This window comes from Faecalibacterium sp. Marseille-Q4896 (assembly GCF_017377615.1).
GTDB classification, from domain to species: domain Bacteria; phylum Bacillota; class Clostridia; order Oscillospirales; family Ruminococcaceae; genus Faecalibacterium; species Faecalibacterium taiwanense.
Genome location: NZ_JAFREG010000007.1, coordinates 1 through 57671 on the forward strand (window position 1 = coordinate 1; position 57671 = coordinate 57671).

Below are 57671 nucleotides of genomic sequence, written 5' to 3' on the forward strand. Positions count from 1 at the left end.
TGTGTTAGGCGCGCCGCCAGCGTTCGTCCTGAGCCAGGATCAAACTCTTTATAAATGATATTTATCACTTAAAAGTGTTAAATCTTGTTCGCTCAGCACGCAATCGCTTGCGTCCTGTGTGAATTACTTTTGGAATTGTTTTTAGTGTTTTTCCAAACACTTAAAAGGTTCCTTACAAGTTTTTCGATATTGTTCAATTTTCAAGGTCCTGTAGCGCCTCAGCCTTGCGGCTGACGACCTGTTTATTTTACCACCGAAGTAGTTTTTTGTCAAGCCTTATTTTTTAGAAGCTTTTGAACTTTCTGAACTTGGAGCGCTTCAAACATCTCAGTGTCAACTGGTGTTTTCAGCGTCTATTGGTTCTTTTCAAGGGCTTCCTGCTGAGGCTTTGGAAGTCATTCTTTTGCCTCAGCGCTTGGCGCTCAAGTATAATACCACACCCCCGCTTCCTTGTCAACACTTTTTGACAGGTTTTTTCATCTTTTTTCTTGCGCTGCTGAAAAACGTTCATTTTCTTGTATTCAACGTTCTCTTTTTACGCAAAAAAGCCGCCTGCACATTCCTGCACAGACGGCCTTATATTACTTCTATAATAGAGTTAGCGGATCTCGATGCCCAGCTTGAACTTCAGGTTGCCGAGGATCTTCTTAACCACGCGCTCCACTTCCTCAGCGGAAACTTCCTTTTTCGGATCGGACAGAGACAGGGTGAACGCCATGCTCTTTTTGCCCTCGCCGAGATTTGCGCCGCGGTAGATATCGAACAGCTTGATCTCACCCACCAGAGGGCTGGCCTTCTTGATGGTCTCCTCGATCTCGCCACAGGTGGTCTTTTCGTCGCAGACCAATGCCAGATCACGCTTGACAGCAGCGTAGGGACTGAGCGGCTGATAGCGCAGCTCACCGTCCACGCAGGACATCAGAGCCTCGTAGTCCAGCTCACCCAGATAGATATTCTGGTTGTCCTTCTGATCCTTTGCAATTTCCAGCTCGCCGTTGATCTCGTTGGACAGCTTGCCGAACACGCCCAGACGCTTGTCACCACAGTAAACAGCGGCGCTGATGCCGGGGTGCAGCCACGGGGTTGTCTCGCGCTTATAATCAAAGCGCAGGCCAAAGCCGGCTGCCAGTGCTTCCAGTGCACCCTTGACCGTGAAGAAATCTTCTTCGGGGCCGAATGCACCAATGCAGAGGGTCTGGCGCTCGTGCGGATGCTCGTTGATGGGCAGTTCCTTGGCAAGATACACCGGTGCCATCTCAAATAGACGGCCCTCCGTGTTGCCCTTCTTGAGGTTGTCCACGATGACGTTCAGCATGGAGGGAGCCAGCAGGGTGCGCATGATGGACAGATTCTCGCTGATGGGGTTCAGGATGCGGATGGCCTTGCGGGCTTCATCATCCGCCGGGATGTGCAGCATATCCAGTTCTGCGTTGGAGTAGAAGGCCAGCGTGGAGGCCTCATAGAAGCCCTGTGCGGCCAGCAGGCGCTTGGTCTTGAGCTGCTGCTTCTGGTCATAGTTCAGACCGCCGTTTGTAACAGAGGCAGTGTTCAGGAAGGTGGGCACAATGTGGTCGTAGCCGTACTCACGGATGACCTCCTCGGCCAGATCCGGGAAGCTCTCCACGTCCTCGCGGTACAGGGGTGCGGACACGTCCCAGCTGCCATCGGCCTGTACATCCACCGTGAACTCCAGACGCTGCAGAATGTCGATCATGGTCTGATCCGGCACGGTGATACCCAGCACGCCGCAGATCTTAGCCGGAGTGGTAACGATGTGCTTGCGCTCCATCGGGCGGCCATCGGTCAGGTCATATTCCAGTGTGGTGATGTCGCCGCAGTCCAGCTCCTGGATCAGGTGCAGGGCACGGGCAAGGCCCAGTTCAGGAGAGTGACGGTCCACGCCCTTCTCGTAGCGGGCAGAAGAGTCGCTGTTCTGGCCCAATGCGCGGCTGGTCTTACGCACGCAGTCGCGGGCGAAGGTGGCACACTCAAACAGCAGGCTGGTGGTGTTCTCATCCATGCCGGAGTTTGCGCCGCCCATGATGCCGGCAAGTGCCACCGGCTTTTCGGCATCGCAGATGACCAGATTGTTGGGGTTCAGAGTGAACTCCTTCTCATCCAGCGTGACGATCTTTTCGCCCGCATGGGCGCGGCGCACATCGATGGTGCGGCCGGCGACCTTGTTCAGGTCAAAGGCGTGCATGGGCTGACCCATTTCCAGCAGGGTGTGGTTGGTGATATCCACCACATTGCTGATGGAGCGCAGGCCGCACAGAGCCAGATGGCGCTTCATCCAGCGGGGAGACTCGCCCATGCGGATGTTGCGCACATAGTGTGCCATATAGCGGGGGCACAGATCCGGAGCCTCCACCTTGACGGTGATGGGCGCATCCGGTTCGCAGACAGTCTTGTAGTCCATGGCGGGCATGTGCAGGGGCTTGCCCAGAACGGCAGCCACCTCGCGGGCGATGCCCAGAACGGACTGGCAGTCCGGGCGGTTGGCGGTGATGGAGATATCAAAGATATAGTCATCCAGACCCACCACGGGAGCAATGTCGGTGCCGGGGACAGAATCCTCGGGCAGAATGAGCAGGCCGTAGACCTCAGAGCCCGGGAACAGGTCGTCGTTCAGGCCCAGCTCTTCGCCGGAGCACAGCATACCGTTGGACTCCACGCCCTGCATCTTGCGGGCCTTGATCTTGATGCCGCCGGGCAGGGTGGAGCCATCCAGAGCAGCGGGCACGCAGTCGCCCAGCTTCATGTTGGCGGCACCGGTGCTGATGCGGATGTCGTGGCCGTAGTCGCCGCAGTCCACCACACACTTGGTCAGGTGGGTGCCCTCCTGCTTTTCCATCTCCACGATCTTGCCGACAACCACCTTGCTGATGCCGGCATCCAGCGGGATCAGCTCTTCGACCTCAAAGCCGCAGGAGAAGAGCTTTTCCTCCAGTTCCTGCGCAGTAACGTCGATATCTACAAATTCTTTTAACCAGCTGAAAGGTACTTTCATTGTCTCTTCTCTCCCCTCTTATTCGTGGAACTGCTTGAGGAACTGCAGGTTGTTCTCGAACATCAGGCCGATGTTGTTGATGCCATACTTCAGCATAGCGATACGCTCGATGCCAATGCCGAAGGCGAAACCGGAATACTCGTCCGGGTCGATATTGCAGTTCTCCAGCACCTTGCGGTTGACAACGCCGCCGCCCAGCACCTCGATCCAGCCGGTGTGCTTGCACAGCGGGCAGCCCTTGCCGTGGCACTCGAAGCAGCTCACGTCCACCTCCACGCTGGGCTCGGTGAACGGGAAGTAGGAGGGACGCAGGCGGGTGCGGGTGTCAGCGCCGAACAGCTTCTGCACGAAGGTATTCAGTGCGCCCTGCAGGTCGCCCAGCGTGATGCCCTTATCCACCACCAGGCCTTCCATCTGGTGGAACATGGGGCTGTGGGTAGCGTCCGAGTCGGAGCGGAACACACGGCCGGGCATCAGGATCTTGATGGGCGGCTTCTGAACGTCCATGGTGCGGATCTGGCCGCCGGAAGTCTGGGTACGCAGCAGGAACTCATCGGACAGGTAGAAGGTGTCCTGCATGTCGCGTGCCGGGTGATCCTTGGGCACGTTCAGGCGGGTAAAGTTGTGGTCATCGTCCTCGATCTCCGGGAAGGTGCCCACCGAAAAGCCCATGCCGGAGAACACGTCGATGATCTGGTTGGTGATCAGGGTCAGCGGGTGCAGACCGCCCACAGAGCGGGTCTTGGCGGGCAGGGTGATATCCACCGTCTCCGCAGCATTGCGGGCAGCAAGCTCTGCCTGCTTCACCTGTTCTGCAGCAGCGTCGTAATCTGCCTGAACCTTTGCCTTGAGTTCATTGATGATCTTGCCCATAGCGGGGCGCTCTTCCGGCGCAACGGTGCGCAGGTTCTTCATCAGGGCAGGGATCTTGCCGTTTTTGCTGAGGTACTCCTGCCAGAAGGAGGCCAGCGTTTCCTTGCCGGACACCTGACCAAGGCTTTCAGCGGCCTGTTTTGCCAGCTCGTCGATCATTGCTTGCATGGATGTTCTCTCCTTTATTCTTCGTGTTGATGAGCGGAGTGCAACAAAAAAGCTCCGTCCCCTGCCCGATTTCTCAGGCAAAAGGGACGAAGCTGTTGATTCTTAGCTCCGCGGTACCACCCGGTTTCCACCCGTGCACAGATGCCGGGCGGCTCTCAGAACGCCGTAACGGGGCGTGGCCGTTCTGTACTACTGCTGTTTCGCACAGACCGCTCAGGAGCGAACTTCAGCACAGATACACCCGGAAGCCCTCTCAGCCGGTGAAGCTTCTCTCTTTGCCGTGTACGCCATACCTACTCTCTCCGTCGCTGCGTTTGGGAGTATTCAGGTTTTATAACCAAGAGCTATGTTACCACATTTCGGGACAGTTTGCAAGGGCTGTGCAGCCACTTTCCGCAAAAATCGCGTTCGGTGGAGGTTTTTTCACAAAGCCGCAGCCATTATGAATCGTTTATGTCATCCATTATGAGCTGAAACAATTCTCCCAGGTCGATTAGTGGCGCAAACTCTTTATCAACTTTGTAATCATCTGAAATTTTTACCGCGACCACACCGTCGATCTGCTGGATATATCCTTCCTGCGGATAGACTGGCATCTGTTCCAGCTCTGTTCTGCTGTACAGTTCCCCATACTGTTCCACCGAGCAATGCTTGAGTTTTGCCGGAGTAATATCCCTGAAAACCGCTTTCCAAGACGCTCTGGCCGAGTAATCGTTCAGCCAGAAGCGGCCCATCTGCGCATACGGATTTGCATAGAGGTAATACTCCCTCTTCATAAAACTGGAGTTCGAGCTGGGTCTGCCCACAAACAGTACCGGCAGCTGCTCGTTATCGTCAAAATATCCGCTGCTCATCAAGTCGTCCGCAATGTGATCCGACATGCTCTTGAGTGTTTTCCTTCCCTCATACATAGCTTCCTGATCGATCACGGCAGAGCAGACATTTCCATAGACGACCAAAACCGCAAGTACTACAGCCCCTGTCCGGGCAGCACATACATACTTTTTTACCATAGGCTGATTTGTGCGCGTCCCTTCAAGCAGCAGCAGACATACCGGCACGAACAGATTCAATCCTTCGCCCATCTGCAAAAGCCAGACCGCCTCGCTTGTGATCAGCATGATGGCATTGCACATGATGGGCAAAACGATCAGCGTTGCCACTCCCAGAAGGATATATTCCCAATTTTTCCGGTGAAGCATTTTTCTGAAGCGGTTCAGCAGTCCGATGCTCAGCGCCAGAAATACCAAAACGAAAAATCCCACCGGCTGCAGAATGTTATGCCGATAGTAATTCTGAAAAAAGTAAGCTCCAAACAGTTGGTAGGTCTCTGCAATGGCATTGGGCAGATTTTTCAGTATAGAAAGTACCGAAACATCCGCTCCTCCATTATAACTTGCCATCTGCCATCCACATGCCCATACGATCAGCTTTGTGAGCAGGAAATACAAAACCATTCCTGCAGCTGCGCTGCAAAGACTTCTTCCAATGTGGGCATGGACCTTTTCTCTGTCCACATTGCGGAACAGAAGCAGTAGAAGATATGTCAGCAGGAGCAGACAAAAGTTATCAAGGCTCGTCTGATAGCACGCAAGGCTCATGACCAGAAGCAGTGCTCCCTGTACGACCGCTTTTCTAAAATCTGCGGCACGAACCACACGCTCTGCCGCCAGAACGGAAAACAAAAATGAGCAGCCAAACACCGGCGACTGAAACCGATATGACAGCTGTATTCCAGTGACCGTGCTGGCCAGAACAGCCATACCCGCCAGATAGGTCACGACAGAATCCTTCTCTGTAAAAAACTTCCGAAGCAGGGTAACAGCCAGCGCCGACATGGAAAGCGTCAGCAATGAATTGAAAGGTTCCGTCTGGATGCCAAACCGCAGCGCATCGATCACCGGCCAGAGCCATCGGCCCGTGACTACCTGCCAATAGCCGCCAAAGAACCATGTATTGTTCCATAATCCGTCAAATGTATTGGTCAGCCGCTGGCTGATCAGCAGGAAAAACACTACCGCCGAAAACAGCAGCATCACCAGAAAATATCTTAGATCCGATATATCCAGCCCAAGGTCGTCCGGTTTCTGTACATCGATTTTTTCTTTCATCGTTATTTTCTCCATCTGTCCTGTTTTATGTTCTCAGGCTCATTTGTTATTCATCGATCAGATAATCCTCTGATACCTTCACGATCACAATATCACCCACCTGCTGGATATATCCCTCCTGCGGATAAACCGGCATTTCTGCTACCAGTTCGGTCTGTCTCAGTTTCTGATAATCTTCATCTTCGCACAGCGTGATCTCCACCGGAGTGATCTTTTCAAACACGCCGCGCCAGGAAAGTCTTGCGCATTCCGGTGACAGCCAGAAACAGCCCATCTGTGCATACCTGTTGGCCGAAGGGTACAGGTCGCCTTTTTTAAAAGTCGGGTTCGAGCTGGGCCTGCCTGCGATCATGACCGACCAGTGATTTCCTTCGTCAAAGCAGCCTTCCTCCGTCAGATCGTTCACGATTTGGTCCGACATTACCCGCAGTGAATCCCGGCCCTGCCGCATTGCCTCCTGATCGACAGCCATCATGTAAACATTTCCGTATACGACCAGAAATGCAAACACCAGTACCAGCCATCGGGCTTTGTTGCCCTGTTCCGGACGGGTGCCCTCCAACAACAGCAGACACAACGGCACAAATAACGCAAGGCCTCCGCCCATTTGCATTCGCCACACAGCTTCACTGCTGATCAGCATCATGGCATTGCAGGCAAACGGCAGTGCCAGCAGAGCGGCAGTGCCCAGAAGCAGGCCCCCTGTTTTTCCACTGCGCGCCATCCGCACAAAACGGCAAAGGAACCATACCGCAAGCATAGCCAGCACTGCTGCGAACAAGCCGAACGGCTGCAGTGTATTATGCCGGTAGGCATTACGGAAAAAGTAAATTCCGAATATCCGATACGCCTGCAGAATACCATTCGGCAAACCAAACAGAATGCTTTTTACTGAGATCTCTGCGGCACCATTATAGCTGGTCAGGTCGATACGGCAAAGTGCAAGTACTAGCTTCAGCACCAGCCAGTAGAGCACCATGCCCGCTGCTGCACTGCCAAGGCTTTTTGCAATGTGCACACCTGTTTTCTGTGGTTCTGCATTCTGAAACAGCAGCCGCAGCAGATATGCCAGCAATATCATGCAGAACACCGCCAGATTGGCCTGATACAAACCCAAGCTCAATGCCAAAATAACCGCACCGCAGCCGACAGCCGCACCTGCATGGGTGGTGGTGATCACCCAGTATGCTGCAAGCACGGCAAACAGAAAGGACAAGCCAAAGATCGGTGACATATAGCGGTAAGAAAGCTGCACGCCAACTGCTGCGCCGGAAATGGCAGCCATTCCCGCAAAGTAGGTCAGTGCGTTGTCACGCTCCACAAAAAGCCTGCGCAGAAGCGTGATGCCCAGCACCATCATGGAAAGAGTCAACAGGGCATTGAGCGGTTCCGTCTGTACACCGAAACGTACAGCATCTGCCACACACCACAGCCATCTGCCGATCGACAGTTCCCAGAAGCCGCCTATAAACCACGACCCATTCCACAGGCCGTCAAACGTATTGACCAGCCGCTGACTGATCAGCGGAAAATAGACCATCACCGCAAAGCCCAGCATCACAAAGAAATATTTCTTATCCAACTCCCGCAGCCAGTGTCTGATATCCGCTTTTATTTCTACAGACATGATATTCCTCCATCCATAAACTTCTGCTTTTCAGTATATCAAACTCTTCCACATGGTTCAATAAAAAAATCCCCTGCCGGGCAGTCGGCAGAGGATCTTGCGTATTTTTTCCAGAATGCTTTATTTTGCCACGATTTCTGCAGCCAGTGCATCCATCTGCGCTTCGGCAGCAGCATTGGCAGCACTGCGGATGGTGACCACAGTATCACACACGGCGATGTTCTTCATGCTTTCCAGCTCGGCGCGCATGAGCTTTGCGGCCATGGGTGCCCATGTGCCATTCTCCATCAGACCGACCGTGCGGTTCTGGAAGTTCTTGGTCTTGAGGTGGGTCAGCAGATTTTCCATCGGCGGGAAGAGGAAGCCGTCGTAGGTGGCGCAGGCCAGCACGATCTTTCCGCAACGGAAGGCTTCGGTGACGGCATAGGACACATCGGTGCGGGTCAGGTCCACCTCCACGACCTTTGCGCCCTTTGCACGCAGCTTTTCTGCCATGAGGTGGGCTGCTGCACGGGTGTGGCCGTGGATGGAAGCACTTGCCATAAGGATCTTTTCCGGCTCCTCGGGCTTGTAGCTGGACCAGATGTCGTAGTAGTTCAGGTACTTGCCCAGATCTCCGGTCAGCACCGGGCCGTGCAGCGGGCAAATGGTCTGGATGTCCAGAGCCGCGGCCTTTTTCAGCAGCGCCTGCACCTGCGGGCCGTATTTCCCCACGATGTTCAGGTAGTAGCGGCGGGCTTCGCTGGCCCAGTCGGCCTTTTCGTCAAACTTTGCCACAGCGCCAAAGCGACCGAAGCCATCCGCGGAGAACAGCACCTTTTCGGTGGATTCATAGCTGACCATGACCTCCGGCCAGTGCACCATGGGGGCAAACACAAAGGTCAGGGTATGTGCACCGAGAGAAAGGCTCTCGCCGTCCTTCACCACTACACGGCGCTCCTTGGCAATTGCATCAGCACCAAAGAACTGATCCATATACAAAAAGGTCTTGGCGTTGCCCACCACCTGCATCTCAGGGTAGAGTGCCGCCAGCTTTGCAATGTTGGCACCGTGGTCCGGCTCCATGTGGGAGACCACCAGATAATCCGGCTTACGGCCTGCCAGAGCTTCGGTCAGGTTTTCCAGCCACGGCTCGGTAGCGCGGGCATCCACCGTATCAAGAACGGCGGTCTTTTCGTCCAGAATGACATAGGAATTATAGCTCACGCCGGTGGGCACCGGATACTGGCTCTCGAAGAGGTCGATGGTGGTATCATCCACGCCAACGCCCAAAATGGCTTCACTGATCTTGTTTACGCTCATAATGCTCGGTCTCCTTATTTATATTTTTATGCAGTGCCGCGTTTCTGCGGCGGTTGTTTCTGAGAACAGTTCCTATCATACCACATCGTCAGAAAAATCGCAAGGGATAACGTGGGAATATTCTGCACATCAGAGCTCTTCCCCATTCTCCGGCAGACGTGCCGCCACCGGTTTGCCCGGCTCAGCATCCAGTTCCAGCAGAGCGGCAGCAGCGCTTTCGTCAATGGTCTGCACCGCGCGCAGCTTGCGGCTGATGGCACGGCTGCGCACGCCAATGAGATTATCCAGCTCTTCGTCGGTCTGACGCAGGCGCTGCTGCATCTTGGAAAGCCCCTGCCCGAACTTGTCAAATTCGGTCTTCACCGCACCCAGCAGCTGCCATACCTCACCGGAGCGCTTCTGGATGGCAAGGGTCTTGAAACCCATCTGCAGGCTGTTGAGCAGCGCTGCCATGGTGCTGGGGCCTGCAATGTTCACCTGATAGTCCCGCTGCAGCACTTCCAGCAGGCCCGCGTTCACCACCTCGGCATACAAACCCTCGAAGGGCAGGAACAGGATGCCGAAGGCCGTGGTATAGGGCGGCTCCACATATTTTTCCCGGATGTCCTTGGCCTCGGCCCGCAGCACCAGTTCCAGTGCGTGGCGGGCGTTCTCCACGGCCTGTGCGTCGCCGGATGCCTGCGCATCCTGTAAATGGGCATAGGTGTCGCCGGGGAACTTGGAGTCGATGGGCAGCCACACCGTACCGCCGTCCGCGCCGGGCATCCGGATGGCGTACTCCACCCGCTGGGTACTGCCCGGAATGGTGGCCACATTGGTGTCGTACTGTTCCGGGGCAAGGATCTCTTCCAGAATGGCTCCCAACTGGATCTCACCCAGAATACCGCGGGTCTTCACACCGGAAAGCACCTGTTTCAGCCCGCCCACATCAGCGGCAAGGTTCTGCATTTCGCCAAGACCCTTGTACACCTGTTCCAGCTGGTCGTTCACCGCCTTGAAGCTTTCGGTCACCCGCTTCTGCAACGCATCCTGCAGCTGTTCGTCCACCGTATGGCGGATCTCGTCCAGCTTCTGGGCATTCTGGGCCTGCAGGGCAGTCATGCCCTCGGCAAGGGTGCGGCGCATCTCTTCCAGCTTGCGGGCGTTGGAGGCTTCCAGCCCCTGCAGGCGCTGCTCCATGGTCTGCTGCTGGGTGCCCTGCCCTGCGGCAAGGGCGGTGCTCATACTTTGCACCGAAGCCTGCAGCGTTTCACTGATGTGGCCCATAGCGGCAAGGTTCTGCTGCGCCATCTCTGCCAGCTTCGCGTCCATCTGGCGGTTCTGCGCTTCCAGCTGCTGACGCAGCCATTCCTTCCGTTCTGCATCGTCCCGGTTTGCGGCAGGCTTTGCCGAGCGGTACAGCAGCAGGGCCATCATCAGGCAGATGGCCACCAGAAGCACCGTGTAAAGAAACGCTAAAAATTCCATAATGTCTCCTATTGCAAAATCCGGGCTGTGCAGCTGCAAAGCCCGGATCTGCGTACTTTATATTATTTTGTCTGTTCTTCCCAGAAGGCAGCGGCTTCGTCCAGCCAGCCATCCGCAGCCGTGCCGCGGCCAAGGCAGATGCCATGGGCTGCGTGGTCATATACCACTTCTTTGTAAGGTACGCCATGCGCGGCCAGTGCCTTGCTGAGGGTCGGCCCCTGCAGCGGCCAGCACAGCAGGTTCAAGGTCAGGTCATCCCTGCCATACCAGAAGTACACCGGCGGATAGTCCTCTGTGATCAGGTCGGCAAGGCTGTATTCATAGTAGAACCGGCCGCACACAAAGGGGTCGATGCCCACACGATAGATCGGTGTGATCTCGGAAAACTGCACGATGGGATACGCCAGGATCACTGCGCCGGGCTTGGGCAGGCCATAGTTTTTATAGCCCAGAGCGTCCGATGCAAACAGGCCCGCCAGATGTCCGCCGGAAGAATAGCCGATCAGGGCGTAGCTTTCCGTCTGCACGCCGAACTGCTGTGCGTGGGCGGTGATGTACTTCACCGCCCGTGCAATGTCCTCCATGGGGCCGTTGTTGTCGTTATCCGGGTAGGCGCGGTAGCGCATCACGAACACCGCATAGCCTTTCTGGTGCAGCTGGTAAGCTGTGGAGATGCACTCCTTTAACTCTGCCGTGCGGTTGAAGATGTTGCCGGAGAGCACCAGCGCATACTTTGCATCCGGCGTGCTGGCCGGGTAGTAATAGAACTCCGCATTGTTGCGGGAGCTGTCCTCGGCGATCTCCTGCTCCGAGTAGAGCTTATAGGTGATCTGCACGCCCGCATTGTAATTGCGGATGAGCAGGTTCAGACCATCGGCACAATCCTGTGCCACATAGCTGCTCACATATTTTTCCAGCGTCTGGTCATTGCACCAGTCCTCGGTACCGGGCAGGTTCTGCTCCTTGGAATAGGTCCAAACGCCTGCGCCAAGGATGCCGGGGTTCGAGCGGATCTCGCCCATGGTGGTCTGCGGCGTGATATCCGGCTCGCCATACTCTGCTGCAAATGCGGGCAGCGCCATCATCAGCAGCAGACAGATACAGGCTGCTGCGGTGCATATCCTGTGTTTCAACTCAACATCTCCTTTTCAGCCGACCTGTTCCTCCCAGAAAGCAGCTGCTTCATTCAGCCAGCCCTCCGCATCGGTGCCCTTGCCTGCGGCCACTGCATGGGGAGCATCATCATACACATGGTAGATATGCGTCACATGGTTGCGGGCCAGTGCCTTTTCCAGCACAGGCCCCTGCGCCGACCAGCACATGGTCATAAGGGTCATGTCGTTTTTGCCGTACCAGTGATAGGTAGGCGGATAATCCGGTGTGATGTAATCAGACAATGTCATTTTATAATACCGCTGCTTGCACACGCCGGGGTCCAGCAGGATATTATAGACCGGTTTGAACTCTAGGAAGGTGTTTACCGGGTAGCCCAGCAGCATGGCACCGGGCTTTGGCAGGCCGTAATTTTTGTAGCCCACCGCGTCGGTGCCGAACAGTCCGGCGATCTGCCCGCCTGAGGAATAACTTACAATGGCATAATCCTCCGCCTGCACGCCAAACTGTCCTGCATGTTCCGTGATGTATTGCACCGCGCGGACCACATCCTGCAGCGGCGCATTGTTGGAAGCCTTCATGCCGATGCGGTAGCGCAGCACGAACACCGGGTAGCCCATTTCGTGCAGGTTCCATGCAGTGGAAATGCCCTCGCGGATCTCCGCACTGACCACGATCGCATTACCGCCGATCACCAGCGCATATTTCTGGTTTGCCTGCGCCCCTTCTGCCGGCAGATAATACAGTTCCACACCGTCCCGGCTGGTATCCTGCGCGATCTCCTCCGCCGTATAAAGCGGGAAGGTCACCCGCTGCCCAGCGTTATAGGTGCGGATCAGATAGTTCAGTCCATCCGCCGCATCCTGTGCCGTCCAGTGATTGGAAAGGCGGCTCAGCGGCTGCGCGTCCCAGTACATCCGGTCCAGCACACGGTCCTGATCCAGCGAGTAGGTGTAGATGCCCGCACCCACAATGCTGGGGTTGGAGCGGATCTCTTCCATTTTGGTGCGCGGTGTGATGTTGGCCTGACCAAGCTCCTCCGCAAACGCCGACTGTGCCAGCAAGATCATCAGGCCAATACCAAACATCACCGTGCGCAATCGTTTTCTCACAGCAATCCCCCGTTTATCTCTTTATTTGCACTGTTTTTCCCAGAATGCCGTTGCCTGCCGGATCCAGCCGTCCGCATCGGTGTGGCGGCCCGGGCCAATGGCGTGGGGTGCGTTCTCGTACACATGGCACTCATAAATAGCCCCGCTCTCCCGGAGCTTGCGCTCCAGCAGCGGCCCCTGCTGGGAGTAGCACATGCGCTGCATATAAAGATCATTTTTGCCGTAGAAGAAATAGGTAGGGGTAAAGTTTTCGTTCACCACATCCGAAATATCAGTCCAGTAGTAACGCCAGCCAAGCACCAGCGGGTCAATGGCCAGCTGATACAGCGGCTTCACCTCAAAGAAATCGTTGATGGGGTAGCCCAGCAGCAGCGCCGCAGGCTGTGGGAGGCCAAATGCCTTATAGCCGAACTTTTCGTTGTCCGAGCCGATCAGGCCCACGATGTGTCCGCCGGAAGAAAAGCCCATCAGCGCATAGTTTTCGCGCTGAACGCCAAACTGATCTGCATTTTCGGTCAGGTACTTTACGGCGTTGGCAATATCGTACAGTGGCGCATTGTCGGATGCATTCAGGAAAGAGCGGTACCGCAGCACAAAGGCCGCATAGCCCAGCTCGTGCAGCTGGTTGGCAATGGATGCACCCTCGTTCAGCTCTGCGGTGGTGTTGCCGCCGTTGCCGGGCACCACGATGGCGTACTTTGCGTTGGCTGTTTTAGCCGGGAAATAATACAGCTGCACCATGCCCAGAGAAGAATTTTCCGCAATTTCTTCCGGGGTATACACCTGCCATGTGATCTGTACGCCCCTGTTGTAGTTTTCGATCACAAGGTTCATGCCTTCGGCGGCATCCTCGGCAGCCGCGTAGCTTACATAGCCCTCAATGGGCGTATCATCGTACTGCGTGCTGCCCTCGATCCATTCGTTGCAGTAGGTATAGTAGCCGGAGCCTTTGATGCTGGGGTTCTCCCGCAGCTCTTTCATGGTCGTCTCTGTTGTGATGTTCGGCTCGCCGTACTCTGCAGCAAATGCCGAAAGCGATACGCACGCCAGCATTCCCAGCGCACACACCATCGTTCTGATCCACTTCATTTTGGGACATCCTCCATTCTGCAGCGGCGTATCCTGCCGTGCTTTTCTTTGTTATGATTTATTGTATCACAAACCTTCCGCTTGTCAAAGAAATTTCTGTGCAGTACGGCGCTTGTACCGCACCGCAAATTCTGCTATACTGGAGCCGGATATTTTTGAGAGTTGAGGGCGCGGAAAGCTATGCACTTTCCGCCGGGATCGAAATATGAGCAAAATCGAGATCCGGCCCATGGAGCCGGAAGACTGGAGCGCTGTTTCCAGAATTTATTTGGAGGGCATTGCTACAGAACATGCCACTTTTCAGACCACCTGTCCGCCGTATTCTGCGTGGGATGCTTCCCACGCAAAAGAATGCCGACTGGTACTGCTGGCCGACGGCGTGATCGCCGGGTGGACGGCGTTGCGCCGGGTGGACCCGCGCTGGTGCTACCGCGGCGTTGCCGAGGTGAGTATTTACGTGGGTGAGCAGTTCCGGGGCCATGGCCTTGGCTATCACCTGCTGACCGAGCTGTGCCATCAGGCAGAAAAGGCCGGCTACTGGACACTGCAGTCCACCGTGCTGCAGGACAACGCTGCCAGCCGCGCCCTGCACACAAAATGCGGCTTTCGCTTAGTGGGCCGCCGGGAACGCATTGCCCGCGACTGTCACGGCCGCTGGCTGGACACATTCTTAATGGAATACCGCGCTGCCGCCAATGAACCGGAAGGCTATAAAAAGCTGTAAGATGCAAAAGAACTCCGCGCCCTGAGGCTGCGGAGTTCTTTTTTGTCCATTGATAAAATGATAAAGGTAAAAACAGGCTTACCACTCTTCGCCGTCGATGTCCACGCTGCCGTCCACCACGGCACCGGCGCGGGAACGCTGGAACATGCTTTCCACCACGGCGCAGTACTTATCGGCCAGACAGACGATGACTGCTTCGCGGCAGGTGGGCACATGACGGAAGGTCAGCGGCCACATGTGGCTTGCAATGATGCTCTGTTCCTTTCTGGTAATGCTGAACACCCGCTTTGCATTGACGCAGGCATAACCCGGATGGGAGAAGCCGTGCATCTCAAACAGGCGGCGCAGGCCGTGAAAGGTACCGGTGGTGTGCCAGTCATACAGATAAAAATCATGCAGCAGGGCACCCACTGCCAGCGAGGTCTCGTCAGCGTGCAGATGCAGACGGCGGTTGAGCCAGAAGCTCACCAGCGCCACATTCTTGCAATGCTGGTAGGTGGTGACAGAGCCGTGCTGGATGTACTCCCGCATCCGCTGCACATCCGGGTGATGATCGTATTTTTCAACGATGGCATAAAGCTGTTCGCGCTCGATCTCAGAAAGCTGCATGCTGCAAAATTTCCTTTCGCTTTAAGGTGATGTTTTCAGGAGCGGAGCTGGACCGGATTGGAATTGCCGAAGTTCTCTGCACTGGAAGGGTTCTCCCGCTTGAGGGAAAAATCTACCAGATACTGCTTGCCGTCGCCCAGTTCTTCCAGCTGGGCCAGTTTTGCCTTTGCGGCAGCTTCGTCCGGGTACCACTGGATCAGGAAGAAATTTTCTTCCTCTACACCGTAGTACAGCCACTGGCCGTCGGCACGCAGCCAGTCGTCCAGATGATCCACTTCTTCGCCGTCCGGCAGGCCAAGGCCTTCTTCGGCATAAAGGTTTTCCGGTTCCACCTGCAGCATTTCGATCACCTGAATGGAGCTTTGCAGGTATTCGTCCTGCGAGACCGTCTTGTCCGAAAGCTCCCATCCGGTGAGAAAAGCCTGCATCATCAGGTCGCGCACAGAGATGCGCGGCAGGGTCGGGTCCATAACCATAGGTATTTCCTTCTTCCTTTAGTTTGTCCCTGCTGACCAGTATACGTCAAAGGCTTATGCAAGTCAACAGTTTAATTGTGAATTTTTTGTAGGTTCGTTCAAATATATCCAGACTTAACAGACGGAAAAGGCAAAAGTGTCTTCCAGCCATTCCACTGCCAGTTCCACCCAGTGATGCCGGTGGCGGCTGGGCTGGTCCACCTCTGCCGTGCTGATGCTGGTACCGTGCACCCCCTTTTCAAACAGATGTGCCTCGCATGGCACACCCGCCCGGTGCAGAGCGTTCACCAGCATCAGGGTGTTCTCCACCGGAACGGTGGCATCCTCCATGGTGGTCCATACGAACACCGGCGGCGTCTGCGGCGTGATCTTATCCTCCAGCCCGAACACCTGCTGTGCCGCCGGGTCGGCGCTGCCCGCCAGCTGCACAAAGCTGCCGCGGTGGGCATACTGCCCTGCCGTGACCACCGGATAGCCCAGAATGACCGCATTGGGCCGGGGCTGGGCCGCTTCGCCGGGAATGTCCAGCACAGCACCGGAAAGGGCCAGGTGGCCGCCCGCTGAAAAGCCGCACACGGCAATTTTTTCCGGCAGGATATGCCACTGGGCCGCGTGCTGTCGCACAAGACCGATAGCCTCGGCCAGCTGGCGCAGCGGCATGTAGTCCTTTGCCTTTTCGCAGATGGCGTAGTCCAGCACAGCGGTGTGGTACCCCGCCGCCGCAAACTGCAGCGCCACCGGGTCGCCCTCGCGGGCACTCACATGGGTATAGCCGCCGCCGGGCACCACCAGCACCAATGGCCGGTCAAGCACATTCGGCATCCGCTCACAGCAATCACGCAGATAAACGGTCAGTGTCCCACCGCCGGCCAGTTCCAGCTGTTTCAGCTGCATGATATTTCCTCCTTTTACAGCATCCTTTGCGGTTCATTATAGCACAAAACGAACCATTTTTTAAACTTTTTATGAAAGCCCTTGATTTTTGCTTTTCGTCGGTGTATATTAGCACTCGAAAGTTACGAGTGCTAAGTATTCAAAAGCAATATCCTATTCCGAGTGCTTGGTGCCGAATACAGATAAAAAGAGGTTTTGCATTATGGCTAAGAAAGAATTTCAGGCTGAAAGCAAAAAGCTGATGGATATGATGATCAACTCCATCTACACCAATAAGGAAATTTTCCTGCGCGAGCTGATCTCCAACGCATCGGATGCCATCGATAAGCTCTATTATAAGAGCCTGACCGATCCTTCTGTGGGCATGAACAAGGGCGATTTCCGCATCCTCATCACCCGCGATAAGGAGAACCGCATCCTGACCATTGAGGATAACGGCATCGGCATGACCAAAGAGGAACTTGAGCAGAATCTGGGCACCATTGCTCACTCCGGTTCTCTGGATTTCAAGAAGGACAACAAGGACGAGAACATCGATATCATCGGTCAGTTTGGTGTCGGCTTCTACTCTTCCTTCATGGTAGCCGATAAAGTCACCGTCATTTCCAAGGCTTATGGCTCGGATGAAGCATGGCAGTGGGAGTCCTCCGGTGTGGACGGCTACGAAATGACCCCCGCCCAGAAGGACACCGCAGGCACCCAGATCATCCTGCACATCAAGCCGGATACTGAGACGGACCACTACGACAACTTCCTCGATGAGTACGGCATCGTGGCCATCGTGAAGAAGTACAGCGACTATGTGCGCTATCCCATCCAGATGGAGCGCCAGCACGAGCGCCAGAAGCCGGAACCCGATCCCAAGCCGGAGGATTATAAGCCCGAATGGGAGACTTACACCGAGCTGGAAACTCTGAACAGCATGGTGCCCATCTGGAAAAAGCAGAAGAGCGAAGTGACCGACGAGGAGTACGCGAATTTCTATAAGGAAAAGTTTGGTGATTATACCGACCCCGCCCGCGTCATCGTCAGCCGCACCGAGGGCACTGCAAATTATAATGCCCTGCTGTTCGTGCCCAGCCACCGTCCCTACGACTTCTACACCAAGGATTATGAAAAGGGTCTGGCCCTGTACGCATCCGGCGTGCTCATCATGGAGAAGTGCGCCGACCTGCTGCCCGATTACTTCAGCTTCGTCAAGGGCATTGTGGACAGTCAGGATCTGAGCCTGAACATCAGCCGCGAGATGCTGCAGAAGGACAACCAGCTCAAGCTGATCCACAACGCTCTGGAAAAAAAGATCAAGAACGAGCTGCACGCCATGCTGGCCAATGACCGCGAGAAGTACGAGGAATTCTGGAAAGAGTTCGGCCGTCAGATCAAGTTCGGTGCTTACTCCGACTACGGCATGCACGCCGAGCTGCTGCGCGACCTGCTGCTGTTCTGGTCTGCCAAGGAGCAGAAGATGGTCACTCTGCAGGAGTATGTAGACAAGATGCCCGCTGAGCAGAAGTATATCTACTTCGCTGCCGGTGATTCTACCGACCGTCTGGCAAAGCTGCCCGCCGCTGAACTGGTCATGGATAAGGGCTATGACGTCCTGCTGCTGACCGAGGATGTGGATGAGTTCTGCCTGCAGATCCTGCGCACCTATCCCCGCAAGGATGCCGAAGGCAAGGACGGCACCGTGGAGTTCAAGAATGTCAACAGCGGTGATCTGGGCCTTGAGACCGAGGAAGAGAAGAAGGCCGCCGAGGACGCTACCGCTGAGAACAAGAACCTGTTCGATGCCATGAAGGACGCACTGGACGGCAAGGTGAAAGAGGTCAAGGTCTCTACCCGCCTGAAGGATCACCCTGTGTGCCTGAGTGCTGACGGCCCGCTGTCCATTGAGATGGAAAAAGTGCTGTCCAAGCAGCCCGGCAGCGAAGGCGTAAAGAGCGATAAGGTTCTGGAACTGAATGTCAACCACCCCGTGTTTGCCGTGCTCAAGGCCGCACAGGAGGCCGGTGACACCGACAAGCTCAAGAAGTACAGTGCTCTGCTGTACGCACAGGCTCAGCTGATCGAAGGCCTGCCGGTGGATGATCCCGCCGCCTACGCCGAGGCCGTCTGCAGTCTGATGAAGTAACTTTTTCCGGTAGGCAGCAGACTTACTCCCCTGCCGCTTCCACGCACATCAATATTTCCCCCTTAACAAAAAGGCCGTGCTCCGCTATAATAGAGTGGAACGCGGTCTTTTTCTGTTCTTTTGCCGGACAGTCAGGATAAATTGAGAGGTTTTTGCTCATGCAGCCCAAAAAACATTATTTTGCCCACATTCCCACCATTGCCATCTTTATTGTGTTTGCCATGTCGGCACCGCTGGGCGTGCTGCTGTTCATCTTAAAAAGCATCGATAAAAACGCCGAAAAAGAGGAAACGGCTGCTGCGCAGGCGCAGGCAGACTATCGTTCCGACCTCGGCCCCGCCCTTGCGCAGACGGCACCCCGGCAGGAAACCGAGCCAACTTACGGCCACGATGTTCCCACCAAAGAGCAGAAGGACGCTAAGGAGCGTCACAAACTCCTTACCACCCTGTGCACCATCGGCGGTGCTGTCTTTCTGTTCGCGGGCTTCAGCACTCTGTTCATGGATGGCGCTGACAGCATGATGGAGGCGTTTACCGCCATTGCCCAGATGCTGGGCGGCGGTGCTGCTCTGCTAACCGGCCTGCGCATGGATCGTACCCGCAAGCTGGAACGCCTGTTGGACAAGATCGCAGGCGACCGCGACAATATTCCGCTGGACGAGCTGTTTGCTGCCGCGGGCATCGATGCCGCAAAGGGCCGCACCGTGGTGGAAAGTGCTATTTCCCACGGTTACTTCGGTGCAGATGCTTACATTGATAACCGCACCAATACTCTGGTAGTGCGCGGCGCGGCTCCCCAGCCGCCCCGGAAACCGAAGCCTGCGCCCGCCCCAGAACCTGCACCAGCGGACCAATATACCGCAATTCTGCAGCAGCTGCGGCAGGTCAACGATGCCATCCCGGACCCCGTGATGACCACCAAGATCAGCCGTCTGGAAGCGGTCAGTGCCCGCATCTTTGAGCTGGCAAAGCAAGACCCCGGCAAAAAGGCTCAGCTGCAGAAATTCATGGACTACTATCTGCCCACCGCCCTCAAGCTGCTGAACACCTACGCCAGCCTTCCTGCGCAGGATGTGCAGGGGGAAAACATCGCCGATGTCAAAAAGAACATCGAGCGCAGCATGGACCTGCTGGTGACCGCCTTTGAAAATCAGCTGGACAAGCTGTTCCAGTCCGACGCACTGGACGTTTCGGCAGATGTGGCCGCACTGGAAGGGATGCTGAACATGGACGGCCTGACCGGAAACGAGTTTACAAAATAATATTTTGGGAAACAGGGAAAAGGCCCATGAGCTTTTTCCCTGTTTTTTCAAAGCGCAAATCTCCATGTTGTGCAGGCCTCGTCCGTCCCACGCAAAGCCGTGGATTTGCAGGCATTTTTGCCAATGGTTTTTCCGTTTTATATCTAATTTTATTTCAACCGTCAAATTCCACTCTGTGCGCCAATTTCAGTCTTTTTGCAACTTTTCATCCAGATGCAACAATAACACATGGTTTTTTCTGTCCGGATTTTATATGATAAGGACAGAAGTGTGCAGAGCATCCTGTATGCGGCCCTGCACTGCAGTTCCAACCCGCTCAAAAGGAGGATTATCCTATGATGAAATCTGTTTCCGCATGGAAGCAGGAGCTTTCCAGCGGCGCTCACGCTGCCCGGCTGGCAGCACTTTACTGCTGTGCGCCCGACGAAACTCCTGCACAGGCTGCCCGCTACGAAGCTGTTCTGAATGGTCTGGATGCCACCTTTGGCCCCCATGCTGAAGCTGGTCTTTACAGTGCCCCCGGCCGCACCGAGATCGGCGGCAACCACACCGACCACCAGCATGGCCGCGTGCTGGCCGGCAGCGTGAATATTGATATGATCGCTGCCGCCGCGCCCAACACCCTGAACCAGCTGCGCGTGCAGAGCGAAGGCTACGACCTGTGTGTGATCGGCCTTGATGACCTTGCTGCCCGCAAGGAAGAGGAAAACACTACCCTCTCTCTGCTGCGCGGCGAATGCGAAGCCTTCCGTCAGCGCGGCGCAAAGCTGGCCGGTCTGGATGTGTACATTTCCTCCAACGTGCCCAAGGGCAGCGGCGTTTCTTCCTCCGCCGCCTTTGAAGTGCTGATCGGCGTGATCCTGAATGACTGCTTCATGACCGATAAAGTCTCCCCCATCGAGATCGCGCAGATCGGCCAGTGGGCAGAGAACGTCTACTTTGGCAAGCCCTGCGGCCTGATGGATCAGATGGCTTCCAGCGTGGGCAACATTATTACCATTGATTTTGCGGACCCTGCCCACCCGGATGTGGAGCCGGTGGCCGTGGATTTCTCCAAGGCAGGCCTTGCCCTGTGCATTCTGGATTCCTGCGCAGATCATGCCGACCTGACCGACGAATATGCCGCTGTGCCCGCCGAGTGCCGCGCCGTGGCTGCTGTGTGCGGCGGCGAAGTGCTGCGGGATGTGCCGTTTGAGACCTTCCTTGCAAAGCTTCCGGAGTGCCGCAAGCAGTGCGGCGACCGTGCCGTACTGCGCGCCTTCCATATCTATGCCGATAACGACCGCGTGGCAAAACAGGTAGCTGCCCTGCGCGAGGGCGATTTTGACACTTTCCTGCGTCTGGTCAACGAGTCCGGCCACAGCAGCTGGGAATACCTGCAGAACGTGATCCCCGCCGGTTACAAGGAGCATCAGGAGATGGGCGTGACCATTGCAGCTGCCAAGCATTATCTGAACGGCAAGGGCGCTGTGCGCGTGCACGGCGGCGGCTTTGCCGGTACGGCTCAGGCCTTTGTGCCGGTGGAACTGTTGGCCGACTTCAAGGCCCACATGGAAGCCATCCTTGGTGAAGGCCGCTGCCATGTGCTGAGCATCCGCCCGGAAGGAGGCGCAGTGCTGTGATCTCTACCGCCATTCAGCAGCTCGTGAATTACGGGCTGGACACCGGCCTTATCCTGCCCGATGATGAAATTTACATCCGCAACCAGCTGCTTATGACCATGCAGCTGGACGACTTTACCGCGCCGGAGGGCGAGGTGTGCTATACCGATCTGGAAAGCATCCTCAAAACGCTGGTAGATGATGCCGTGGCCCGCGGCGTGTGTGCCGACAACAGCACCGCCCGCGACCTGTTCGACACAAAGCTCATGGGCGTATTGACCCCGCGGCCCAGCATCGTGCGCGCCAATTTCGAGGAACGCTACGAAAGCGAAGGCCCGCAGGCCGCGACCGACTGGTTCTATAAATTCAGTCAGGACACCGATTATATCCGCCGCTACCGCATCAAACGCGACCTGAAATGGGTCACCAAGACCCCCTACGGCGATCTGGATATCACCATCAACCTCTCGAAGCCCGAAAAAGACCCCAAGGCCATTGCCGCCGCCAAACTGGCTCCCCAGAGCGCCTACCCCAAGTGCCAGCTCTGCGCCGAGAACGAAGGCTATGCAGGCCGCATGAACCACCCCGCCCGCGAGAATCACCGCATCATCCCTCTCACCATCAACGACAGCGCTTGGAACCTGCAGTACAGCCCCTACGTCTACTACAACGAGCACTGCATCGTGTTCAACAACCAGCACACTCCCATGAAGATCGAGCGTGCTACCTTCCGCAAGCTGCTGGATTTCGTGGGCCTGTTCCCCCACTATTTCGTGGGCAGCAACGCCGACCTGCCCATCGTGGGCGGCAGCATTCTCAGCCACGACCATTTCCAGGGCGGCCACTATGAATTCGCTATGGCAAAGGCTCCCGTCGAGAAGAAGTGGGTCTTCCCCGGTTTTGAGGATGTGGATGCCGGTATCGTGCACTGGCCCATGAGCTGCATCCGCCTGACCAGCGAGGATGATGCCCGTCTTGTGGAGCTGGCCGATAAAATTCTGACCGCATGGCGCGGCTACTCGGACGAAAAATGCTTCATCTTTGCCGAGACCGACGGCGAGCCACATAACACCATCACCCCCATTGCCCGGATGCGGGACGGCAAGTATCAGCTGGATCTGGTGCTGCGCAACAACATCACCACCTCGGAGCATCCGCTGGGCGTGTTCCATCCCCATGCAAAGCTGCATCACATCAAAAAGGAAAACATCGGCCTGATCGAGGTCATGGGCCTTGCCGTGCTGCCCAGCCGCCTGAAAAAGGAGCTGTTTGAGCTGGCCGATGCACTGGTGGCCCGCACCCCGGTAAGCCAGTACCCGGAAGAACTGCAGAAGCACGCCGAGTGGGCCGAGGATATTCTTGCCCGCCACCCGGAACTGAACGGCGACACCGTGCACCTCATCCTGCAGGACGAGGTGGGCCATGTGTTCGCTCAGGTATTGGCCGATGCCGGTGTCTATAAAATGGACGAGGCTGGCCGCGCAGGCTTTGTGCGGTTCCTTGCAAGCGTGCAATAATCTATTAAAAAACGCTCTCCCCCTTTCCCCCGCCGGTATGCCTTGCCGACGGGGGATTTTTATTGTTCAGTGGAGGTCCCAAGACGTTTTCAGTCCCGTAACACAGCACAAAAAAGCCGCCTTTCGTGCCAATTAGCACAAAAAGCGGCTTTTTATCGTCTTATTTCAGGAGCAAAGAGCCTTGCGGAAGGTTATTCCGGCAGATCCTCTTCGTTCTCCAGGCTGTGCCAGACGTTCTGGACATCATCATTGTCTTCCAGCGCATCCAGCAGCTTGCCCATCAGCTTCAGCTGGTCGGGGTCGGTCAGGCGGGTGGTGGTCATGGGCACCATGGCCAGATCGTCGGAGAGGATCTCGTAGCCCTTCTCCTCCATGGCCTTGACCACAGCAGAGTAGTTCTCGGGATCGGTGGTGATCTCGGCTGCATCCTCGCTGGCATCGAAGTCCTCGGCACCAGCATCCAGAGCATCCATCATAGCCTCGTCGGCATCCTTATCTTCCAGAGAGATATCAATGACACCCTTCTGGCTGAACAGGAAGCCCACGCAGCCCATAGCACCCAGATTGCCGCCGTTCTTGTCGAAGTAGTGGCGCAGGTCGGCAGCGGTACGGTTGCGGTTGTCGGTCAGGGTCTCCACCATGACAGCAACGCCGCCGGGGCCGTAGCCTTCGTAGGTGATTGCTTCGTACTCGGTCTTATCGCCGCCCTCAGCCTTCTTGATGATGCGCTGGATGTTATCGTTGGGCACGCTCATGCGCTTTGCCTTGGCGATCAGATCAGCCAGCTTGCTGTTGGAAGCAGGGTTCGGGCCGCCGGTACGCACGGCAACGCTGATCTCGCGGCCGATCTTGGTAAAGACCTTTGCCTTTGCGCCATCGGTCTTTTCCTTCTTGCGCTTAATATTGTTCCATTTGCTATGTCCAGACATGGGAAAGAGCCTCCTGTATATTCTCAAATCTCCGCCTGCGGGCAGACGGGCTGTGGTCGCCCGCATTGTGGCAGCACACAAAATCTAACTCTATTATTGTAGCACAACCGGGCAGAGCGTTCAAGCCTTATCCGCCCAGTTTTCAGCATTCTGCGCGGAAAAATGCGCTTTTTCTGCCCGTTCACAGCAGCCGCAGCGCCTTGGGATAATGGTTTTTCACCCGCCCGCCGGACACCTTGCCGCCGCCCAGCGGCCAGCCGTCCACCGTCACGCAGCACCAGCCGTCAGCAGCGATGCGGGCTTCCACCTCACGGCCGGAAAGATACTCCACGCAGCGCGGGTCATCAAGGGTGAGTTCTTCGCGGTTTACGCACTGTGCGCCAAATGCCGTGAACAGATGGTGCTCCGGTACAAAGCGGCCTTTCTGCACGCTGCCCACAAATACGCCCGCCCGCAGCACATGCAGGTTCGTCTGCGGGAACGGCACCGGCAGCAGCACACCGCCGCCGTGCACCACAGCCGGGCGGTCAACCAGCGCCGGGAAATACTGCCCGGCAAACGCGTGCCATGCTGCAAGGCTCTGGGCAGGACTTGTCTCCCCTGCCTGTGCTTCGCGGCTACGCTTGTCACCCTGCACCGCTTCCCGGCAGGCACGGGCATTCTCGCGGCGGGCACTGCGGGCATCCGGGGTCCTGGCAGGCTTGCCGCCCTTCCCCTTGGCCTTTTTGCCCGCAGCTTCCGCTGCTGCCAGCCAGAGCTGTTCTTCGGCAGTGTACTCGCCCTCTGCGGGCAGAACGCGCGGAGTGCCAGCTTTGACGAGCCGGGCCATAAAGTGGCCCTCGCCGCCCTGACAGGGCCAGATACGGCGCACCTTGCTCACATCCAGCGGCAGACCGCCGGTGCGGTTGGCTTCGCCCGCGCTGCCAAAGGTGTAGTCCACATTGCCAAGCGCATCCGCAAGGGTGAACTCCGGGTGGCGCTGCAGGAATGCCGCCACCTGTCCCTCGTCCTCCTCGGGTGCAAAGGTGCAGGTGGAATACACCAGCTGCCCACCCGGGGCCAGCACAGCGGCTGCACAGTCCAGAATTTCTGCACCCAGCTCAGCACACTGCTTCACCAGCGCTTCACAGTGCTGCTGACGGGCCACCGGCTCCTTGCGGAACATGCCCTCGCCGGAACAGGGCGCGTCCACCAGCACCCGGTCAAAAAATTCCGGCAGCGCATCCGCAATGCGGGCAGGTGCTTCGTTCAGCACCACTGCATTGGGCACGCCCATGCGTTCCAGATTGCTTTTCAGGATATCCGCACGAGCTGCAACGTATTCGTTGCTCACCAGCACACCCCGGCCCTGCAGCGCCGCCGCCAGCTGGCTGCTTTTGCCGCCGGGCGCGGCGCACATGTCCAGCACACGCATCCCGGGCTGCACGCCCAGCAGCGGTGCCGCCGAGGACGCAGACGGCTCCTGCGAGTAGAACACGCCCGCATGGTGGTACGGATGCCGCCCGGGCCGGAATTTCAAATCATCCGGCTGATGCACCACGAATGCCGCCTTGCAAAAGGGCGATGCTTCCAGTGGGAAATCGGCTTTTGCGGCAAACTGCTCCGGTGAGCTGCGCAGGGCCGACACCGTTACGCCGCGCTCCGCCGTTTCCTGCGGGGCTGCATACAGGACATCGAACCGGTCTCCCAGCAGAGCGCGCTCCCGCTGTTCAAAATATTCCATGGGCATTCTGCATTCCTCCTGTGGGATGTATAAAGCCGCCGTCCGCGGCCAAACTAGGTCTTGTGAGGGGCACACCGCCCCGCACGGAAAACCGAAAGGAGATCATTCACTATGGCAACCGAAAACCGCAGCAATAACTGCAAGAATCAGACCTCGAACCGCACGTCCAGCCAGACAACCAACAGCGCCACCAACGAGCACAAGCACCCCAACCAGTACACCAAGGGTGCCGACGATGAGAGCGCCAAGAACTCCACGAGCAGCCGTTCCAGCAACGCCAAAAACAGCCGCTGACGCTGCCCTTCGCGCCTGATGGACCACGGGCGCGAACCTCTGATCTTTCTCAAATCGCAAAGCCCGCTGCCCTCCGGCACTGTTTTCCAGTGCGGAAAGCAGCGGGCTTTCGCGTTTTTATTTTTCGTTGGGGTCGAACTGCTGCCACAGTGTTTCAAACAGCTCGTGCACACGGCCCAGCTGACCGTTCAGATACAGCCAGCCCAGCAGGCACTCGAAGCCGGTGGAAGCACGGTATTCCTCCGGGGAAGCGTGCTTTGCCACGCTGGCCTTGCTGGCGTTGCGGCCCCGCTTGAACACGGCCAGTTCGTCCTCAGTGAACAGCGGCTCCAGCAGCTGTTCCTCCCGAAACTGTGCCCGGGCCGAGACGTATTTGACCTTTTCTGCGTTGAGCTTTCCGGCAGACAGGCGGTGGTGCTCCACCAGACGCTGTCGCACCAGCAGTTCCAGCACGCTGTCGCCCACAAAGGCCAGCGCCAAGGGGCTAAGCTCCCGCGGGTCGATCTTTTCAGGTTCGTTCATAAATATTCTCCAACCCTCTCAGACTCGCATCCGCTCGCCAGCTCCCCCGAAAGGGGGAGCTTTTATTGCACGTACTTTTTAGATGCGTGAAACCTCGCCCTTCGGGAGAGGTGGCAGCGCGGCAGCGTTGACGGAGAGGGTTCTTCTTTAGAAGATATAATCGAACTGGTAATCGCCAATGAGAATGGTGTCGTTCTCCTGCACGCCCTTTGCCACCAGAGCGTCCAGAATGCCGCTCTCGCCCAACTGACGCTGGAAGAACTGCAGGCTTTCGTAGTCGTCCACATTGCTGCCGGCCAGAATGTATTCCAGCCACGGGGCTTCCACGCTCCACACATGGGCTTCCATGCGCTTGATCTCAAACGCACGGTCGTTGGCCTTGGGTTCGGGCTTCTTGTACTCGGGAGCAAACACCGGCACCGGCGGGATATCCTTCAGGCGGTTATACACGAGGCCCGGCAGTTCCTTCACGCCCTGCATTGTAGCGGCGGAGATGGGCACAAAGGTCAAGCCCTTGCCCTCCACATACTTGCGGAAAGCTTCGATCTGCTCCTCGGTGGCCAGATCGCACTTGTTGCCAATGACGATCTGCGGGCGCTCAGCCAGCACAGGGCTGAACTTTGCCAGCTCCTCGTTGATCTTTTCAAAATCCTCAATGGGTTCACGGCACTCGCTGCCAGAAACATCCACCACATGCAGCAGCAGGCGGCAGCGCTCCACATGGCGCAGGAAGTCATGTCCCAGACCGATGCCCTCGCTGGCACCCTCGATCAGGCCGGGGATGTCGGCGCAGACAAAGCTTGCGCCCTCCGCCACGGACACAACGCCCAGCGTGGGCACCAGCGTGGTGAAGTGGTAGTTTGCGATCTTAGGCTTGGCTGCGCTGATGGTGGAAATGAGGGTGGACTTACCCACATTGGGGAAGCCGATCAGACCCACATCGGCGATCAGCTTCAGCTCCAGCGTCACCTGAATGTCTTCGCCGGGCATACCGGGCTTTGCAAACTTGGGGATCTGTCGGGTGGGAGTGGCAAAATGCGCATTGCCGTAGCCGCCGCGGCCACCCTTTGCAATGGTGACTGGGGTATGGTCGGACAGGTCCGCAATGACAAGGCCGCTCTCGGCGTCCTTGATGACGGTGCCCAGCGGCACCTTGATGACAAGGTTCTCCGCGTTTTTGCCGTGGCACAGGCTTGCACCGCCCTTGCCACCCTCCGGGGCCACATACTTGCGCTTATAGCGGAAATCCATCAGGGTGGTCAGGTGATCGTCCACCACAAAGATGATATCGCCGCCGCGGCCGCCGTCGCCGCCGTCCGGGCCGCCAGCGGCCACGAATTTTTCACGGTGAAAGCTCACCGCACCGTCGCCGCCCTTGCCCGCGTGGAGCCATATCGTGGCGATGTCGATAAAGTTGGTTTGTGCTGCCATACAGCCCCTCCTTAGTTTTATATGTTCGTTTATTCCCCTTCCCTTGCCGGGAACTCCTTCCGGCATCGCTGCACGATGCCACCTCCCCGAGGGGGCTGTCGCCACAGGCGACTGGGGGAGTTTCTGCCAGACAGTCAAAAAGAGAATTCTTCATCAAAAAGAGCCGGGCCACGAGGGTCCGGCTCTCTACGTTTTGCAGTTATCCGAAAGAAGTTACTGCTTGACGCTGCACTTCTTGCCGTCTTTACCCACGCGCTCGAAACGGACGGTACCGTCCACCAGAGCAAACAGGGTGTCATCGCTGCCCTTGCCAACGTTCTCACCCGGCATGATGTGGGTGCCACGCTGACGAACCAGGATGTTGCCGGCCAGAACGAACTGACCGTCTGCACGCTTGGTGCCCAGACGCTGTGCTGCGGAATCGCGGCCGTTCTTGGTGCTGCCTACGCCCTTTTTATGTGCCATTGTAATTTACCTCCTTAGCCGTTGATCGCAGTGATCTCAACCTTGGTGAAGGGCTGACGATGGCCCATACGGCGAGCACTGTGCTTCTTTGCGCGATAGGTGATGATGTTCAGCTTCTTGCCCTTGCCATTCTTGATGACCTTGGCAGTAACGGTAGCACCCTCAACAACGGGAGCGCCAACCTTCACAGAACCCTCCTCGCCAATAGCGAGAACCTGATCAAACTTCACTTCGGAGTCGGCCTCAACGTCCAGCTTTTCGATGTAGACGATGTCGCCCTGCTCCACGCGGTACTGCTTACCGCCGGTAACAATGATTGCGTACATTTTGTTCATTCCTTTTCGTTGTACTCGCTGGTCGTAAAGGCAGGCCCTTACACTGGGCCATTTCAGGCGCCCACACCATGCGGCTAGAATATTATAGCAAAAAAACGATGGAAATGCAAGAGGAATTTTCCTCTTTCCGAAGGATTTTTTATTTTTCCGTCTTTCTGCTTTCCGCGATGGTGCGTTTTACTTCGGCATTATACGCTTCGGTGCGCTCCACGAAGAGCTTGCGCGGGCTGGAGGCCAGCAGTTCAGTATCTGTATCCGTCATCAGACTGATAACAGTTTTTCCTTTGCTCAGCTTATTGATTGCGGCTTTGTTGTCCGCCGTCATTGCCAGCTTTACCATCAGGGGCTTGTCCTTGAACTTGTGGGTGAAGTAAATTTCCGCAGCCACACCGACTACCACAGCGATACCTGCCACCAGCTGGGATGCCCGCAGACCAATGGAGGGCACCAGCATCAGACTGTCGGTGCGCAGGGCTTCGATCCAGAAGCGGCCCGCGCCGTACCAGATCATATACCGCAGGGCAATGTCACCGTTGAACTTGCGCTTTTTAATATAACGGAACAGCAGGAGAAAGCCCACGAAGCACCAGATGCTTTCGTACAGGAAGGTGGGATGCACCGGCAGATTCGGGTCAATGGTCACGCCGCTCTGGGCCGTGACTGTGCTGCCCATCAGGTAAGCGCGGGTCGTTTCGCTGAACATGCCCCACGGCAGGGTGGTATTGCAGCCGAAGGCCTCCTGATTGAAGAAGTTGCCCCAGCGGCCGCAGCCCTGTCCCAGCAGAAAACCCATAGCGGTCAGGTCGAACATGGGCAGCACCGGCACGCCCCGCCGTTTGCAGGCCAAGCCACCGAACAGAAAGCCGCCGATGATGCCACCGTAGATGGCAAGGCCGCCATCCCGAATGGCGATCATCTCCCAGATGCTTTCGTATTTAAAGGGTGCCATGGCCACATAGTAAGCGCGGGCGCTGACAATGCCCAGCACGATGCCGATCAAGATCACGTCCACCATGCTGTCCGGGTCCACGCCGAACTCGATGCTGTGGCGGAACGCAAATACCAGCGCCAGACAGATGCCAAAGGCAATGCACACGCCATACCAGTAAATATTGAACCCGCCAATGGAAAGGGCCACGCGGTTGATCTCAAAGCTCAGGCCCAGCCCCGGGAACTGCACCAGATTTGTCATTCTGCTTCCTCCTCGTTCTCGGCCAGCGGCGCAGTGCCATCTGGCAAAATATCCATCACAGCCATGCGGTCGGTGCTGAGGATGTGCTGCAGCGCAGCGTCCGCATCCTCGGCAGTCAGCCCTGCCAGCATGGTGATCTGCTGCGCCACCGTCTGGCCGGAGAGGGCAAAGTCTGCCATCTGGCTGGCCGAGTCCTCCACATTTTCCAGATTTTCGATCAGCTGGCCGTACTTTTCGTTCTTGCACAGGGTAAAGATCTCCCGGTCCACACCCGCGGCACGGATGCGGGCGATCTCGTCCAGAAGCATCTGCTTCACGGCATCGGGGGCATCGCTCTCGCCGGTGAACAGGATGCAGCAGCAGCCGTCCACCCGCAGCACTTCCCCGCCAAAGCCGGGGTTCACAAGGCCTCCGTCGTACAGACGGCGGTACAGCGGCGACATGCCGCCTGTGATGCAGCTCAGGATCAGATCATACAGCGCTTCAGTGCGCAGATCGTCCGGGGGCAACGGCTTCTCCTTGAAGCCCACGCCGAAGCAGGGCTTGGACACCGGCATTTTCAGGGTCTTATGGGCTGCCGCCAGCGTCATGGGTTCCGGCTTCCACAGCCGCTGCACTCTTTCGGTGCTGCGCGGTCTCATCAGGCCGTGGCGCTCACAGGCAGCCAGGATCTGCTCCATGGTAGTGTCGCCGGCAGCCGCCAGCACCATATTGCCCGGTGCATAGAAGGCTTTGCAGCTGTCGTAAAGCATCTCCGGCGTGATCTCAGCAATGCTCTCCACCGTGCCCGCGATATCGCTGCGGATGGGATGCTCGTGGTACAAGCACTCGAACAGGCCGGTGATGAGCCGCCAGTCCGGGCTGTCATCGTACATTTTGATCTCCTGCCCGATGATGCCCTGCTCCTTGGCGATGGTCTGCTCGGTAAAGTACGGATGAGTCACCATGCCCAGCAGCACATCCAAGCTTTCATCCAGCTGCTGGGTCGCAGTGAACAGGTAGCAGGTGCGGTCAAAGCTGGTAAATGCGTTGGCATTGGCACCGGTCTTGGCATACTTTGCAAAGGCGTCGCCGTCCTGATCTTCAAACATCTTGTGCTCGAGGAAGTGTGCCACGCCTGCAGGCAGATGCACCTCTTTGCCGTCCAGCCGGAAATCCCGGTCAATGGAGCCAAAGCGGGTAGCAAAAATGACATGGGTGCTGGAATAACCCGGCATGGGCCGCACGATAACGGTCAGTCCGGAGGGCAGGGTCTGCCACTGGTCAGCCACGGTCTTTTCCAGCAGGGTCTGGTTATTCTGCGGCATGAGCGGCCACCTCCTTTGTGAGCAGATAGCTGACCGAGAGGGTCAGTTTGCGCAGGATGGCGCGCACGTCGTCCTTGGTCACGGCCTGCAGAGCGGCGCGGGCTTCGGCGGGTGTCTGCACCTTGGCCGGGTCGCCGCCGCGCAGCACTTCAATGTAATACCATGTCTCGATGCCGCCCAAGGTATCCTCTACCCCCTGCATCCCGCTCAGCAGACCCCGACGGCAGTCCTCAAATTCATCGTCGGTGATGGGGCCATCGCACAGGTCGGCCAGTTCCTTCAAGATGGCCCGCTCTGCCCGGGCTGCGTCGGCGTGCTCCACGCCGCTGTTCACAGCCATGCTTCCGGTAAAGCTCTGGAACGAGGACGAGCAATAGTAGCACAGGTGGTCACGCTCGCGCACATTCAGGAACAGGCGGCTGGTCACACTGCCGCCGTACAGCGCCATGGCAAGGCGCACAGCAGCCAGCTGTTCGGTGCGCATGGGTTCGCCCAGCGTGAACAGCATACAGAGCTTCGCCTGCACCATATCATAGGTTTCGGTTTTGTGCACCGGCTCCCGGCGGGGCATGGCAATGTTTTCTGCCAGCGGCAGCGGTGCGCGGTCAATTGCCGCAAGCTCTGCCAGCAGTGCATCCTTTACCGCAGCGGTCTGCTCTGCCGTGCAGCCCAGCACGAGCAGTTCAATGTTGGCGGTGCGCAGCATCTCGTAATAGGCTGCGGTAAGCTGTTCCGGTGTCAGGCCTTCCACCTCTTCCAGATAGCCCTCCTGCCGCACACCCGCCGGGCTGTCGCCAAAGAATTCCCGGTTGGCCTGATGTAGGCAGTAAAGGCGCTTATCGTTGATCTCATCTTCCAGCGCCTTTTTCAGCATCTGCTTTTCAATGCCCACGGCTTCCGGATCAAAAGTGCCGCCCACAAAATACGGGTGAAAGGCCGCACCCAGTGCAATGGATGCATATTCCCTTGTAAGGGTCTCCCCTTCCAGCGCAAACTGATCCTTGATGCCGGTAACACTAACACACAGGTTGTGGCTGCAGCCCATGGGCCGGGCATCCACTGTGAGGTCTGCACCGTAGAGCTTGGCCAGCTTTTTGGTCAGGCGGGTCATATCCGGGCAGTCGGCATAGCCGCGCTCCAGCACCAGCGGCAGCAGCGCATGTGCTGTGGCCGTTTCCCGCTTTGCCGGAAAGGCAAAGTGGACGCTGATGCGGCAGCGGTTGAATTTTTCCGCCGGGTCACAGGAAAGATGCACACCCGGCGCAATGAGAGTACGTTCCAATTTGTTCCTCCGCCCTGCTTTCACAGGGAGCTTTTATTTTTATGATGCCTTCTGCAAGGCAAGAAATTCTTCCAGACTCAGGCCGCTGGCACGGATGGCAAGGGCATTTTCAACGCCCACATACCGCCAGTGCCACGGCTCAAACACCACGCCGGTAGCAGCCTGCCTGTCCTGCGGGTAGCGCAGGATGAAGCCGTATTCGGCGGCGTAGGCGGTGAGCCACTCGTAGGCGCGGGTCGTATCAAAGCCGGTATCACGGGTCGGGTAGTCTGTACTGAGGATATCCGCCGCATAGCCGGTGCCGTGATCATTGCATTCCGCAGGCGGCTGGATATCTGCCGCAAGGCTGGCGGCTTCTTCCTCGGTTTTGCCCTTTTCCAGATACTGCTGCTTCTGCGTCTCATAGGCCGCGCTGCGGACATCTGCGTCCTGATAGCCTGCCGTCAGCACCAGTGCAACGCCGTCCTCGGCCGCAGCCGCAGCCATTTTCTGGTAGGCTGCAGCTGCTTCGGCTTCCAGTTGGATACCGCTGGCTTCATCGGCATCGGCAAGGGCCGGAGAGGGTTCCTCGGCAAAAGGCAGATTGGTGTTCACCAGCACAAAACGCTCATCGTCAGCATCAAAGCTGTAGCCGGTGCCATCGTAGCTGGCCGCATCAAAGCTCTGCGGCCCTGCAAGCATGGCGTTCACCTTTGGCAGCAGCCAGAGAATGCCTTTGGTCATAAGCGCCACAATGGCGGCGCAGACGAGAATGAGAATGGCCCAGTTGCGGGCCAGACGCAGCCGCTTGCGGCGCTTCCACTGAGCGCGGGTCAGGCGGGGCTTTGCAGCATTTCTATCAGTCGGTTCCATGGTGCGTTGCAGCTCCTTTTGCAGAATTTGCAGCGCACTGCGCCGCACAGATACAGTGTATATTATACACCCCTTTGCATTTTGTGTAAACGCCGGAAGTGTAAAATAAGTATGACCGTCCTCGTCAGCGGCCTTGCCCTCTCCGTCCGCTCACGCTGTTCGCGTCCACCTCTCCCAAAGTGAGAGGCCTTGGCAGAACCAGAAAGTTTTTCTCTTCGCCAGAGGCTCGCCCTTTGGGAGAGCTGTCGCGTAAGCGACTGAGAGGGCGAGGCCGTTAACAAAAAGAGCGCTGTACAGCTTCCAAAGAAACTGTACAGCGCACAAAATTCATTTTTTACAAATCAGTCAAACAGCATATCGTGGATCGCAGAAACAGCCTTGTCGGCATCGTCGCGGTTGATGATGCAGGAGATCTTGATCTCGCTGGTGGAGATCATCTTGATGTTGATGTTGTTGTTGGACAGTGCCTCAAACATCTTGGAAGCAACGCCGCTGTGGCTCTGCATACCGGCACCCACAATGGAGACCTTGGCGCAGGTGGTGTCCACGCTCACATCGTTGAAGTGTGCGCTCTCCTTCAGCACGCGCATGGCCAGATCGGCTTCGCCCTCAGAGCAGGTAAAGCTGATATCCTTCTTGCCGTCACGGCCGGTGGACTGCAGGATGATGTCCACGTTGATGTTCTTCTGGGCCAGCAGACCGAAGATTTTGAAGCTCATGCCCGGCTCATCGGGAACGTTCAGAATCGTGATAACAGCAACATCAGTGTCTTTTGCGACACCCTTGATCAGCATACCTTCCATGTCTTTTGTAACCTCCTTGACCACCGTACCGGGCACGGGATTCAGGCTGGAGAGCACCTCCAGCTCCACATTATACTTTTTGGCCAGCTCCACGCTGCGGTTGTTCAGCACCTGTGCGCCCAGAGATGCCAGTTCCAGCATCTCGTCAAAGGTGATCTCATCCAGCTTGCGGGTGTTGCGCACCTTGCGCGGGTCGGCCGTGTAAACGCCTTCCACATCGGTAAAGATCTGGCAGCGGTCTGCGTGCAGGGCTGCTGCAATGGCAACAGCGCTGGTGTCGGAGCCGCCGCGGCCCAGAGTGGTGATGTCATCCATCTTGTTCAGGCCCTGGAAGCCCGCCACAACGACCACACGGTTGCGCTCCAGCTCAGAAGAGATGCGCTCTGTCTCCAAGCGGGTGATGCGCGCCTTGGTATAGGCGCGGTCGGTGCGGAAGCCAGCCTGCCAGCCGGTCAGGCTGATGGCATGGCAGCCCAGCTCATTCAGTGCCATGGCCAGCAGCGAAATGCTGATCTGCTCGCCGCTAGCCAGCAGCATATCCATTTCACGGGCCGAAGGGTTGTGGGTGATCTCCCCAGCCTTGGCGATCAGGTCATCGGTGGTATCGCCCTGAGCGGACACCACCACAACTACGTCATTGCCCGCGTTGTGGGTGTTTGCCACAATGCGTGCCACGTTGAAGATACGGTCACGGTCCTTCACCGAAGAACCGCCGAACTTCTGTACGATCAACGCCATATCTTGTCACTCTCCTCTTTTTGTCCCTTTGTCAAAAGGGGGTACACCGGGCGGAAGCGGTCAGCAGCGCCTTGCACTTCCCTTACCCATTTATCATTCCACCGTTGCGCCGGTGTTATCGGCATCCAAACGCAGCAATGTAAATGCTTCACATCCGTCCAGACCTTCCAGCAGCTCCAGACCCTTTTCCAGCTTGGAATAGAACTTTTCGGCCTCCGCCTTTTCCGCTACGGCCATCACGGTGCTGCCCGCACCGGAAACGTAAACAGCCTTTGCCCCGCACAGGCGTGCCATATCGAACACTTCCTTGGAGCCGGGCATCAGCGGCATACGGTAGGGCTGGTGCAGCTTATCCTCGGTGGCAATGGCCAGCAGGTCATGTCTGCCCTCGCAGAAGGCGGCGGGCACCAGCGCAGCGCGCGAAAGATTATATACCGCGTCCTTGTGGGAGACCTCTTTGGGCAGGGCCGCACGAGCGGCTTCCGTCAGCAGCTTGTAGTCCGGCACGATGGCGGCAAAGCACAGCGTTTCGTCCACATTGCGCTTGACCGAGTACACCTTGCCCTCCTCGAACACGCTGCTGGTCAGGCCGCCCAGAAGAGCCGGGGCCACGTTATCCGGGTGGCCCTCAATGGAGGTAGCCAGCGTGAGCAGCTCCTGCGTGTTGAGCACATCGCCCAGCATCCGGTTTGCACCCAGCAGTCCCGCAATGATGCAGGCCGAGGAAGAACCAAGGCCGCGCGCCATGGGGATGGGATTCGTCTGGGTGATCTTGAGGGGCGGGATCTGCTTGCCCACCTTCTCAAACAGGCCCTTTGCCGAACGATACACGAGGTTCGATTCACCGCGCGGGATGCGGGTACCGTCCGCAGACGAGATATCCAGCACTTCGCTCTCTTCAAAGGTGACCGTATTATACAGCGTCACCGCCAGACCCAGCGCATCAAAGCCGGAGCCGATGTTTGCACTGGTGGCCGGGACAGAAACCTTGATCTTCATAGCCGCCGCACCTTTCCTTATTCCGTTATCAGTTTTCTTCCGGCAGACGCTTGAGCACCAGTTTCACGCTGCCGCCCACGGCTTCCACCTTGCGGGCTGCTTCGGCCAGTGCCTTTTCGTCGGCGCGCTCCACAAAGTAAGCGCAGCCTTCGTAGCGTTCGTCCACCACCCTGCCATAGCCGTAGATGGCTTCCACCACCGCCGGAGCAATGCCTGCTACACGCACATAATATGCAGCAGGAGCCGGGTCGGTGAGCATTCCCTCCACCGGCTCAGCAGGCTGCCAGAACAGGCTGTCGTGCACCTTGGAGCCATGCTTCAGGGCATCCACAACGTCGGCCACCACGGCGCTGGCGGTGGGCAGCTTGCCTGCGCCCTTGCCGTAGAACACCACGTCGCCCAGCATATCGCCCTTGACCAGCACTGCATTGAACACATCGTCCACGCTGGCCAGCTGGTTTGCCTTGGGCACCAGACACGGCTCCACACCGGCAGCCACGCTGCCGTCCTTGCCGCGCTTCATCCATGCGATCAGCTTGATCACACAGCCCAGCTTTTCCGCCGCTTCCACATCTGCCGTGGTAATGGCACGGATGCCGCGGGTGGGAATGTTCTGGGGGTAGATCTGATGGCCGCACACCAGCGAGGACAGAATGGCGATCTTGCGGCAGGCATCACGGCCGTCCACATCGTCGCTGGGGTCCTTCGTCTCGGCGTAGCCCAGCTCTTGCGCGATCTTCAGCGCATCGTCAAAGCCCAGATTTTCGCGCACCATCTTGGTGAGCATGAAGTTGGTGGTGCCATTCACGATGCCCTCCACCTCGGTGATGACGTTTGCCGCCAGACACTGGTGCATCGGGGTAATGATGGGCGTACCGCCGCCCACAGAAGCCTCGAACAGGAAGGCACAGCCGTGCTCTTTGGCAAGGCCCAGCAGCTCTGCGCCGTAGGTGGCCACCATCTCCTTGTTGGAGGTGCATACGCTGCGGCCGCTCTCAAGGCAGGCCTTTACATACGGATACGCAAAGCGGGTGCCGCCGATGGTCTCCACCACCACCTTGATCTCCGGGTCTTCCAGAATGGTATCGAAGTTCTTTATAAACAGGTGTGCATCCGGATGGTTTGAAAAATCCTTCGGGTCAAGGATGTACTTGACCTCCACCGGCTCACCTGCACGGCGGGAGACACCCGCAGCGTTGCGGCACAGTACCTCGTACACGCCGCTGCCCACCGTGCCAAAGCCCAGAATTGCAATTTTAGCCATTGTTGTTCTCCCTCGTTTTCTGAAGACTGCTTACAGATTGTACCCGCAGTGCACGCCTACCACCATACGCTGACGCGAAAGTTTTTCGGTCAGCTCTTCGGGAGTCATCTGCATGGTATCGGTGCGGATGGTGACTGCCACCAGTGCGGCACCGTTTTCCGGTGTGGACTGGTTGATGGTCACAATGCTTGCACCTGCGGCGCTGATGCCGGCCAGCAGGCTCTGCAGTGCACCGGTCTCATCCCGCAGAGTAGCCATGACGGTGATCACCTCACGGCCATTCTCGGAGTCAAAAATGCAGTCCTTATACTTATAAAAAGCGCTGCGCGAAAGATCGACTGCGCGGGTGGCAGCGGAAATGCTGCGTGCCTCCCCGCTGGCCAGAAGTTCCTTGGCGCGCACCACCTTGAGAAAAACCTCAGGCAGCACCTGCGCATCTACCAGATAAAAGCGGCGTTCCAACTTGTTCACCTCACAAACACAAGTGTTCTTGCAGTGAATATAATAGCATCCGGCCCCCTGCAATGCAAGAGGTCGGATGCGTTTTTGTCAGATTATCCAGTTTTGCTGCGGCAAGCGCGGTATTTCCTTGCCGGATTCACTCCGCGCCGGTGCCGATAGTACGCCTTTTGTCCTTCATATGGCTACAGATCAGTCTGTATCCTGATTACCTGTATCCGCAGGAATGACAGCCTGCTCCGGTGCCGCAGTCTCCGCAGGTGCAGCCGCTGCAGGAGCTGCTGCATGGGAGTAGTTGCAGGTACCAGGCAGATCATCGGCGCGGTAGTAGCCCACGGCGGTGCTGGGGCAGGAGCCGCCTGCCAGCAGGCCGCTCTGGGTGCAGTAGCGGCGCTCCACCACACCGGCAGAGGTCGGGAATGCCTTATACGGCAGGTCTGCCTGCACCTGTTCCATCAGCGCCTTCCACGCCATAACACAGGTACGGGTCTTGGCCTGCTGCTTACCCAGCGTCTTGGTCATATCATAGGGTGCATCGTAGCCCCACCACACGGCGGTAACGTAGTACGGCGTGCCGCCCACGAACCACAGATCCTTTTCGTCGCTGGCGGTACCGGTCTTGCCAAAGGCTTCCATGCCGTTGGAGTTGGGGTAGCGGCCGCCGGCGGTGCCCACGCTGGAGTACAGAACGTTCTTCAGCAGGCGGTTCATCACATAAGCGGTATCCGGGGTCAGGGCCTGATAGCTGGTGGAGTTGTTCTCCAGATAGATATTGCCGTCACGGTCCAGCACGCGGGTATACAGGTGCGGGGTGGTGTACTGGCCATCGTAGAAGATCTGGAACGCAGCTGCCAGCGCCGTGGGCGTAACGCCATGAGTCTGACTGCCCATGACCATCTGCGCCAGACCCACATCGTTTACCGGGTCCAGCGTGTTCAGCTGCAGGGTGTTGTACACAAAATTGAAGATGTTGCTTGCGCCCACCAGATCACCCACACGCACCGCAATGGTGTTCAGCGAGCGGGCCAGACCGTTCCACAGCGGCACATCACTGTTGTCGCCGTAGTTGCCGCCATAGTTACGGGGCCAGCTGCGCCATGCGTTGGGATAAGCGCGCAGCTGCTTGTCGGAAAGGCCCATCAGGCCGTTCTTGCGGCAGTAATCCTCATCGCGGATCACCATATCCTGCTTCTGATACAAGGGCGAGTTGTTGAGCATGGTGGACCAGTTCACCAGACCATACTCTACACCCAGTGCATACGCACCGATAGGCTTGATGGTAGAACCCGTCTGACGAGTGACGCTGTAGGCACGGTTCAGCGAGAGGCTCTTGTTCTTTTCGCCCAGACCACCCACAATGGCGATCACATTGCCGTCATAGTCCAGCGTGACCATGGCTGCCTGAGTACGCACATTGCGGTAATAGTAAACGGTACCGTCGTCGCCGGTGCGGGTCTTGGGCGTACCGTCCTCGTTCATCACCTGTACATCGTCGTCCGAGATGGAGGTCACCTCTTCCTCATGCCAGCCGGCCGGGAAGTAGGCATCGTCCGTGTTGAGCATCAGGTTTTCCATGGCGGACTGCACCTTGGTGTTCACAGTCGACTCAACGGTAAAGCCGCCGGTGTACAGCAGCTTCTGTGCCTCGGATTCCGAAATGTTTTCCTTGTCCATGATGTCCTGCACCAGCTCGGTGAACAGTGCATCGGTAAAGTAAGAGGTAACGGAAGAATTCTTCTTAGTATCCTCTTCCTCGGCCAGTACCAGCGGCTGGGCCGCTGCGTTGCGGTAGTCCTCTTCGCTGATCACACCCTGCTGCCACATGTTGTACATGAGGAAGTTACGGCGGTTGATCAGGTTTTCGGGGTTGGTGTAGGGGTTATAGTTGGTGGGGTTTTTGGTGATGGACGCAATGGTCGCACACTCCCACAGGGTCAGCTGGCTGACATCCTTATTAAAGTATTCGTTGGCCGCAGTCTGCACGCCCTGAATGGTGCCGGTAAAGCTGATGGTGTTCAGGTACGCTTCCAGAATGGTCTCCTTGGAATAGCTGCGGCTCAGACAGAGGGCGCGGTAGATCTCGCGCAGCTTGCGCAGTGCACCTTCAATGCCGCTGGCGCTCTTGTCGTCGGTCAGGTTCTTGATCAGCTGCTGCTCCAGCGTGGATGCACCCTGCTTGGAGCTGTAGATGGGCAGCAGGTATTCGTTGACCATTGCGCCGATGGTGCGCTTGAAGTTGACGCCGGGCTCGTTGTAAAAGTCCTTATCCTCGGTGCAGATGAACGCATACTGCAGGTTCGTGGGGATCTGCTCCAGATCCGCCCACACGCGGTGGCTGTTGGAAGAGCGCAGCGTGGCATACTCCACCTGTGCACCGGTGTCCGGGTCGGTAGCCATCACCACACTGGACTGGCTCAGCTCAATGTTGTCCAGATCCAGCAGGTCGCCGTCGTTGGCGGTAGCCTGCACCACGTAATACACAGCACCCACTGCCACCAGACTGCCTGCCATGATGCCCAGACAAATCAGTGTAGCAATGGTTCGGCCAATGAAGCGCAGAATGGGATGTCTGCCCTTTTCACGGGGTTCCTTTGGTTCTTTGGGTTCCCGGCCGTGTTTGGGTTCCGGCTGGGACTCCCGGCGGCTGTTGCTCACATTTACCTTCCGCCCCGCCGGTGCCGGGGAATGCCCCTCACCGGCACGGTTGATCTTTCTCATATCGGAGATAGAAATCGCCTCCTAACATTCAGGCTGCTTTTTCAGCGCCATGCGCTGGTACTTTTCCATCAAAGCGCACAGAACTGCACGCAATACCATATTATAGCACGTGCACAGAACGCGGGCAAGAACCAATCTTCGGCCCTGATAGGTCTAATCATCTGTAGTATAACACAATCTGCCGGACAAAGTACAGCATTCCCGTGTGAAAATTGACTGTGCCCCCCTGTTTTGGGGCATACTTCAGCCGGAAAGGAGCGTGTTTCTCCATGCGCAAACTGTGCACCTGCCTGTTCTACGGGCTGTGCGTATTCACCATCGTGTTCAGCCTGTTCTGGATGGCCCTGCCCAAGCTCAGCCTTCCGGTGCCCGACCCCGGCAGCGAAGCACCGCCTTCCTCCGCAGCAGACCTTGCCGCACAGGCCATGCCGGAGCTTGCTGCCCAGAGCTACCGCCTGTGCGACAAAGGCGGGCGCGTGGCCGTTTACCGCTGCGGCACCAATGGCCAGCCGGATGTGCTTGTCACCGTCACCGGCATCTACACCAATCTTCTGCCGGAGAACGATGCCGTGCGCATCAAACGCGGTGTGACCGTGTACAGCGAACGGGAACTGGACCTGCTGCTGGAAGATCTGGGCGATTGAGTGCAGAATGCTCAATTTTTATCTACTTTTATTGATTATTTTTATTGACATCCCGATGTAAAAATTCTATAATGATAATAGAAGTAAAGTTTCTTAACCACCTGCAGCGATCATAAAAGGAAGTGCTTCCTCATGTCAGAACAGATCACCCTCCATTACCAGTGCCGTCTTTGCGGCAAGCAGCTGGACCGCGGTATCCACCTCGGCCCGCCCAGCCCCGGCACCTGCAGCAAAGCCGCCAAGGTAGACGGCTTTCACGGGCCGCACCGCTGGGTCATTGTCTCTTTGCCCAAAAGTGCTTGATTTTTAACGCAAAAAACCTCCGGGAAAAGCGTCCCGGAGGTTTTTCTTAGTTTCAGGCTTCCATTTCTTCCAGCGGAACAAGGTAGGCCTTGCGGCACTCCTCGTATTCCAGCATGTAGTCCTTGGTGGGGTTGTGGTGCATGATGCTCTTGAGGGTGTGGGAGTCGTAGTCCTCGCCGGCATCCATGCCGATCAGGCGGGCAGCAACGTTGGAGCAGTGATCCGAGATGCGCTCTGCATTGTTCAGCACATCCAGGAACACGACACCCGTATCAATGGAGCACACGCCGTCCTTCAGGCGCAGGATGTGCTGGTCGCGCAGGCGCTCCGCCATCACATCGATCACCTCTTCCAGCGGTTCCACCTGAGCCGCCAGACGCATATCGCTGTTTTCAAAGGCATCGTTGGTCAGGTTCAGGATGCGGTTCAGCGCATTCTCCAGCAGCTGCAGCTCCTTGGTGGCGTTTTCACTGAAGGACGCTTCCTTTTCCTGCAGTTCTTCTGCCTTTTCCATAATGTTCACCGCATAGTCGCCGATGCGCTCGAACTCGGTAACAAAATTCAGCAGTTCGGTCACAGTGTGGCTCTCATCGTCGCCCAGCTCCTGATCGGTCATCTTGATCAGATAGTTGGAGATTGCCACCTCCATGCGGTCGATCAGGTTTTCACGCACCCGGATGGCGCTGACGGTATCCTCGTCCATCTTCAGCAGCAGCGGTGCAGCCAGATTCACATTGCGGGCAGCACGGCGGGACATCTTGATCACAGCGCTCTTAGCCTGCTGCAGGGCCACAGCCGGGCTTTTGAACAGACGTTCATCCAGCACCGGCATGCTCAGCTCCTGTGCTTCCTCGGCGCTGTCCGGCACAGTGAGCAGTGCCAGCTTGGACAGCACGCCGCTGCACGGCAGGAACAGCAGCATGGCGCACACGCTGGAAAGGGTGTGGATGTTTGCGATGGTGCTCTTGTTCATCACGTCGTTCCACATGGGGATGCCAACGGTAAACTGCACCGCATACACCAGTGCCAGCAGGATCACGCTGCCAATGATGTTGAAGTACAGATGGATCAGTGCAGCGCGCTTGCCGTCCTTGGAGGAGCCGCCAATGGTGAGCAGCGGCGTAAAGGCCGTGCCGATGTGTGCGCCCAGAATAATGGGGATGGCAGAACTGAAGGTGACCAGACCCGTGCTGGACAGTGCCTGCAGGATACCCACCGATGCCGAGGAGGACTGGATGATCACCGTGACCACCACGCCCACCAGAATGCCCAGAACGGGATTCGTCATGGTAACGAACAGATTCTGGAACACGGCGCTCTCACGCAGAGGAGCCACACCGGTGTCCATCAGGCTCATGCCGGTAAACAGGATGCCAAAGCCCAGCATGATCTGGCCGATGTTCTTCCTTTTAGCGCTGCGCAGGAACACATAAAAATGCAGCCAATAAATGCCACCACGGGCGCAAAGGTCTTGGGCTGGATCAGTGTCAGCCAGAGACTGTCACCGGAGATATCCGCCATGCGGATCAGCTGGCCGGTAACAGTGGTACCAATGTTTGCACCCATAATGACACCTACCGACTGCGTAAGGGTCATGATGCCGGAGTTTACCAGACCGACACAAATAACGACCGTGCCGGCCGAGGACTGGATGACACCCGTGATGAGGGTGCCAAAAATAACGCCCTTGAGCGTTGAGGAGGTCAGCTTTTGCAGCACGCCCTGCATTTTGCCGCCGGCCAGTTTTTCCAGACCAGCGCCCATAATGGACATGCCGTACAGAAACAGCGCAATTCCACCCAACAGAGAGGTAATGTGTGTGATATCCATAACGATACTCCTAAAAATGATCTTCCTTTTGATCCTTGTACATCTGCCCTGCCCGCACACCGGGCCTGCTTGAACCGGCAGATGCTGCGGCCTGCCGCTCTGCTGCACAGAACGGCGCACAATGACCGCGCTTGAATCTATTATATCATTTTTTATCCTGTCACAACAAGGTTTATTTTACAAGAAAATCACTTTTTCTACACATTTTTCCGTTTCTTAATGAATTCGTGCTCTTTCCTTTTCAATTATTTTACATCAATTTTACATTTTCACCGAAGTCCCTGCCTGTTTGCAGGCGCTTACTCTGCCAGTTCTTCCATTGCTTCCCGCACCGTATCGGCCGAAAACAGGAACACCCCGCTGCCGGTGTATACTTCCACATGGCTTCCGACATAACGCAGTTCAAAATCTTTCATCCGTGTTCCCTCCTGTATCTCGTTTTTTGCAGCTTTTCAGAACGTTTTTGTTCCATGGCTGTATTATCGCACACAGCAGGTACTATAAATCGGATTTTCAACGCATTTTGCAGACAAAAAGCCGCCCGGCTTCAGATGCGGAACCGGGCGGCTGGCCACCTATTTATATCGTTCAATGCACAGCGGCATATTCCGGGATGCGCTGCTCATGGGCCTGCTGCTCTGTGCGGGCCTTCTCATAGCAGTAACGGATGATCGCCTGCCTGCGCACGATGCCAATGAAGATGCCGCGGTCATCCACAACCGGCACAAAGTTCTGGTTCATGGCCGCTTCGATCAGCTGATCCATGCTGGTGGTCACGGTGACAGCCTTGTAGTCGCGCTTGTGCGGGAAGGCCGAAATGGGGACATCCTCAGCCGCTTCCAGATCCAGACCATGGAACTTTTTCAGCCCCCAGAGAATGTCGCCCTCGGTCAGGGTGCCCACATATTTTCCCTGCCGGTTGAGCACCGGAATGGACGCGTAGCGGTTATTCTCCCACTTTTCCAGCGTCTGCCGAAGGGTGAAATCGTCGTAAACATACATCAGATCCTGCTTGGGTGAAAGGAAAAACAGAATATTCATGACAACAGCTCCTAAACATTGTTCCACGCGCCGTGCGCAAAAAATAACGCAGTTCATCCGCACAAGCGGGACCCTGCGCCGCAGTCCCTATCCTTGTTTCTATTTTAGCACTTTTTCATAGTCGAATAAAGAGTTATCACCCACCTTTTATATTTTTTTAACAGATTGTTTGCTTTCTTTCGTCATACTTTCGGTTTTGATAAAAAGCAACCAGCGTCCGTTATGCTATCACCTTCCCGGTGCGAAGCCGCCCGAACCATGCCGCCAATGCAGAAACCTGCGCAAAAAGTTGATATACCAGCATTTTGCGCTGTACAAGCGCGCCCCAAAGTTGTATAATAATGTGGGTGTTTCTCGGCGCAGTATGTGTATCTGTCCGCCGCTGCGCACCAGACCTTGAATGTGTTTTATGAAAATAACATAAAGGAGCAGAGCGACTATGATCACTTCCCGTTTCCCTCTGGGGGATGTCAGCTTTACGTCCGGGTATTTTGCTACTCTGGTAGGTGAAGCAGCCAAACAGTGTTACGGTGTTGCCGCAATGGCACCCCGTGATATGACCGATGCCGTCAGAAGCATGGTGCACGGTTCTGATTACCCGGAAAAGGGTGTCCGTGTCACGCAGGAGGATGGTCGTCTGGTGATCGAACTGCACATTGCAGTGAGCTATGGCCTGAACATTTCTACCGCCGCACGCAGCATCTCTCACCGCGTCAAGGACGAGGTGGAGCAGGCTACCGGCCTGAAGGTTGCCCGCGTTGTGGTTTCGGTAGACGATGTGATCGCCTGATTTTTGTTGGTTCATCCGAATGCGCCGGGCTTTTCCGGCAAGTACAAGGAGTAAAAAAGAATGATTTCTGGTAAGATTTTGCGTGACGCCATTATCTCTGGCGCCAACAACATCAACAATCAGCGCTCCCGCGTGGACGAGCTGAACGTTTTCCCTGTTCCTGATGGCGACACTGGCACCAACATGGGCATGACCGTGGGTGCTTCTGTGCGCGAGCTGGAAGCATTGGACGACAGCTGCACCGTGGGTGAGGCTTCCAAGACCGCTGCTTCCGCCATGCTGCGCGGTGCACGCGGCAACTCCGGTGTTATCACCAGCCTGCTGTTCCGCGGCTTCTCCAAGGCGCTGGAAGGCAAGAAGGAAGCCACCGCTGCCGACATTGTCGAGGCTCTGAAGAAGGGTGTCGAGGGCGCTTATAAGGCCGTTATGAAGCCCACCGAGGGCACCATCCTCACGGTTGCACGCATTGCCTCTGAGGAAGCTGCTGCCTGCGGTGCCGAGGATGTGCCCGCTCTGTGGGATGTGGTGATGACCGCCGGCCAGAAGGCTCTGGAGGACACCCCCAACCTGCTGCCTGTTCTGAAGAAGGCCGGCGTTGTGGATGCCGGCGGTCAGGGCATCATGATTATCTTTGAGGGCATGGGCAAGGTGTTCCATGGCGAAGGCATCGTGGCAGGCGGCGAGGCTGCTCCCAACAAGGCAAAGCTCTCCACCGAGAACGCCGGCAAGGGCGTGTTCACCGACGACCTGATGAAGGTGGAGGACATCAAGAACGGCTACTGCACCCAGTTCCTGATCAACAAGTATGAGGGTGCAAGCGCCGCAAAGATGCGTGCCTTTGCAGAATCCAACGGCGACAGTGTGGTGTGCATCGAGGATGACGATGTGATCAACCTGCATGTGCACACCGCTGATCCCGGCAAGATCCTGAGCGAAGCCATCAAGTATGGCTACCTGACCAACTTCAAGATCGAGAACATGCACGAGCAGTTCCTGGCCCGCCAGAAGCAGGGCAAGAGCCTGGAAAAGCAGGCTTCTGCTGAGAAGGCTCCTTCTCAGTCCAGCGAGTTCGTCTACGCTGCTGTGGACCCCAGCCGTGACTATGGTTTTGTTGCCGTTGCCGCCGGTGAAGGCCTGAAGGCCGTGTTCACCGATCTGGCTGCAGACGCAGTGGTCTCCGGTGGTCAGACCATGAACCCAGCCACCGAGGATATCCTCGCTGCCATCCAGAGCGTGCCCGCAAAGACCGTGTTCGTGCTGCCCAACAACAAGAACATCATCATGGCTGCTGAGCAGGCCCAGAAGCTGGCCGACCGTCAGGTGGTCGTTCTGCCCACCCGCACCGTGCCCATGGGCATTACCGCCATGCTGAACTTTGATCCCTCCGTGAACGCCGAGACCAACACCATCAACATGATGGCTGCTGCCGACAAGGTGTCCACCGGTCTGATCACCTATGCTGCCCGCGACAGTGAGTACGACGGCAAGCGCATCAGGAAGGGTGAGATCATGGCTCTGGAGAACGGCAAGATCGTTTCCACCTCCAACGATATCACCAAAGCTACCTACCGTCTGGCACGCGGCATGTGCAAGAAGGATTCCAGCTTCGTCACCATCATTTCCGGCTGCGACGTGAGCGATGAGGATGCCGAGAAAGTGACCGAGATCGTAAAGGCAAAGTGCCCGAACCACGTTGAGGTCAGCCACATCCGCGGCGGCCAGCCCGTTTACTATTATATGATCAGCGTGGAGTAAACACTCCCCCGTTCTGCTGAATTTTTAAGCACCTGCGATTTTTGCCGCGGGTGCTTTTTTAAAGCAAAAGTGCCTGCACAGCTAAAGCCGTGCAGGCACTTTTGCTTTCAGAATCCTCAGAAGAAGCTTACCTGACTGCTCTCCGGCAGGTCGCCCAGAGCGCCCACCTGACGCAAACGGTCCAGAATGCTGCTGCCGACACCGGAAGCCTGCTGCAACTCTTCCACCGAGATATATTCTTCGCCGTGGATGGTCACCTTTTCCAGTGCATCGGCGGCAGCACCGCCAAGACCCTTCAGCGAAGAGAAAGGCAGACGTACCTTGCCGTCCTCCACCACATACTTGGAGCCGCGGCTCTTGCCCAGCTCAATGGGCAAAAACTCGTAGCCGCGCACCAGCATCTCGTTGACGAGCTGCAGGCTGACCAGCACATCTTCGTCCTTGGCGTTCTTCTCTTCCTTCAGGCGGCGCTTGACTTCTTCCATGTGGGCGCGGGCCACTGCCGCACCGCCCACAGCGGCCTCATAGTCGATGTCGTCGCCGCGTACGGTAAAGTATACCGCATAAAACTCCGGTGGACGGTAGATCTTGAACCACATCAGACGAATGGCCGACATCAGGTAGGCCACGGCATGGGCCTTGGGGAACATATACTTGATCTTGCGGCAGCTCTCAATGTACCAGTCCGGCACCTCGTGCTCCCGCATGGCTTCCTCCCAGCCATCCTTGAAACCGCCCTTGGCCACCTTGCCCTTACGCACAGCCTCCATGATATCAAAGGCCATCTTGGGTTCCAGACCCTTGCGCAACAGGTACAGCATGATGCTGTCACGGCAGCCAATGACCTCCGCAATGGTGCAGGTGCCGCTGCGGATCAGCTCGTCCGCGTTGCCGGTCCACACATCAGTGCCGTGGGACAGGCCCGAGATCTGGATCAGTTCGGAGAAGTTCTTGGGGCGTGCCTCCACCAGCATACCGCGCACAAAGTTGGTGCCCATTTCCGGGATGCCGAAGGTTCCGGTCTGGCTGTCGATCTGTTCCGGGGTCACGCCCAGCGCTTCGGGGCTGGTCAGCAGGCTGTACACCTTGGGGTCGTTCATGGGGATGCTGTCGATGGGGATACCGGTGTACTCCTCAAAATACTTGTAGAAGGTGGGCATATCGTGGCCCAGTTCGTCCAGCTTGAGCAGGGTATCGTGCAGGTACTTGAACTCGAAGTGGGTGGTCAGCAGGCCGCCTGCCACATCGTCCGCCGGGTGCTGGATGGGGCAGAAATCGTAGATCTCGTAGGTGTCCGGCACAACGACCATGCCGCCGGGGTGCTGACCCGTGGTGCGCTTGACGCCGGTGCAGCCCAGAGTCAGGCGGTTCTCCTCCGCATGGTTCACCGTGCGGCCGCGCTCATCCAGATATTTTTTGACATAGCCGTAGGCGGTCTTGTCCTGAATACCGGACACGGTGCCCGCCTTGAACACGTTGGCTTTGCCGAACAGCTCCTCGGTATAGCGGTGCACATTGGACTGATATTCGCCGGAAAAGTTCAGGTCGATATCCGGCTCTTTATCGCCGTAGAAGCCGAGGAAGGTCTCGAAGGGAATATCGTGGCCGTCCACCAGCATCCGGGTGCCGCAGTTGGGGCAGTTTTTATCCGGCAGGTCAAAGCCGTCGTCCACGCTGCCGTCGGTGATGAACTCGCTGTGCTTGCACTTGGGGCAGCGATAGTGGGGCGGCAGGCTGTTCACCTCCGAGATGCCGGAGAAGTGGGCCACGGCCGATGAGCCGACCGAACCACGGCTGCCCACCTGATAGCCGCCCGCGTTGGAATAGGCCACCAGTTTGACCGCAATGACGTACAGCACGGCGTAGCCATGGCCGCAGATGGAGTCCAGCTCCTTCTGCAGCCGCTTTTCCACAATTTCGGGCAGCGGGTCACCGTAATCGCGCTTGGCGTGTTCCCACGTAGCATCGCGCAGCTGCTGCTCTGCACCCTCGATGCTGGGCGGGTAGGTGCCGCGCGGGATGGCACGAACATTGTTGTCGATCATCGCCGCGATCTTGCGGGGGTTCTTCACCACTACCTCGTAGGCTTTTTCCTTGGGCAGATAGTAGAACTGCGCCAGCATATCCTGCGTGGTGCGGAAGAACAGCGGCGGCTGGTTGTCGGCATCTTTAAAGCCGTTGCCCGCCTGCAGCACAGCGCGGTAAGCCGCGTCCTCCGGCTCGGTAAAGTGCACGTCGCCGGTGGCAATGACCGGCTTGTGCAGGTCCTCGCCCAGCTTGATGACCGTGCGGTTGAAGTTTTTGATGTCCTCTTCGCTGTCCACCTTGCCGTCCCGCACCATGTAGGCGTTGTTGCCCAGCGGCTGGATCTCAAGAATATCGTAGTAGGACGCGATCTTTTTCAGTTCTTCATAGCTGGTGCCATCCACGATGGCCCGGTACAGCTCGCCGGCTTCGCAGGCGGAAGTGAGCAGCAGGCCGTCCCGGTATTTGTTCAAAAGGCTCCGGGGCACCCGGGGCTTTTTGAAAAAGTAGTTCACATGGGCTTCGCTGACGATCTTGTACAGATTTTTCAGGCCCATCTGGTTCTTGACCAGAATGATGAGGTGGTAATACTTCTTTTTCAGCACCTCGCGGTTGCCGCCAAGGCCGGTGTTGATCTCACTGACCTTTGCTACCTGCTTTTCTTTCAGGTCGTTCAGCATGACCCCGAAGATGCGGCCCAGCGCGGCAGAATCCTCACAGGCACGGTGGGCCTCGTAGGCAGGCAGCTCCAGATGCTTGTTGATGGTGCCCTGCTTGTAGTTGTGCAGGCCGGGGTACATGGCCTGCGCCATGGTCAGGGTGTCGATATAGGTCGGCTCCAGCTTGATGCCGCTGCGCTTGGCGGCGGCGCGCAGGAAACGCATATCAAAGGCGTGGACGTTGTGGCCCACAAGGATGCGGTCTCCCGCAAATTTGAGGAAGGCTTCCAGTGCTTCCTTTTCGCCGGGAGCATCCGCCACCATTTCGTTGGTGATGCCGGTCAGCTCGGTGATCTTGGGGGTGATGGGCTTGCCGGACTTGACAAAGGTATCAAATTCCTCCACCACTTCGCCGTTTTTCACGATGACGGCACCGATCTCGGTCATATACTCCACGCCGGGGTCAAGGCCGGTGGTCTCGGTATCAAACACGCAGAACTCCCCATCCAGCGGCTGATCCTTCACACCGTATACACAGGGGATCATGTCGTCCACAAAGTAGGCTTCACAGCCGTAGATCAGCTTGAAGTCCGGGTCTGATTTATGGATATCGTCCGCTGCCAGCATGGCTTCCGGGTAACCCTGACACACACCGTGGTCAGTGATGGCAACGGCCGGATGTCCCATGCGGTGGGCCAGCTTGACGATGCCGCCGGGGTCACAGAAGCCGTCCATGCTGGAAAGCTTGGTGTGCAGATGCAGCTCCACCCGCTTGACCGGTGCGGTATCCTCCCGCTTTTTGCGCTCCACGATGAGCACATCGTAGGGGTAGACGATATAATCGTGTTCGTACTTGTCGTAGGAGCAGTCGCCGCGCACGATGAGGGTGGTGCCTTTGCCAAGGCTCTCCCACTTGGAGCAGTCCTCACCTTCCTGCGCGCGGATCTTCAGGTTGATGGAGCCCTGATAATCGGTGATGGATACGGTATAAATTTTGCGGAAGTTGCCCTTGACCTCCGAGAAGAACACATCGCCCCAGATCGTGCACTTGCCGCCCTCGCCGCCAAGGTCTTTCAGCGGGGTGAGGTTCTTGGGGGTGAACATCTTGCCGTGGAAAATGGTGACGGGCTTATCGGTCAGGTCCAGACCATCCACCTTGATGGACGGTGCTGTGTTCTTTTTCTCAAACTTGACCACCGGTGGCGCGATCTTGCGCTCCAGCTTTTCTTCCATCTGGTGCTGCTCGGCTTCGCTTACAGCGCTTTGCAGCGTTACCTGCGGCGTTACCCCGGTGTGGGCCGCAATGCGCTCTGCCAGCAGCTTTTCAAAGTGCATCTCCTGCAAAAACTTGGTGCCATGGCATACGCCGATGGTGATCTTCTGTCCGATGATGTTGATCTTGCACCGGTCCAGAAAGCCGTTGATGGGCACGCCGTCCCGCTTCATCTCTTCCATCAGATCGCGCAGGGCCGTTTCGTCCAGCATGGCATAGCCAAACAGGTTCTGGATGCGCAGCTCAAAGCCCTCATAATCCGGCTGCAGGGATGCCAGCAGCCGGGCACAGAGATTTTTGTCCAGCGGCGCACCGCTGCGCAGGGTAAAGATGACCTGCCGCTCCTGCCGCAGCATCTGCGCATGCTCCACAATGACCTGCCCGAAGCAGGCCGCAAATGCCGGGTCCACCATGAACTGCGGCCACAGGTTGGATACGAGTGGTGTCACAAATGGTACTCCTTTTTATACAGCACAAACTGCCGCACCCGTTTTTTGCAGGTGTGGCAGCTGTGAAAAAAGCCAAATTATAGTTTATAGATCTCATCCATGAACTGATCCAGGATGTTGTCTCCGGTCAGCTTTTTGATGGGCTTGCCGTGGATGAACAGCACCGCCTCGCCCTTGCCGCCGGCAATGCCGATGTCTGCTTCACGGGCTTCACCGGGGCCGTTGACCACGCAGCCCATCACGGCCACCTTGATGGATTTTTTGCAGCCCTGCAGCCGCTTTTCCACCTCATTGGCGATCTCGGTGCAGGGATACTGGGTGCGGCCGCAGGTGGGGCAGGTGATGACCTCCGGGCCTGCTACCGGGAAGCCTACGGCACGCAGGATGTTGTAGCCGGCTTCTACTTCCTTTTCCGGCTCTGCGGCCAGCGAGACACGGATGGTATCGCCGATGCCTTCCAGCAGCATCCCGCCGATGCCCATACCGCTCTTGAGCAGACCCATCTGATAGGTGCCTGCTTCGGTGACGCCCACATGGAGCGGGTAATCTGTAACTGCACTGAGCTGGCGGTAGGCCTCCATCATGCGGGGCACATTGGAGTTCTTGATGGAAATGACGATGTTGTTGAAATCGAATTTTTCCAGCAGGCGCACATGGTACAGTGCACTCTCCACCATGGCCTCCGGCGTGGGGGCGCCGTATTTTGCAAGGATGTGCTTTTCCAGACTGCCGCCATTCACGCCGATGCGGATGGGAATGTTCTTGCGCTGACAGGCATCCACCACAGCCTTCACCCGGTCATCGTCGCCGATGTTGCCGGGGTTGATGCGGATCTTATCCACGCCTACATCTGCACAGGCCAGAGCCGCCTTATAGTCAAAATGGATGTCTGCCACAATGGGGATGTTCACCGCATTCTTGACGGCTTCGATGCACTTTGCATCCGCCGGGCTGGGGCAGGTCACGCGCAGAATCTGACAGCCAGCAGCTTCGCACCGCTTTGCCTGCGCCACATTGCCCTCAATATCCTCCACCGGCACGTTGAGCATCGTCTGTACCGCAACAGGATTCTTGCCGCCGATGGTCACATTGCCGATCTTCACTTCCCGTTTTAACTGCCGCATAAAGCTCCCCTTTCTGTTTTTGCTCACATTGCACCGGTCACAAGCCGGATGATATCATTATAGGTTGCAAAGAGCATCAGGCCAAACAGCAGTGCAAAGGCCGCAATGGTCAGTGTACCCTGCAGCTTTTCCGGCACTGCATGGCCGGTAACGCCCTCAATGATCAAAAATACCACCTTGCCGCCATCCAGTGCCGGGAAGGGCAGCAGATTGAACACGCCCAGATTGATGGTGATGAGGGCCAGCAGCTCCAGCAGATCCTGCCAGCCGTAGCTTGCCGCCTGACCGATCGCTGTCACGATACCCACCGGGCCGGACAGATTGTTGATGCTCTCACGTCCGCGCACAAGGTCTGCCAGCGAGATAAACGCGATGCGTCCGTAGTACAAGGTACTGTTCCATGCTTCTTTTAACACATTGAGCGGTGTTTTTTTGATGCCGTACACCGTAAAGCCAAGGGTCATATGGGTCTGGCCGTTCTCGTCCTGCCAGGTGTCGAACTGCACGTCCGGCAGTTCCACCTTTTGGCCGTCCCGCTTCACGGTGAACCGGGCGCGATAGGCTTCGGTGCGCACCAGCTCATAAAGGATGTCGTTGGCCACAAAGCAGCGCCTGCCGTTCACGGCAACGATCTCGTCCCCCGCCTGCAGGCCGGTCTGGCCGCAGAGGGCATCGTTCTCAATGGAATAGATGGTCTTGCTGGTGATGGCTCCTTCCTGTGCTGCCACAAGAATGACCAGCACCACAAAGCCCAGCACGAAATTCATGAAGGCACCTGCCACCATCACAAGCACACGCTGCCATACCGGTGCCTCGTTCAAAGGGATGCCGGTGCGCTGCTCCGGCGGGACAGGGTTTTCGTCCTCTGCTTCCCGTTCGTCGCGGGCCGCTTCGGCCTGCTGGCTCTCGGGGCTTTCCTCGCCCTCCAGCGCCACATAGCCGCCTACCGGCAATGCACGCAGGCTGTACTGGGTGCCCTTGTAAATTTTCTTCCACAAAGCAGGCCCCATGCCGATGGAAAACTCGTTGACCTGAATGCCGCAGAGCTTTGCCACGGTAAAGTGCCCGAATTCATGAATGGCGATCACAGCGCTGAACACGATCAGTGCGGCGATCAGGGTGATAAAAATTGACATTGCGTCTCCTAAAGCTGAAAAGTCGGAACCCCTCTCAGTCAGGGCTGCCGCCCTGCCAGCTCCCCCAAAGGGGGAGCTTTTGCACATCTGGCCTTACGCTTTTTGAAAGCTCTCCCTTCGGGAGAGCTGCCGAACGCAGTGAGGCTGAGAGGGTTTTTATAAGTGCGCTCTTACAAATTCCCGTGCCATGCGGTCGCACTCGTACACATCGCTGAGGGTATACCCGCCGCCAAAGCTGTCGCTGTCCACGACTGCTTCCACCAGACGGCCAATATCGAGGAAGCCAATTTTGTCCTCAAGGAAGAGCTTGACAGCTTCCTCATTGGCACCGTTGGCAGCACATGGGCCGAGACCGCCCTTTTTGATGGCCTTTTTGCAGGCGGCAAGGCAGCGGAAGGTCTCGTCGTCTGCCACATCGAAGGTGAGCACCTTGAGTGCGGCAAAGTCCAGCTCCGGCACAACGCCGGGTACGCGCTTTGGGTAGGTGAGCGCATACTGGATGGGAATGCGCATATCCGGCACACCCAGCTGAGCAATGACCGAATTATCGCTGAACTGCACCGCCGAATGCACAATGCTCTGGCGCTGCACCACGATCTGGATCTTCTCCGGCGGCAGGCCGAACAGCCACACCGCCTCGATCAGCTCCAGACCCTTGTTCATCAGGGTGGCAGAGTCAATGGTGATCTTTGCGCCCATGTTCCAGTTGGGGTGCTTGAGGGCATCCGCCTTGGTCTTACCGCGCAGCTCCTCGGTCTTCATCCCGAAGAAGGGGCCGCCGGATGCCGTGAGCAGGATCTTGGTCAGGCTGGGGGCACTCTCCTTATCCTGCAGGCACTGGAAGATGGCCGAATGTTCACTGTCCACCGGCAGCAGCTTTACACCATGCTTTGCCACGGCCTGTGTGACCAGATGGCCGCCGGTGACAAGACTCTCCTTGTTGGCAAGGGCCAGATCATGCCCGCTTTCGATCGCGCACAGGCTGGCACCAAGGCCTGCAATGCCCACCACGCTGTTCAGCACCACATCGGTGCCGTCCAGTGCGGCCAGCTGCTTGAGCCCTTCTGGCCCTACCAGCAGCCGGGGCGCATCTGCACGACCGGAAAGCTCCGCATCCAGCCTGCGGGCCGCATCCGGGTCGGTCATGCAGACATAGCGCGGATGAAACTCTTCGATCTGCTGCAGGATCTTGTCTACATGGCTGTGGGCAGAAAGACCGAACACCTCATAGCCCTGTGCACGGATCACATCCAGACTCTGGGTGCCGATGGAACCGGTAGAACCCAGCAGAGTGATTTTTTTCGACATCACACGTTCCCCCTTTTAATAGTAGAACACCGCCGTAATGACCATGGTCACAAAGGGCGCAATGAACATCACACTGTCAAAGCGGTCCAGAATGCCGCCGTGCCCCGGGAAGATGGTGCCGTAATCCTTGATGCCGCACTGGCGCTTGACCACGCTGGCAAACAGATCGCCATAAATGCCCAGCACCGCCGCCACGCAGCCCAGCAGCGCAATGATCACGTACATGGAAACGCCAATGTTGGAGCGGGTGAAGGCTTCCATCCGGTTTGCCGCCACTGAGTACACCAGTGTGATGATCACACCGAACACCATGGTGCCCAGAACACCGCCAATGGCACCTTCCACGGTCTTTTTGGGGCTGACCACCGGGCAGAGCTTGTGCTTGCCAAAGGCACGGCCTGCAAAGTAGGCACAGGTATCGCCGCCCCAGGCAAAGCAGAGGATGAGCAAGATAAAGAACACCGCATCGTAGCCGTACTGCTCCACCGGCAGCAGCTCCTTGAGCCGGATAAAGGAATAGAAGCAGAAGATCACGATACCGGAGAACATCAGCAGGCCGCTGGCCTTCTGATAGCTGATGGTGCCATTGCGCACCACCAGATAGATGGCATAAAAGGTGACCAGCAGAAAGGACATCGGCATCACCAGCCGCCGCATGACCTGATAGTTGCTCGTCATGACCAGCAGTGTATACGGCACCAGAACCGCGTACATCAGCCAGTCCTTCTTTTCAAAGCCGAGGGCACTGTAGATCTCGTGAACGGCGATCAGCGTAATGGCCGCGATGACCAGATTAAAGATCAGAGTGTTGAAGGTGAACATCACGCCGATCAGTACGATGATGCCCACGATCGCAGTAATAACACGTGTTTTCATAGATTGGATCTCCTTTTCACCGGTCGGTGCCGCACCCCTCTGGATTAAGTTTGGCTCCGGCAAAGCCGCCGGGCCGTCCGGTCCCTGCACCGTGTGCAGGAGGTCTTGGGTTTTACAGTCCGCCAAACCGGCGGGAGCGATGATTGAACTCCTCAATGGCAGCGTCCAGATCGCTGCGGGTGAAATCCGGCCACAGAACGTCCATTTCTACCAGCTCCGAGTAAGCTGCCTGCCAGAGCATGAAGTTGGACAGCCGCTTTTCTCCGCTGGGACGCAGGATAAAATCCGGGTCCTTCTGGCCAGCGGTATACATGGCATCGCTGAGCAGCTGTTCCGTGATCTCTTCGGGCTTTATCTCCCCTGCCGCCGCCTTTGCCGCCAGCTGCTGCGCCGCCCGCACGATCTCCGGGCGGCCGCCGTAGTTGATAGCAATGTTCAGGGTCATGCCGGTCTTGACCGAAGAATCTGCTTCCAGCTTGTTCATCAGCTGCTGCAGCTTTTCATCCAGCACCGTGCGGTCGCCCATGAACTTGATGCGGATATTGCGGTTCTTGTAGTCAAAGCCCTTCAGCAGATATTCGCCGAACAGCCGCATAATGGCGTTGACCTCTTCCAGCGGACGCTTCCAGTTCTCGGTGGAAAACGCATAGAAGTACACCGACGAAACGCCCAGCTCATCGCAGTAATCTGCGATATCGCTGAACACCTCTGCGCCTCTTTTGTGCCCGGCAGTGCGGGGCAGGCCGCGGTTCTTTGCCCAGCGGCCGTTGCCGTCCATGATGATGCCGATGGAAAGGCCCTCGGCAAATTCTTTAGGATGCGCCATTGTTTCCTCCCGGCAGCAACGCCGCCTTCAACAAAAGTGCCGCGCACTCTTCTTCAGCGCACGGCACCTCCAGTTTATTGCATCTGCGCAGATCAGACAGACATGATCTCCTTCTGCTTTTCTTCCACCGCAGCATCGATGTTCTTGATATACTTGTCGGTCAGCTTCTGGACATCCTCTTCCATGGTCTTCTCGCTGTCCTCGGTCAGCTCGCCGGCCTTCTTCATGGCCTTGGCCTTATCCATAGCCTCACGGCGGATGTTGCGCACTGCCACCTTAGCCTCCTCACCCAGCTTGGAAACTTCCTTTGCCAGCTGCTTGCGGCGCTCCTCGGTGGGAGCCGGGAAGTTCAGACGGATGGTAGAGCCGTCATCAATGGGAGTGATGCCCACATCGCTGGCCATGATGGCCTTGCTGATGGGGCGCAGCAGAGTACGGTCCCACGGGGTAATGGTCAGGGTGCGTGCTTCGGCCACAGCCACGGATGCCACCTGCTGGATGGGAGTGGGGGCACCATAATAATCCACGCTGACCTTATCCAGCACAGCGGGATTTGCGCGGCCTGCGCGCACAGCGCCCAGTTCGCGGCCCAGATGTTCGACCGAGCTCTTCATCTTGTCTTCGTAAACCTTGGTGTTGCTGCTCATTGCGGTAGTCTCCTGTTCCTTTTTATCTTGGGGCTGCGCTGCAATGCGTCTGCCCTATAATGTATGTCGGCTGCAGGCGTTTCAGCCCTCGTAAACCAGTGTGCCCACATTCTCGCCCTGCACGGCACGGGCAATGTTGTCCGGGTCGGCCAGATCGAACACGAGGATGGGCAGCTTGTTATCGCGGCACAGAGTGGCAGCAGTGCCATCCATAACAGCCAGCTGGTCTTCCAGCACCTTGGTAAAGGTAAGGGTATCGTACTTCTTTGCATCCGGGTACTTGTGGGGGTCCTTATCGTAAACGCCATCCACCATAGTAGCCTTGAACATCACATCGGCGCTCACTTCCACAGCGCGCAGAGCGGTTGCCGTATCCGTGGAGAAGAACGGGTTGCCGGTGCCGCCGCCGAACACGGCGATCTTGCCCTCATCCATGGCGCGCAGAGCATCCTTGCGGGTAAAGGGCTGTGCCACCTGCGGCATGGTGATGGAGGTGAACACCTCAGTGGGGACACCCAGCTGCTCCAGCTTGTCGGAGACAGCCAGTGCATTCATCACGGTTGCCAGCATGCCGATCTTATCGGCC

48 protein-coding genes and 1 other annotated feature (1 of these 49 running past the window's edge) are annotated in these 57671 nt (G+C 57.1%); of the genes, 10 read left to right on the forward strand and 38 right to left on the reverse strand.

All coding sequences use genetic code 11. From position 1 onward, the window contains the following. Window positions 1–598 precede the first annotated feature (598 nt). The 9 genes from pheT to J3348_RS10835 all read right to left on the reverse strand — a co-directional run bounded on the left by pheT (window position 599) and on the right by J3348_RS10835 (window position 13872). Window positions 599–3010: a phenylalanine--tRNA ligase subunit beta gene (pheT, locus tag J3348_RS10795; RefSeq protein WP_207698968.1), complete on the reverse strand. Its 2412-nt coding sequence runs from the start codon at window positions 3008–3010 to the stop codon at window positions 599–601. Between the two features lie 18 nt (window positions 3011–3028). Further along, window positions 3029–4051, reverse strand: coding sequence for a phenylalanine--tRNA ligase subunit alpha (pheS, locus tag J3348_RS10800; RefSeq protein WP_097775388.1), 1023 nt, complete (start codon window positions 4049–4051; stop codon window positions 3029–3031). Between the two features lie 79 nt (window positions 4052–4130). After that, window positions 4131–4369 (reverse strand) — a binding site (T-box leader). A 122-nt stretch (window positions 4370–4491) separates the two neighbouring features. Next, entirely contained in the window at window positions 4492–6162 is a 1671-nt protein-coding gene (locus J3348_RS10805) for a glucosyltransferase domain-containing protein (protein ID WP_242702963.1), read from the reverse strand. Window positions 6163–6208: 46 nt separating this feature from the next. Further along, entirely contained in the window at window positions 6209–7789 is a 1581-nt protein-coding gene (locus J3348_RS10810; RefSeq protein ID WP_207698970.1) for a glucosyltransferase domain-containing protein, read from the reverse strand. A 120-nt stretch (window positions 7790–7909) separates the two neighbouring features. Then, window positions 7910–9091, reverse strand: coding sequence for an MBL fold metallo-hydrolase (locus tag J3348_RS10815; protein WP_207698971.1), 1182 nt, complete (start codon window positions 9089–9091; stop codon window positions 7910–7912). Window positions 9092–9220: 129 nt separating this feature from the next. After that, window positions 9221–10558, reverse strand: coding sequence for a DNA recombination protein RmuC (rmuC, locus tag J3348_RS10820; protein WP_207698972.1), 1338 nt, complete (start codon window positions 10556–10558; stop codon window positions 9221–9223). A gap of 62 nt (window positions 10559–10620) precedes the next feature. Next, entirely contained in the window at window positions 10621–11691 is a 1071-nt protein-coding gene (locus J3348_RS10825) for an alpha/beta hydrolase (protein WP_242702964.1), read from the reverse strand. A 15-nt stretch (window positions 11692–11706) separates the two neighbouring features. Beyond that, window positions 11707–12783: an alpha/beta hydrolase gene (locus J3348_RS10830; RefSeq protein ID WP_347565382.1), complete on the reverse strand. Its 1077-nt coding sequence runs from the start codon at window positions 12781–12783 to the stop codon at window positions 11707–11709. A 21-nt stretch (window positions 12784–12804) separates the two neighbouring features. Beyond that, window positions 12805–13872 carry an alpha/beta hydrolase gene (locus J3348_RS10835; protein ID WP_242702965.1) on the reverse strand — a complete coding sequence of 356 codons (1068 nt, stop codon included), beginning with the start codon at window positions 13870–13872 and terminating at the stop codon, window positions 12805–12807. Between the two features lie 205 nt (window positions 13873–14077). On the opposite strand from J3348_RS10835, the gene J3348_RS10840 reads away from it, so the two are divergent. Beyond that, entirely contained in the window at window positions 14078–14596 is a 519-nt protein-coding gene (locus tag J3348_RS10840; protein ID WP_005945939.1) for a GNAT family N-acetyltransferase, read from the forward strand. 78 nt (window positions 14597–14674) lie between these two features. Here J3348_RS10840 and J3348_RS10845 read toward each other — a convergent pair whose 3' ends face one another. The 3 genes from J3348_RS10845 to J3348_RS10855 all read right to left on the reverse strand — a co-directional run bounded on the left by J3348_RS10845 (window position 14675) and on the right by J3348_RS10855 (window position 16575). Beyond that, window positions 14675–15205 (reverse strand): HD domain-containing protein, encoded by a 531-nt coding sequence (locus J3348_RS10845; protein ID WP_044954220.1) that lies wholly within the window; start codon window positions 15203–15205, stop codon window positions 14675–14677. Between the two features lie 35 nt (window positions 15206–15240). After that, window positions 15241–15681 carry a hypothetical protein gene (locus tag J3348_RS10850; RefSeq protein ID WP_005945935.1) on the reverse strand — a complete coding sequence of 147 codons (441 nt, stop codon included), beginning with the start codon at window positions 15679–15681 and terminating at the stop codon, window positions 15241–15243. 114 nt (window positions 15682–15795) lie between these two features. After that, window positions 15796–16575 (reverse strand): alpha/beta hydrolase, encoded by a 780-nt coding sequence (locus J3348_RS10855; protein ID WP_207698973.1) that lies wholly within the window; start codon window positions 16573–16575, stop codon window positions 15796–15798. Between the two features lie 202 nt (window positions 16576–16777). On the opposite strand from J3348_RS10855, the gene htpG reads away from it, so the two are divergent. The 4 genes from htpG (at window position 16778) to galT (ending at window position 23086) form a co-directional block, all read left to right on the forward strand. Next, on the forward strand, window positions 16778–18706 hold the full coding sequence (htpG, locus tag J3348_RS10860; RefSeq protein WP_097781712.1) for a molecular chaperone HtpG: 1929 nt from the start codon (window positions 16778–16780) through the stop codon (window positions 18704–18706). 158 nt (window positions 18707–18864) lie between these two features. Continuing rightward, window positions 18865–19968 (forward strand): 5-bromo-4-chloroindolyl phosphate hydrolysis family protein, encoded by a 1104-nt coding sequence (locus tag J3348_RS10865; RefSeq protein WP_207698974.1) that lies wholly within the window; start codon window positions 18865–18867, stop codon window positions 19966–19968. A 335-nt stretch (window positions 19969–20303) separates the two neighbouring features. After that, window positions 20304–21590: a galactokinase family protein gene (locus J3348_RS10870; RefSeq protein WP_207698975.1), complete on the forward strand. Its 1287-nt coding sequence runs from the start codon at window positions 20304–20306 to the stop codon at window positions 21588–21590. After that, the gene (gene galT / locus J3348_RS10875; protein ID WP_207698976.1) at window positions 21587–23086 is read left to right on the forward strand and encodes a UDP-glucose--hexose-1-phosphate uridylyltransferase; all 1500 of its coding nucleotides are present in this window, start codon (window positions 21587–21589) and stop codon (window positions 23084–23086) included. The genes J3348_RS10870 and galT overlap by 4 nt, the downstream gene beginning before the upstream one ends. 191 nt (window positions 23087–23277) lie before the next feature. Here the strand turns inward: galT and J3348_RS10880 are convergent, their stop codons facing one another. Beyond that, window positions 23278–24015: a YebC/PmpR family DNA-binding transcriptional regulator gene (locus J3348_RS10880; RefSeq protein WP_044954219.1), complete on the reverse strand. Its 738-nt coding sequence runs from the start codon at window positions 24013–24015 to the stop codon at window positions 23278–23280. A 181-nt stretch (window positions 24016–24196) separates the two neighbouring features. Next, on the reverse strand, window positions 24197–25744 hold the full coding sequence (locus J3348_RS10885) for an RsmB/NOP family class I SAM-dependent RNA methyltransferase (protein WP_207698977.1): 1548 nt from the start codon (window positions 25742–25744) through the stop codon (window positions 24197–24199). Window positions 25745–25849: 105 nt separating this feature from the next. Between J3348_RS10885 and J3348_RS10890 the strand changes: the two genes are divergently transcribed. Continuing rightward, complete coding sequence (locus J3348_RS10890; RefSeq protein WP_207698978.1) at window positions 25850–26032, forward strand: hypothetical protein; 183 nt, start codon at window positions 25850–25852, stop codon at window positions 26030–26032. Between the two features lie 117 nt (window positions 26033–26149). Here the strand turns inward: J3348_RS10890 and J3348_RS10895 are convergent, their stop codons facing one another. The 13 genes from J3348_RS10895 to J3348_RS10955 all read right to left on the reverse strand — a co-directional run bounded on the left by J3348_RS10895 (window position 26150) and on the right by J3348_RS10955 (window position 40399). Beyond that, window positions 26150–26554, reverse strand: a complete 405-nt coding sequence (locus tag J3348_RS10895; protein WP_005945912.1) for a ribonuclease III domain-containing protein — start codon at window positions 26552–26554, stop codon at window positions 26150–26152. A gap of 147 nt (window positions 26555–26701) precedes the next feature. Beyond that, window positions 26702–27985: a GTPase ObgE gene (gene obgE / locus J3348_RS10900; protein ID WP_097777632.1), complete on the reverse strand. Its 1284-nt coding sequence runs from the start codon at window positions 27983–27985 to the stop codon at window positions 26702–26704. A gap of 213 nt (window positions 27986–28198) precedes the next feature. Continuing rightward, window positions 28199–28450 (reverse strand): 50S ribosomal protein L27, encoded by a 252-nt coding sequence (rpmA, locus tag J3348_RS10905; RefSeq protein ID WP_005945908.1) that lies wholly within the window; start codon window positions 28448–28450, stop codon window positions 28199–28201. A gap of 14 nt (window positions 28451–28464) precedes the next feature. Then, the gene (gene rplU, locus J3348_RS10910) at window positions 28465–28776 is read right to left on the reverse strand and encodes a 50S ribosomal protein L21 (RefSeq protein WP_044954216.1); all 312 of its coding nucleotides are present in this window, start codon (window positions 28774–28776) and stop codon (window positions 28465–28467) included. A gap of 148 nt (window positions 28777–28924) precedes the next feature. After that, entirely contained in the window at window positions 28925–29977 is a 1053-nt protein-coding gene (lgt, locus tag J3348_RS10915; protein WP_207698979.1) for a prolipoprotein diacylglyceryl transferase, read from the reverse strand. Beyond that, window positions 29974–31284: a pitrilysin family protein gene (locus tag J3348_RS10920; protein WP_207698980.1), complete on the reverse strand. Its 1311-nt coding sequence runs from the start codon at window positions 31282–31284 to the stop codon at window positions 29974–29976. Before J3348_RS10920 ends, lgt begins: the two co-directional genes overlap by 4 nt. Next, window positions 31271–32566 (reverse strand): insulinase family protein, encoded by a 1296-nt coding sequence (locus J3348_RS10925; RefSeq protein ID WP_242702966.1) that lies wholly within the window; start codon window positions 32564–32566, stop codon window positions 31271–31273. The genes J3348_RS10920 and J3348_RS10925 overlap by 14 nt, the downstream gene beginning before the upstream one ends. 39 nt (window positions 32567–32605) lie before the next feature. Beyond that, a complete protein-coding gene (locus J3348_RS10930; protein ID WP_207698982.1) occupies window positions 32606–33418 on the reverse strand; it encodes a M15 family metallopeptidase in 813 nt (270 codons plus the stop codon). A gap of 341 nt (window positions 33419–33759) precedes the next feature. Beyond that, window positions 33760–34959, reverse strand: a complete 1200-nt coding sequence (locus tag J3348_RS10935; protein WP_005945897.1) for an aspartate kinase — start codon at window positions 34957–34959, stop codon at window positions 33760–33762. 93 nt (window positions 34960–35052) lie between these two features. Further along, on the reverse strand, window positions 35053–35958 hold the full coding sequence (thrB, locus tag J3348_RS10940) for a homoserine kinase (RefSeq protein ID WP_097781703.1): 906 nt from the start codon (window positions 35956–35958) through the stop codon (window positions 35053–35055). A 28-nt stretch (window positions 35959–35986) separates the two neighbouring features. Continuing rightward, complete coding sequence (locus J3348_RS10945; RefSeq protein ID WP_005945893.1) at window positions 35987–37222, reverse strand: homoserine dehydrogenase; 1236 nt, start codon at window positions 37220–37222, stop codon at window positions 35987–35989. Between the two features lie 30 nt (window positions 37223–37252). Continuing rightward, window positions 37253–37693 carry an ACT domain-containing protein gene (locus J3348_RS10950; protein WP_005945891.1) on the reverse strand — a complete coding sequence of 147 codons (441 nt, stop codon included), beginning with the start codon at window positions 37691–37693 and terminating at the stop codon, window positions 37253–37255. A 180-nt stretch (window positions 37694–37873) separates the two neighbouring features. Further along, window positions 37874–40399 carry a transglycosylase domain-containing protein gene (locus tag J3348_RS10955; protein WP_207698983.1) on the reverse strand — a complete coding sequence of 842 codons (2526 nt, stop codon included), beginning with the start codon at window positions 40397–40399 and terminating at the stop codon, window positions 37874–37876. Window positions 40400–40668: 269 nt separating this feature from the next. Here J3348_RS10955 and J3348_RS10960 point away from each other — a divergent pair, with 269 nt between their 5' ends. Continuing rightward, window positions 40669–41043 carry a hypothetical protein gene (locus tag J3348_RS10960; protein WP_120080248.1) on the forward strand — a complete coding sequence of 125 codons (375 nt, stop codon included), beginning with the start codon at window positions 40669–40671 and terminating at the stop codon, window positions 41041–41043. A 132-nt stretch (window positions 41044–41175) separates the two neighbouring features. Continuing rightward, on the forward strand, window positions 41176–41346 hold the full coding sequence (locus tag J3348_RS10965) for a hypothetical protein (RefSeq protein WP_154255643.1): 171 nt from the start codon (window positions 41176–41178) through the stop codon (window positions 41344–41346). Window positions 41347–41398: 52 nt separating this feature from the next. Here J3348_RS10965 and J3348_RS14400 read toward each other — a convergent pair whose 3' ends face one another. The 3 genes from J3348_RS14400 to J3348_RS10975 all read right to left on the reverse strand — a co-directional run bounded on the left by J3348_RS14400 (window position 41399) and on the right by J3348_RS10975 (window position 44217). Then, a complete protein-coding gene (locus J3348_RS14400; protein ID WP_347565383.1) occupies window positions 41399–42775 on the reverse strand; it encodes a Na/Pi symporter in 1377 nt (458 codons plus the stop codon). After that, the gene (locus J3348_RS14405; RefSeq protein ID WP_278251700.1) at window positions 42700–43176 is read right to left on the reverse strand and encodes a Na/Pi symporter; all 477 of its coding nucleotides are present in this window, start codon (window positions 43174–43176) and stop codon (window positions 42700–42702) included. Before J3348_RS14405 ends, J3348_RS14400 begins: the two co-directional genes overlap by 76 nt. Before the next feature lie 588 nt (window positions 43177–43764). Then, window positions 43765–44217, reverse strand: coding sequence for a CBS domain-containing protein (locus J3348_RS10975; RefSeq protein WP_097775366.1), 453 nt, complete (start codon window positions 44215–44217; stop codon window positions 43765–43767). A gap of 439 nt (window positions 44218–44656) precedes the next feature. Between J3348_RS10975 and J3348_RS10980 the strand changes: the two genes are divergently transcribed. Continuing rightward, window positions 44657–45007: an Asp23/Gls24 family envelope stress response protein gene (locus J3348_RS10980; RefSeq protein WP_005945874.1), complete on the forward strand. Its 351-nt coding sequence runs from the start codon at window positions 44657–44659 to the stop codon at window positions 45005–45007. 60 nt (window positions 45008–45067) lie between these two features. Beyond that, window positions 45068–46762, forward strand: coding sequence for a DAK2 domain-containing protein (locus J3348_RS10985; RefSeq protein ID WP_207698984.1), 1695 nt, complete (start codon window positions 45068–45070; stop codon window positions 46760–46762). Between the two features lie 116 nt (window positions 46763–46878). Here the strand turns inward: J3348_RS10985 and J3348_RS10990 are convergent, their stop codons facing one another. From J3348_RS10990 to pyrH, 8 genes are all read right to left on the reverse strand, one after another. Continuing rightward, the gene (locus J3348_RS10990) at window positions 46879–51168 is read right to left on the reverse strand and encodes a PolC-type DNA polymerase III (protein ID WP_347565384.1); all 4290 of its coding nucleotides are present in this window, start codon (window positions 51166–51168) and stop codon (window positions 46879–46881) included. A 77-nt stretch (window positions 51169–51245) separates the two neighbouring features. Beyond that, window positions 51246–52319, reverse strand: a complete 1074-nt coding sequence (gene ispG, locus J3348_RS10995; protein WP_275541415.1) for a flavodoxin-dependent (E)-4-hydroxy-3-methylbut-2-enyl-diphosphate synthase — start codon at window positions 52317–52319, stop codon at window positions 51246–51248. Continuing rightward, the gene (locus tag J3348_RS11000; RefSeq protein ID WP_207698985.1) at window positions 52316–53428 is read right to left on the reverse strand and encodes a site-2 protease family protein; all 1113 of its coding nucleotides are present in this window, start codon (window positions 53426–53428) and stop codon (window positions 52316–52318) included. The genes ispG and J3348_RS11000 overlap by 4 nt, the downstream gene beginning before the upstream one ends. Before the next feature lie 156 nt (window positions 53429–53584). Then, a complete protein-coding gene (gene dxr / locus J3348_RS11005; RefSeq protein WP_097775363.1) occupies window positions 53585–54736 on the reverse strand; it encodes a 1-deoxy-D-xylulose-5-phosphate reductoisomerase in 1152 nt (383 codons plus the stop codon). A 15-nt stretch (window positions 54737–54751) separates the two neighbouring features. Further along, entirely contained in the window at window positions 54752–55612 is an 861-nt protein-coding gene (locus J3348_RS11010; protein ID WP_005945868.1) for a phosphatidate cytidylyltransferase, read from the reverse strand. Window positions 55613–55724: 112 nt separating this feature from the next. Then, the gene (gene uppS, locus J3348_RS11015) at window positions 55725–56438 is read right to left on the reverse strand and encodes a polyprenyl diphosphate synthase (protein ID WP_097775362.1); all 714 of its coding nucleotides are present in this window, start codon (window positions 56436–56438) and stop codon (window positions 55725–55727) included. 92 nt (window positions 56439–56530) lie between these two features. Further along, entirely contained in the window at window positions 56531–57085 is a 555-nt protein-coding gene (gene frr, locus J3348_RS11020; protein ID WP_207698986.1) for a ribosome recycling factor, read from the reverse strand. 81 nt (window positions 57086–57166) lie between these two features. After that, on the reverse strand, window positions 57167–57671 hold the 3' portion of the coding sequence (gene pyrH / locus J3348_RS11025; RefSeq protein WP_207698987.1) for a UMP kinase. Its footprint extends 206 nt past the window's final position; the window shows 505 of its 711 coding nt (coding positions 207–711); the start codon falls outside the window, past its right edge — the gene reads right to left on this strand; the stop codon is at window positions 57167–57169.

Bases quoted from the DNA above. Each gene is read 5' to 3' on its own strand.
- pheT (WP_207698968.1), bottom strand. From the start codon at position 3,010: ATGAAAGTACCTTTCAGCTGGTTAAAAGAATTTGTAGATATCGACGTT.
- pheS (WP_097775388.1), bottom strand. From the start codon at position 4,051: ATGCAAGCAATGATCGACGAGCTGGCAAAACAGGCCGCTGAAAGCCTT.
- J3348_RS10805 (WP_242702963.1), bottom strand. From the start codon at position 6,162: ATGAAAGAAAAAATCGATGTACAGAAACCGGACGACCTTGGGCTGGAT.
- J3348_RS10810 (WP_207698970.1), bottom strand. From the start codon at position 7,789: ATGTCTGTAGAAATAAAAGCGGATATCAGACACTGGCTGCGGGAGTTG.
- J3348_RS10815 (WP_207698971.1), bottom strand. From the start codon at position 9,091: ATGAGCGTAAACAAGATCAGTGAAGCCATTTTGGGCGTTGGCGTGGAT.
- rmuC (WP_207698972.1), bottom strand. From the start codon at position 10,558: ATGGAATTTTTAGCGTTTCTTTACACGGTGCTTCTGGTGGCCATCTGC.
- J3348_RS10835 (WP_242702965.1), bottom strand. From the start codon at position 13,872: ATGAAGTGGATCAGAACGATGGTGTGTGCGCTGGGAATGCTGGCGTGC.
- J3348_RS10840 (WP_005945939.1), top strand. From the start codon at position 14,078: ATGAGCAAAATCGAGATCCGGCCCATGGAGCCGGAAGACTGGAGCGCT.
- J3348_RS10845 (WP_044954220.1), bottom strand. From the start codon at position 15,205: ATGCAGCTTTCTGAGATCGAGCGCGAACAGCTTTATGCCATCGTTGAA.
- J3348_RS10850 (WP_005945935.1), bottom strand. From the start codon at position 15,681: ATGGTTATGGACCCGACCCTGCCGCGCATCTCTGTGCGCGACCTGATG.
- J3348_RS10855 (WP_207698973.1), bottom strand. From the start codon at position 16,575: ATGCAGCTGAAACAGCTGGAACTGGCCGGCGGTGGGACACTGACCGTT.
- htpG (WP_097781712.1), top strand. From the start codon at position 16,778: ATGGCTAAGAAAGAATTTCAGGCTGAAAGCAAAAAGCTGATGGATATG.
- J3348_RS10865 (WP_207698974.1), top strand. From the start codon at position 18,865: ATGCAGCCCAAAAAACATTATTTTGCCCACATTCCCACCATTGCCATC.
- J3348_RS10870 (WP_207698975.1), top strand. From the start codon at position 20,304: ATGATGAAATCTGTTTCCGCATGGAAGCAGGAGCTTTCCAGCGGCGCT.
- J3348_RS10880 (WP_044954219.1), bottom strand. From the start codon at position 24,015: ATGTCTGGACATAGCAAATGGAACAATATTAAGCGCAAGAAGGAAAAG.
- J3348_RS10885 (WP_207698977.1), bottom strand. From the start codon at position 25,744: ATGCCCATGGAATATTTTGAACAGCGGGAGCGCGCTCTGCTGGGAGAC.
- J3348_RS10890 (WP_207698978.1), top strand. From the start codon at position 25,850: ATGGCAACCGAAAACCGCAGCAATAACTGCAAGAATCAGACCTCGAAC.
- J3348_RS10895 (WP_005945912.1), bottom strand. From the start codon at position 26,554: ATGAACGAACCTGAAAAGATCGACCCGCGGGAGCTTAGCCCCTTGGCG.
- obgE (WP_097777632.1), bottom strand. From the start codon at position 27,985: ATGGCAGCACAAACCAACTTTATCGACATCGCCACGATATGGCTCCAC.
- rpmA (WP_005945908.1), bottom strand. From the start codon at position 28,450: ATGGCACATAAAAAGGGCGTAGGCAGCACCAAGAACGGCCGCGATTCC.
- rplU (WP_044954216.1), bottom strand. From the start codon at position 28,776: ATGTACGCAATCATTGTTACCGGCGGTAAGCAGTACCGCGTGGAGCAG.
- lgt (WP_207698979.1), bottom strand. From the start codon at position 29,977: ATGACAAATCTGGTGCAGTTCCCGGGGCTGGGCCTGAGCTTTGAGATC.
- J3348_RS10920 (WP_207698980.1), bottom strand. From the start codon at position 31,284: ATGCCGCAGAATAACCAGACCCTGCTGGAAAAGACCGTGGCTGACCAG.
- J3348_RS10930 (WP_207698982.1), bottom strand. From the start codon at position 33,418: ATGGAACCGACTGATAGAAATGCTGCAAAGCCCCGCCTGACCCGCGCT.
- J3348_RS10935 (WP_005945897.1), bottom strand. From the start codon at position 34,959: ATGGCGTTGATCGTACAGAAGTTCGGCGGTTCTTCGGTGAAGGACCGT.
- thrB (WP_097781703.1), bottom strand. From the start codon at position 35,958: ATGAAGATCAAGGTTTCTGTCCCGGCCACCAGTGCAAACATCGGCTCC.
- J3348_RS10945 (WP_005945893.1), bottom strand. From the start codon at position 37,222: ATGGCTAAAATTGCAATTCTGGGCTTTGGCACGGTGGGCAGCGGCGTG.
- J3348_RS10955 (WP_207698983.1), bottom strand. From the start codon at position 40,399: ATGAGAAAGATCAACCGTGCCGGTGAGGGGCATTCCCCGGCACCGGCG.
- J3348_RS10960 (WP_120080248.1), top strand. From the start codon at position 40,669: ATGCGCAAACTGTGCACCTGCCTGTTCTACGGGCTGTGCGTATTCACC.
- J3348_RS10965 (WP_154255643.1), top strand. From the start codon at position 41,176: ATGTCAGAACAGATCACCCTCCATTACCAGTGCCGTCTTTGCGGCAAG.
- J3348_RS14405 (WP_278251700.1), bottom strand. From the start codon at position 43,176: ATGGATATCACACACATTACCTCTCTGTTGGGTGGAATTGCGCTGTTT.
- J3348_RS10975 (WP_097775366.1), bottom strand. From the start codon at position 44,217: ATGAATATTCTGTTTTTCCTTTCACCCAAGCAGGATCTGATGTATGTT.
- J3348_RS10980 (WP_005945874.1), top strand. From the start codon at position 44,657: ATGATCACTTCCCGTTTCCCTCTGGGGGATGTCAGCTTTACGTCCGGG.
- J3348_RS10985 (WP_207698984.1), top strand. From the start codon at position 45,068: ATGATTTCTGGTAAGATTTTGCGTGACGCCATTATCTCTGGCGCCAAC.
- J3348_RS11000 (WP_207698985.1), bottom strand. From the start codon at position 53,428: ATGTCAATTTTTATCACCCTGATCGCCGCACTGATCGTGTTCAGCGCT.
- dxr (WP_097775363.1), bottom strand. From the start codon at position 54,736: ATGTCGAAAAAAATCACTCTGCTGGGTTCTACCGGTTCCATCGGCACC.
- J3348_RS11010 (WP_005945868.1), bottom strand. From the start codon at position 55,612: ATGAAAACACGTGTTATTACTGCGATCGTGGGCATCATCGTACTGATC.
- uppS (WP_097775362.1), bottom strand. From the start codon at position 56,438: ATGGCGCATCCTAAAGAATTTGCCGAGGGCCTTTCCATCGGCATCATC.
- frr (WP_207698986.1), bottom strand. From the start codon at position 57,085: ATGAGCAGCAACACCAAGGTTTACGAAGACAAGATGAAGAGCTCGGTC.